The sequence below is a fragment of the Plebeiibacterium sediminum genome (assembly GCF_026013605.1).
Lineage (GTDB): Bacteria > Bacteroidota > Bacteroidia > Bacteroidales > Marinilabiliaceae > Saccharicrinis > Saccharicrinis sediminus.
Window position 1 is genome coordinate 1 of record NZ_JAPDPJ010000023.1, and the last position, 57,671, is coordinate 57,671.

Sequence of the window (57,671 nt, forward strand, 5' to 3'; positions counted from 1 at the left end):
TAAATACGGACTGATTAGAATCGCAAACGCGTTAATCAATCCAATAAATAACAGCGATTTAGATGAATGTTATAAACTTTTGTCATGTACTTAGTGTAAAGATTCGTAACAATGTTTGGATGGATCCTCTACCCGATTCCTCTTTTATCAGACCCAAAGGTCAATGGTATTTTAGTAATAGTTGGTCTAAAAAGATGGAACATGACACTATTGATGAAAAAGTTGAAATACGGACGAACTATTTTAAACCTATCTGGCGTTGGATACCCGATGTACAGAATGACTTTGCTGCAAGGGCAGATTGGTGTGTAAAAGACTATGCCTCAGCCAATCATCATCCTGTGATTCGTCTCAAAAAATCTGAATTAGACGTATATGCAAAAGCTGGTTCTAAATTAAAATTTGATGCATCCAACTCTATCGACCCGGATGACGACACCTTAAAATTCAAATGGTGGCAACATGAGGAGGCTGGTACAATTAATAAAGTTATTGACGAATCACATGCACCGAAAATTGAATTTCGTTTATCCAAAGATGCAAAACCCGGCTCTATAATTCATTTAATATGTGAAGTATCAGATAATGGAATCCCTTCATTAACCCGCTATAAAAGAATTATAATTACTGTAATCCAATAATCATTTAACCAGCCTAATCCTGCTAAAAATAAAGAAATTATAAAAATACTTCAGTTTATTACAACAATAATTCTAAAGTATAAAATGGTGAAATCACGTTCTTTTTTGACAAATATTTCACCCCTGACTCATCCCTATTTCTTTAGATTTACAATCAATATTTAAATGTATACTATAAATCAGTTTTAAAATGGTTAAACTAAAATCAAAATTTACGTTAGCTACCTTTATTGGATTATTAGCAGTTTTGTTTGGAGGATTTTTTAATACCAGTTGTAATAATACTACTCAAAAACAAATTAGCTATACTCCTATCGATTCTATTAAATTAAGTGACCCGTGCATTTTAGCCGATTCAGCTAGTCAAACCTATTATATGACAGGTACAGGTGGTAAATTATGGAAAAGTAAAGACTTAAAACTTTGGGAAGGTCCTTTTATTGTAACAGAAACAGATTCCAACTCATGGATGGGTCCAGATCCAATGATATGGGCTGCTGAATTACATGCTTATAAAGACAAATACTATTATTTTGCTACGTTTACTAACAGAGATGTAATTATTGATACTGTTGCAGGCAATAAAATTGAACGAAGAGCCAGCCATATCTTAGTTTCAGATTCGCCAGAAGGTCCTTATAAGCCAATGAAAGATCCAACTTATCTTCCTGCCGACAAACCTACTCTTGATGGAACATTTTGGATTGATACAGATAACAAACCCTATATGATATATTGTTATGAATGGTTACAAAATTTGAACGGCACCATTGAAAAGATTGAATTAAAACCCGACCTAAGTGGTTCAGTGGATGAAGGGAAACTTCTTTTTAAAGCCAGCGATTCACCCTGGAGCAGAGAAAAGGATCAGGATGGAAATGATGTTCCGAATAAGGTGACTGATGGACCATACCTGTTTAAAACAGAAACTGGAAAACTCGGGATGATATGGACCAGCTGGATTTATGATGTGTACACCCAAGGAGTGGCATACTCTGAAAGTGGGACTTTAGATGGCCCTTGGATTCAGGAAGAAGACCCTATTACACCTCCAAACTTTGGCCATGGCATGTTATTTAAAACTTTTGATGGAAAAACATTAATGTCGGTTCACAGTCACAAAGAAATTAATGGCCATTACCACAGAGTACCTCACCTTTTTGAAGTTGATTTATCCGGAGATCAATTAATAATCAAAAAGCCTTTTCATCCTTAAATACAGTATAATTACAAAACATAAACTGACAATATTGAAAGCATGAACATTAATATGAAAATAGTCCCTTTTATAATACTCCTCGCATTTACCTATTTGCCGGCAAAGGCCCAAAATGAACTAAACAACAACAGAAAACAATTATTTGATTTTAACTGGAAGTTCCATTTAGGAGATATTCCCGATGCTAGCAATGTGGATTTTAATGATAACGAATGGAGAGCACTAGATCTACCTCACGACTGGAGTATAGAAGGACAAGTTTGTCCGGATAATCCTGCAGGTAATGATGGTGGATATTTCCCAACGGGTATAGGTTGGTATCGTAAAACCTTCACAGCACCTAAAGCATGGAACAATAAGAAAATATCGATCTTTTTTGAGGGCGTTTATATGAACTCAGAAGTATTTATTAATGGTAAATCGATAGGTGTTTATCCTTATGGGTATTCTTCATTTTATTATGATTTAACCAACTATATTAAGCCTGGTGAAGAAAACCTAATTGCGGTTCGGGTTGATAACGCTAAACAAAAAAACTGTAGATGGTATAGTGGTTCCGGCATCTATCGCCATGTTTGGATACAAGTAAAAGAACCAGTTAATATCAATCATTGGGGAGTTTATATTACAACTCCTGAAGTATCCGATAAAAAGGCTAGCGTTAATATCCAAACATTAGTAAAAAACGAAACTTCATCATCTCAAAATATTTCAATTTCTACTATAATTTATAATGCCAAGGGCCAGAAAAAAGGCTCTAAACTTACCAGTATAGAAATACCTGCAAATAGTACAAAAGATTTAAACCAGCATATTGTAGTTAAATCTCCTGATTTATGGAGCACTGATCATCCTAACATGTATCAGGCTCATATATCTATTAAAAAAGAAGATAAAGTACTTGATCAAACCAACAAAAGCTTTGGTATTCGCACCATTAAGTTTACGACTGAAAATGGATTTGAGCTCAATGGTAAGAAGGTATTGATAAATGGAGGTTGTGCCCATAGCGACAATGGTTGTCTGGGAGCTGCTGCATACGACAGAGCTGAAGAGCGTAAAGTGGAACTATTAAAAGCTGCAGGCTTTAATGCGGTACGTACCTCTCATAATATTCCATCTGAAGCGTTTTTAGATGCCTGTGACAGATTAGGTTTAATGGTTATTGACGAAGCCTTTGACGGCTGGAAAACAGCAAAAACACCCCATGATTATTCTACTGTATTTGAGGACTGGAGTGAAAAGGATATTGCCTCAATGGTGTTAAGAGACAGAAATCATCCCTCAATCATAATGTGGAGTATTGGTAATGAAATTATTGAACGAAAAGAGCCGGAAGCCGTTGAAACAGCTAAAATGTTGTCTGCCTTTGTCAAAAAATACGATACAACAAGGCCTGTAACTTCGGCCATGACAACATGGGATAATGACTGGGATATTTTTGATCCATTAATGGCTGCTCATGATGTATGTGGATACAACTACCAATTACATAGAGCTCCTGATGATCACAAGAGAGTTCCTTCCAGAGTTATTGTGCAAACAGAATCCTATCCTCGCGATGCTTTTGCCAACTGGAAATTAGTTCAAGATCATTCTTATATCATTGGCGATTTTGTTTGGACAGCTATCGATTACCTTGGAGAATCTGGTATTGGTCGAAATTATTACTCTGGTGATGTTCCCGGCGAACACTGGGAAAGACAGTTATTTCCCTGGCATGGTGCCTATTGTGGTGATATAGATTTATTAGGCTGGCGCAAACCTATTTCTCATTACAGAAGCATGCTTTATAATGACAATGAAAAACTCTATATGGCAGTCCGAGAACCAGAGCCTAAGCCGTTCAAAATCATAGAAACCATGTGGTCAGTTTATCCAACATGGGAAAGCTGGACATGGCCTGGTTTTGAAGGTAAAGATATAGAAGTGGAAGTCTATTCTAAATACCCTAAAGTAAGACTTTTCTTAAACAATAAACTTGTTGGAGAACAAGCCACTAATATTGAAACCGCATTTAAGGCCACCTTTAAACTTCCCTATGAAAAGGACGAATTAAAAGCTGTTGGTATTATGGAAGACAAAGATGTTGAAACAACTATTTTACAGACTGCAGAAGAAGCTACTCAGATTTCATTATCGAGCGATAAAAATGAAATTAAAGCAGATGGTCAAAGCCTTGCCTATATTTCAGTTGAGTTACTCGATAAAAACGGCGTATTAGAGCCCAATGCTTCTAATTTATTAAATTTTGCAATTGATGGACCAGCTGTAATTGTTGGTGTAGATAACGCTAATATAAAAGATGTGGATCCATACATAAGCAATCAAAGAAAAGCCTGGAAAGGTAAAGCTATGGTTGTGATCAAAAGCATTAAGGGTAAAACAGGTGCTGTAAAACTTAAAGTTAGTTCAGAGGATTTTGAAGATACCTATGTAGAAATTAAAACCTATTAAGAATATTTCAACGCACTGATATATTTTAACAAACGGCCATATTACAATACGACAATATGGCCGTTTGAGTTAAATACAATAATCAGATTACTCTTTATATCCTAATATAGACAGCATCATTTCAGCATATCTTTTGCCTAAAATCCGATATCCTTCAGCCGTAAAATGCAACTGATCACTTTTGGCCGGACAACCTTCTGAAGAAATAACATAGGAGTTTGGAATAACTTCAGGAAGAGTATTAATAATTGCATTCATACTTGCACATCTGCCACCTTCAATTGCACTTACCATTTCTCCTGCTAATAAAGGTACTTCAGCAGGATTCAGACCTAAATCAGCTATTAAATTATCATATACCAGTTTTACTTTTTTAGTCCAGAGCGTATCTCCGGTATTTGATTCTCCCTGATGCAAAAGAATACCTTTAATAACACCATCCTTTTGTGCTAACTTTGCCATTTCAACTAATCTGCCATATGGGTCGCCATCGTACTCTTTTACCATATTTTTTAACCAATCAGGAGAAGAATCCACGTAAGACTGATAGTTCGCCTTATCAAAAAGTTCAATCTTACACCCTCCTACTGCCACATTGATTACGCTAACTTTTATATGCTCAGGCAAACTCTCTACCAAAGTTCTCCCAAAATAATCAGTAGGTGTTAATCCCGTATAACAACGACATAAAGGTGGATTTGCAGTGTACCATTTCCCTTTAGTTCTGCCAAGTTCCGGACAGTCAACTGTAGCCATCACCTGAAATCTTTGATTCACATTTATAGTATCCTGAGCCTCAATTTTAGCGTTTCCTTCCATATTAGATTGCCCAAGACTTAGAAAAACATATGTCTTAGGTTTTGGAGATACTTCTTTGGTAATATGGAAATAATCAAAATCGACATAGCCACCAGCTTCTTTTGTTGCATAACAAAACAAACCAAAACGATAGCCCATAAAGTGTGGTAAAGTGTATCTCATTTCTAATTTTGAACCTATCTTTTTCCATTCTTTACCATCCAGACTATAATAGAAATAAGCTTCTTCCGGCCACCCGTTTAAATGGCAATCTGCTTTAAAATAAATAGTTGATTGATTTAATGGCACACTTTCAACTTCAACAGGTTTATCGGTTTGTGCGCTAACCATTATAAGCTTTTTAGTATCTCCCTGAAACTTTACTCCTACCAATCCATATTTTTTTTGCAATAATGCCAGACCTGCAAAATCGCCCTCTTTCATATTAGAAACATCTAGCTTTATTGAACCGGAACATGTTGGACCATAAGTTCTTTGAGTTAGAGTATTTTTAGCTGAAAGAAAATTATCATCTACTCTTCCTGTCTTCAATCGCAGGAAACCATTCCTTTCATGAACCGACCAAAGTGCATTATCCGGATTATGATTCCATTGCCATACCAAAGGTAAATCTGCATCCTTTTTATTACGTAAAAAATCATCCGAAGCTACAATACCTGGAATTAATCCCTTTTGAGCAGGAAGTTTTAGTTCTTCAGGCACCTTTCCATCAATACCCAATACAGGCCAGCCATCTTTCCAGTTTACAGGTACCAAATAAGGAATACGACCAACTGCTCCATTATCCTTAAACAAATATGAAAACCACTTTCCTTCAGGTGTATCAATCAAACCACCCTGTGCAACTCCTTTATCCTGCAATGCAAGTCTGCCCTCATAAGGACCAGTAATTTTATCTGCACGATGAACAATAACTGTTCTCATACCTCCTCTGGGCCATGTTATATTAAATAAATAGTATTTACCATTAATCTTAAATAATTGAGAACCTTCGGCAGGAAGCATTAAGTTATCTCCTGCAGGTAGTCCTGCATTTTCAATTATTACTTGTTCTGATTCAGGAACAATGCCATCGAGCTTTTTATTTAACTCTACCAGTTTTATTTTACCACTACCATAAACCATGTAGGTTTTTCCATCATCATCAAAGAACAATGAATGGTCGTGTAACATAGGTTTAAAGGCTATCTTCTTCCAGGGTCCTTTCTCTATATTTTTAGTTGAATAGATATATGTTTTACCTGTTGTTCCCGCAAAAGTAGATACATAATACCTTCCGTTATGATGTCTTATGCTACTTGCCCAGGAACCTCTTCCATAGGTACTCTTTCCATTATTCAGATTTAATTCATCCACATCTTCAAGAATATCATAACAATAACTCACGATTTCCCAATTCACCAAATCCTTAGATTTCATTATAGGTACACCCGGACTCATGTGCATCGTAGTACTACTCATGTAATAGGTTTCCCCTACCCGTATGATTGAAATATCCGGAACATCTGCATGAATTACAGGATTAATTGCGGATTTATTTTGTGCATTTAATCCGTTAAATAGGATACTAAATAATAAAAGAAGGGGATAATAAACGTGTGATTTCATATGTCTAAAATTTTATTTTTATTGCCTCTTGCAACTCGCCAAAAAAAAGCATTCTCGTGTTTTAGAATTTTTTCTTATGACTCGTTTCATATAATTAACATTTTATATTGAAATAAAAAAATCCTCTGCCCAAAGCTTAATTATAAAAGCAAAGGATCAGAGGATAAAATTATTGTTAACTAAATGAATGCTATTTTAATTTTAGATATTTCATTTATAATATTAGATATTGTTTTAAAATTACATTTAGCTCCAGCACGTTAACATTAACTCAATAAACAACCCATTATCTGTATTCTACAACACTCTATTAGCCTTAATATTCTGCGAAATCAAAGTTATTCTAAGCTATCTATTTAAACAAAAAAGGACCACCTTCAGGCAGTCCTTTGTAATATTATAATCTATAATCTTGTACTTATTCCATGCATGTTTCCACGCTTTGTGCTTTTTCAACAACTGCTCTGTATTCCTGAGCTGTTAAATCTTTAAAAAAGTAATTAACCGGATCAACTTCCTTACCATGAACATGAACTTCATAATGAAGGTGCGGACCAGCACTTAAGCCTGTATTTCCAACATAACCAACTACCTCTCCCCTTTTTACTTTTTGTCCTTGCTTAACTTCAAACTTACTCATGTGAGCATATAATGTAGTGATACCAAAACCATGATCAATTTCTACAACTCTACCAAAACTATCCGATAATCTGGCACTTGATACAACGCCATCAGCTGCTGCAAATATTTTTGTTCCTACATTAGCAATAAAATCGATGCCTTCATGCTGTCTCCATCTTTTAAGAATAGGATGAAAACGACGTGGGGCAAAACCAGAACCTATATATTTTAAATCCCAGTTTGAAATAGGTATGATAGCAGGCAGATGCTGTAAACGATTTACATTAATTGTAGCCTCTTTAAACAGTTCTGAATAAGATGATTTCTGAACATTCATTTTAGCAACCAGGTTATCAAGCATTTTATACGAATCAATAATCTCAGAAGGAATATCTGAATTTATCATTTCTTCATAACTATTGCTACCCCCGGTACCTGCCATCCTTTGTGTTGAATCTAAAGGAATAACTCCTAACATAGTTCTATACAGACTATCATCAAGAACTGCCAATTCATCTAATTCTTTATCAGCCTCATTTAATCTCTCAATAAAAATCGCCTGTCGGGATTTCATATCCTTTATTTGTTGAGCCTGTAACTTTTCTTTGGGAGTAAAATAAAATACTGCAGTAACAATATAAATACCTAAACCAAATAATCCTCCACCAATTGCATATGGAACCAGCTTCTTTAATTTAGATTTCAGTGTATTTTCTACTGGAATATAGCTTAAAGTTTCCGGATCATATATATACTTATTATTAGCCATGATTTGATTATTTTTCTTGTGTTGTGCCAATATATTAACTGAAATAATTCAATGTTAAATAAACTAACCTTTGTTTTTCATTTAATTACGCCATAAACATCTAATAATTAATTTGATATTTATTACGCTAACTCAACAAAAATGTTACAATACAAATATTGCAAAATGCACAAAGGTTGCGTAAAAATAGGATATTAATATCTGATTGCAAACAAATCATAAGTTAATATATAGTTTAATTGCATTTTTCTTATCCAAAATAATCATTAATTAATCAATATTAGTCCCACTTTCGTCAACAATATGAAACACATACACAGCATCATAAAGCATTTTTCTCATTGACATAAAAAAATTTGCTTTTTATTCAGAAAAATATCCACTAAAATATATTCTCCCAAAAATACATTCGAGGATTACAATCTTTAAAGCCTGATTTTAGATATAACTTCATCGCTTTTTCATTATCCTTTCTTACTTCTAAAGTAACTTTCCCATAATTATTCTGTTTACAATAATCATTAATATTACTAAGTAAGGTATAACCGGCCCCATTTCTTCTATAATCAGGAGTTACTACAAAATCATGAATATTTAAAACCTGCTTTGCCTTAAATGTTGAAAATCCAATAAAACAATTGGCCAGAGCAACATACCTTATCCCCTCTTTTAAAAGAAACCCCATGTAATTATTTTGATGTTGTAAGCCTTTAACTATTTTAGCACCCAGTTCTTCAGGTAACTCTGCATTTAAGCCCATATCATCAAGCATATAATCATTCATCAACGATAATAAAGCATCTGTTTGTTTTTTATCGTTAACATCTATAATCTCCATTGAATAATCTAGTCTATCCATTGTAATCCATCTTTATTAAACGCAACATCGCACCAAACTCCATCTTTGTATTCTCTTAAAGTAGTAAAGCCTGCCTCAATTAACATAAGGGCTACTTCTGTATAAGATGATTGAAGTTTTTCAGGAATATGTGCATCACTATTTATTGTAACCGGTATATTGTATTTTTTTAATAATGGAAATATTTCTGGTCCCGGAAATAATAGTCCGTTTTTTTCATACGACTTTGTATTAATTTCAACAATAATTCCTTTTTCAGCAACCAATGATAAAACAGACTCGACCTCTTTTATATACCAATCTTCTGATTCATCAAATAATGGTTCAACTACATTGTGCATTTTAATTTTATCAAAATGCCCGAGTATTTCAAACTGCTGATTTTTTATTAGGCCCCTTGTTAACTCATAAAATCGCTTAACTGCCAACTGAATATCATTGTTAAATATTTCTCTCAACCCTTCTTTAAACTCATCAAAGCTTCCATCTATTCCCCAAGAATTTCCGTTCTTAAATCTATCAATAAAATGGATACTTCCGATACGATAATCTAAATCTATATGATCAAGGACGGCTTTATTAAAACCACCGTATCCAGGCAAATAATCTATTTCAAGTGATTTAAGAACTGTAATTTTATGTTTATACTTTTCCTGCAACTGCATTACTTCATTATCATAGTTTTGCAATTGATCTTCTTTCATTGTCCAAAAGCAATCAAAAGGAACTGGAGCATGGGAGGAAATTCCAATTACAGGCATGTTATACTCTATTGCTTTAACAATATAATCCTCAATTTTTCCATGACCATCACAATAATTACAGTGTCCATGATAATTCGTCCAACTCATAAATATTACTTTTATAATTTCGAAGCTTAAAAATCCAATAATTTTATGTAAAATCAAACCTTCAGCTTATAAATTAACAACAAATCTATTGTTTCGGATAAAAAATTCGTAGTCTTTAAATTCTTACTTTAAAAAGTAGGTCTCAAAACTTCAAAATACCAATACATTAATTAAATTTGCGCTCGTTTTTATAATTACAGAATATGAGCTTAATTGAGGAGATACAAAGAAGAAGAACATTTGCCATAATCAGTCACCCTGATGCAGGTAAAACAACACTTACTGAAAAACTACTATTATTTGGAGGTGCAATACATGTAGCGGGAGCAGTAAAATCTAATAAGATTAAAAAAACTGCTACTTCTGACTTTATGGAAATAGAAAAGCAACGTGGTATCTCTGTTGCTACATCTGTAATGGGTTTTGAGTATAAAGATCATAAAGTTAATATTCTGGATACTCCCGGTCACCAGGATTTTGCTGAAGATACATTCCGAACATTAACTGCTGTAGATAGTGTTATTATTGTTGTTGATGCAGCCAAGGGTGTTGAGGCACAAACGAGAAAGTTAATGGAAGTTTGTCGTATGCGTAAAACACCGGTTATGGTGTTTATTAACAAAATGGACAGACCTAGTAAAGATGCCTTCGATTTATTAGATGAGGTTGAAGAAGAACTAAAAATTAGCGTACGACCTTTAAGTTGGCCTATTGGTAACGGTCCTTCTTTTAAAGGTGTATATAATATCTGGGAATCGAACTTAAATCTATTTGAGGCCAGTAAACAGACTGTAGAGGAAAGCATTGCTATTTCTGATGTAAACAGTGCTGAAGTTGAAGGATACATTGGAAATGACGCAGCTGAACTTTTAAGAGAAGAAATTGAACTTTTAGAAGGTGTATATCCTGAATTTGAAGTTTCAGAGTATTTAAAAGGCGAATTGGCTCCTGTATTTTTTGGTAGTGCTTTAAATAACTTTGGAGTAAACGAGTTACTAAATTGTTTTCTTGAAATTGCTCCAGAACCGCAGCCTTCAGATACAATACAAAGAACAATTTTACCTGATGAAAATAAATTTTCCGGTTTTGTGTTTAAAATTCATGCCAACATGGATCCAAATCACCGAAACAGAATTGCTTTCGTAAAAATATGTTCGGGAAAATTTGAAAGAAACAAGAATTACCTGCATGTTCGTCAGGGAAAAAACTTTAAATTCTCCAGTCCTACAGCTTTTATGGCAGAAAAGAAATCAATTATTGATGAGGCCTATCCAGGAGATATCGTGGGTTTACCGGATTCTGGTAACTTTATTATTGGAGATACTATTACTGAAGGAGAAAAAGTAAACTTTAAAGGATTACCTAGTTTCTCACCTGAATTATTTAGATATATTGAGAATGCGGATCCAATGAAATCCAAACAACTTGCCAAAGGTATAGACCAACTTATGGACGAAGGTGTAGCACAGCTATTTACAAGTCAGTTTAACGGACGAAAAATCATTGGAACAGTAGGTGCACTTCAATTTGAAGTTATTGAACATCGTTTAGAACATGAATACAATGCTAAATGTAGATATGAACCGATTAACTTATACAAAGCCTGTTGGATTAAATCGGATAATAAAGCACAATTAGAAGATTTTAAGCGAAGAAAAAACCAATATATGGCTAAAGATAAACAAGGGCGCGATGTATTTTTAGCAGACTCATCATATATGCTTCAATTGGCTCAACAAAACTTTGAGGATATTGTATTTCACTTCACCAGTGAATTTTAAAGAATTTTATCATTTTAAATTGATATAAATCAAAACATTTTTTTGAAATTTAGGTATAATTAAAATATCTAAATTTCACTAAAATGGAAGAAGTTGGTCACTATTTAAAACAAGGAATTCATCACTCTAAAGAGTTTATTATCAAAAGGGAGGAGCTGGCATCATTTTTAAAAACCGGCGATATGGATTTTGTGGCTACTCCTTCACTTATTGTCTTTATGGAGCAGGTTGTTTGTGAATTAGTTCATGAAAGAATCCCACCCGAATATACTTCTATCAGCGCTGAGATCAATATTAAGCATCTTATCCCGGTAAATATTGATAGTACAATAACATGCTCAGCTCATCTTAAATTTGTAGATCAGGAGAAACTATTTTTCGATTTTGCTTTTTTTAATAATGAAAAAGATATTGTTGCAATCGGAGCACATGAGAGATTTATTGTTTTAAAAAGTAAATTTCCTAAATAAGTTACGCCTTCCGCAATCTTTATTGCTCTTCTGTTAACCCAATAATTTTTAAAGATTTATTTTCCTGAATCTGTCGTTTGATAATTAACCTTGCATCCATAGTGTCATCTTTTGCACTAACAAAATCCAGAATTTGATCCATAGAGTTAATGGTCTGATATTTATCAACCCAGCCATACCCCATATATTTGCCATTTCTAATAGCAATAACAGCATTTTCGTCCTCGTTTCTACCAACGTCTTTAATTACACAGTCACTTTGCGAAAACACCATGCTATCGATAAATTTCCGGGCCCTTATATTATACAATTCAGGTGACTCTTGATCAACACAAGCCCCTTTGCACATTTTAATCTGATATTGAAAACAGCTTCCAACTGAGTCGCTTAAACCACATAGTTTTTGACATAACACATATCTCTCTGCCTGATTTGCCAAAAACACCTTAGCCTCTTTTAGAGTTTCAAAAGAATTCAGAGGAGTTGTCCTGCCATCATTTTTAAGAATATTAAAACGAATATATCCCTTCCTGTCTTTAAAACTATATAAACCAACATTTACTTTACTCTTCTTTTGAGCTTGATTATACTTTGGTTTATGTTTTTTTATCTCTGCTGATTCTTTTAATAAAGCTACCAACTCACTACCTGTAATATAATAGTCAACAGAAGCTACCTCTGATTTCATTCTTACTGCTTTTTGAGCTTTAACTGTACCAAGATGAGTCAGAACTCTTTTCTTTATACACTTACTCTTTCCTATATAAATCAGATCTTTATTTTCATTATAAAAATAATATACTCCCACTGCTTCAGGTAAAGATTCTATACACTCCATGCTTAATTCAGGATGTAAACTTTCTGCAGTAAAATATTTATTACCATCCAAAGGCATAATCACACCATGGTTCTTTGATAATAATATCTCGAAGAGTGTAACTGTGGCCAAAGCATCCCCGGCAGCTCTATGCCTTGCGTTGTTATTTATATTAAGATGTACACATAAATTCCCAAGACTATAAGAACTATAGCCGGGTAATAATTTTCTACTTAATTTGACTGTACAGAGCGTATCTCTTTTAAATTCATATCCAAGGGCACGAAATTCCTCTTGAATAAAACCATAATCAAAACTGGCATTATGAGCTACAAAAACGCTTCCTTCAGTAATCTCAACAATTCTTTTTGCTATTTCATAAAACTTAGGAGCACTAACTACCATTTCATTACTGATACCAGTCAATTGTGTAATGTAGGGAGGAATAAATTGTTCAGGATTTATTAATGAAACAAATTCATCAATTACATTTTTTCCATCATGCACGTATATGGCAATCTCTGTAATTTTACCATTTTTAAAATTACCTCCCGTTGTTTCAATATCTATAATCGAATACTTCATTTCATAAGTTTCTGGTAATCTGTAAAGAAAACCATTTGCGAAATTTTAAACAAAAAAAACACTGAAATGTAGCAAAATTTTACAGCATAAAAAATAATCAAAACCCTTGATAATTCTTGGATAGAAGTAAAAATTAAACTACTTTTGTTATGTAAGATTGATACAAAGAAAACCGCATCAGTTTTATTTAGATTGTTAAACTCAACACTACAATAGAACCGAGTAAAGTTATGTAGTTTTAGGGCGGGCCTCACCTTCGGGTTATCTTTATGATACGGAGGATTACCGAGGATTACAAACACTCAAATCCTGTATACAGGAGTTTAAATAGTCCATAATTGATGCGGCCGGCATAAAAAGAGCTTCCATTAGGAAGCTCTTTTCTTTTATAAATCTTTTAATAATACATTTTCAGTGGACGAGGCACGCATTTCTTTAAAACGTTCAACTACTTTTTTAACTTTAATCATATCCTCAGTTTCTTCAAAGTGAAGGTTTTTACTTCCGGTAGTTTCCAACATATTCAAAACTACTGAAACAGATAACTTATTAATATCTAAAGCTGGCTGATAGGCCGTTTCACCCCTACCATCTTTTGCTACCTCAATTAAAACATTACTTTTTACAAGATCAAAAACTATTTCATTTATAAGGCGAATAGGCAGTTTTAAATGAACAGATAACATCAATGTATTCACAGGCTCTTTTCCTTGCTCAAATCGCTTAATAACTTCATAACAGAGCAATAAGGCAACTACTCTCTTATATTCAACACTGATATTTTTTGTATCAGCCGCAAACTCAAAACTATCTACATTTTGTATCGCAAATGATATTTCAGCACCAAACATTACAATCAGCCAACTAGCCTGCATCCAGAATAAAAATAAAGGTAGAGCTGCAAAACTACCGTATATAGCGTTATATCTGGAAACTCCCACCATAAAATGGATAAAATAATATTGTAGAACCTGAAATAATACTCCGGCTACAACACCTCCAACAATTGCAGAAAATACATTAACTTTTGTATTTGGCATGATTAATATAAGCATGGTAAAAGCCAAACAAATAATAACGTATGGCATAACCATAGTTAATGTACTCCCTAAATAACTTAAAACCTCGTAATTATTAAATTTTGCCGAAACAAAAACAATCATACTACTGCTCGAAATCAAAAACAAGAAAGCAACAATCATTAAAGCGATATAATCTGTGAACTTACGGGCAAAACTTCTCGATCTTTTTACTTCCCATATATCGTTAAAACTTTGTTCTATATTACCTAAAACCTGCATTACAGACCAAAACAAGATTACAAGCCCCACTCCTATAATGATGCCACTTTTAGTGCTTTTAACATACCTTTCTGCTAAATCGAGTATGTAACTTAACACTTCCTCTTGACCTGCCATTTTTTGCGTCAATTCTAATTTTAAGGTCTCATCAAAACCAAAACCTAATGCAATACCATAGAGTAATGCAACTAAAGGAACAACTGACATTAATGAATAGAATGTTAATGCAGAAGCTTTCTGCTGACATTTATCGTAAATAAAACCTTTAATGGCTAAATAGAGAATTCGTAGCGTATTTATGATAATAACATGAGGCCGGGAAAGTTGAAACTTTTGAATGCGCCATATGTCTTCAGTGAGATATTTAATAGCCTTAGAAATAACCTCCTTCATAATAGAATTTCTTTGGTTAAAATTAGGTAAGAAAAAGAAAAAAAATAGCAAGTCGATAAGCCGGGTTCTGTCATTCATTAGATGAATGGTCTATCATTTGTCTTGGCTTATAGTTACCCATAAGCTCCAGCAACCTACCCCTCACGACTGTAAAAACATCAAAACGAGTAGCTCTGTATCCGAAGAAATCGTGATATATTTGGTCTTGCAATCCATGAGATACACGGCTACCTATGTTACCATAAGTACCGGTGAGCTCTTACCTCACCTTTTCACCCTTACCTTATAAATAAGGCGGTTATTCTCTGTTGCATTACTATACCCTCACAGGTATCTTCCAGTTAAGAAGCATGGTACTCTGCATTGCCCGGACTTTCCTCCATAAATGGCGATAGACTGACTTGCTATATGTCTGCAAATATATATCTTTTATTCTATTTGATACGGTAGATAAGCATCTAATTCGGTAACATAAGCATTTTTAAAGCCTTTATCTTTAATTTTACCTAATTCAGCTACAGCTTCCTCATACTTATATTTACCTGTTGTATATCTGTAAATCTTATCTTTCAAATAAAACTCCATAATATCATCTTGCTCAATTCCTTTAAAATGACTAAGATAAACAGGGAATCTAAAAGCACTTAATTGTATGGTATAAGTTTTATTTGGATCTGGCTTAAATTTAGTATTACCAGAATAATTATTGTTGCTCTTAAGCGTATATTTACTTGTATTTACTATAAATGCCTGAGTATACCCTAAATCGCGATAATAAATCAATTCATTTTCTGCAGATTTATGCGTTTCGTAACTTCCCACACAATATTTCATATAACCATCTGCACAATCAAACTCTCTGGCTTCCTGCACATTATTAAAGAAGCCAGGTTCGCCTGCAGGATACTTTAATGCAATAATTTGTATTGCATAATCAGGTTTATCAGAAAGCTCAAAAACACTAACTATCTTTTTTGAAGTTCGCAAAGGTCCTAATTTATCTACTTTATTTTGAGCCGAAATGGAACTAAATATTAAAGTAAATACTGCAAGAAATATAATGTATGTTGATTTCATCTTTATTTAATTTATGGTCTTTAACAGTTCTTATTTTTTAACTCTCCAAACAACCACCTCTATTCTTCTATTTTTAAGTTGTTCTTCATCACTACAAAGAACACCTCTTTTACATTTATTTACTATATATCTTTCTCCATATCCTCTAGGGATTGTAGCCTCACTATCAACACCTTTCTTCATTAGCATTTCTTCTACTTTTTCACCCATTCGTTGTGATGTGAATAAGTTATCCAATTTGCTTCCTCTGGCATCTGTATGAGAATTTAATTTAACCACAATTTGAGGGTTATTTTGAAGATATGTAGCCAATCTGTCTAATGTCTTTTTACTTTCTTCTGTAAGCTCTGTACCTACATAATAAAGCACCATTCCACTAATATCATCTAAAACTTCATCATTAAATATTGGAGTTAACGACAATCCATTTTCATTTAAATCAGCCAGTTCCATAATATTTAGAATCATTCTTTTTGAATTAAATTCTCCTTCTTTTGAGAATACTAATTCCAACTCCTGACCATCTTTTCGATACTCATCCGGAATATCAATATTAAAGACTCCTTTATCATCTGAAATACCACTAGCAATGATTTTACCTGTAGCATCATCAATGATATCCACTTTAACACCTTTAGCAGCTAAATTATTAAATGTGGACTTCACCTTAGCTGAAAATACAGCTGGATATGCTGAAAGATCAATTTTAGCATCTTCTTGTACAGGACCTTGTTCCTCAGGTAAATCTTCTAATGCAATTACATCACCTTCTTTTGGTAATTCCGGTTCAACTTCTGGTTCATCTTTTTCACCTACAAACTCTACAGTAAAGATTACATCATCACCAGTTTCTGTACGGCTACTGGAAAGGAAACCTTGCTCAGGATCTTTAGGATTAACAACATAAGCAAAATCATCTGCCACATCATTAAATGGTTTTAACATATTTCTTACATTTTTCCATGCTCCATCCTCATAATCTGCTCTAAATATATCTAATCCACCAAATCCATAATGTCCATCTGAAGAAAAGTACAATACATTATCTTTACTAACAAAAGGAAAAACCTCGTCACCGTAGGTATTAATTTCAGGACCCAGATTTTTAACAGTTCCATACATACCTCCACGTAATCTTTCTACTCTGTAAATATCCTTTCCTCCTTGTCCTCCTTCCATATTTGAAACAAAATATAAAAATTTATCATCCGGAGACACTGCAGGATGCCCATAATCATACTTATCGTTAATGAATGGTAACTCTATTTCCTTTCCCCAGTCATTACCTTCATAATTTACTTTAAATAGCTTTAAACGGCTCTCTCCTCCTTTTACTCGCACTACTTTTGTAAAGTACATTGTATTAAAATCAGAAGTAAAAGAAATAGCTCCTATATGATAAGGCGACACCAAACTTTTAGAAAAAAGACTTCCTTTTTGTATTTCATTACCTTTTAAATCAGAGTAATATAAATTCAAAAATGATTTACCTTGTCTATCGACATTTTTAGAACCCTCCTCTGATGCAGAAGAATAAACAACTCCATTCTTATAATACTGTATACCAAACGATTGACCAGAAGTAAAAATTGGCGATGGATTTACACGATATGGTTCTATCTCTTCGTGAGCTGCAGCCCAATTACAAGACTCTATTAATTCGTTAACCTGTACTGGATTTGCACCGGCTTTTAAAGCTTTTTCATACCAAAAAATTGCACCTCTATCTTCTTTTGCATATAAACCTGATCTTTGATAAACCTGGGCATATACCATATAATCATCTTTAGTAGACAACTGATCTTCAACTTCTAGTAATGTTGTCAGTGCCCTTTCAATATTATTTAACTCGTAATAACATTTTCCCATTTTAACTTTCACTTCACCACTAAGTTTTTCGCCTTCATTTTGCGCTTCTAAATAGGATTGTAGTGCTTGGTAATACTCAGCTTTTTTATAGTAACTATCTCCTTTATTAACTAATTTACTTTGCCCTTGAACACTAATTGTTCCAAGAAAAATAAAAAGGGAAAGAACTATGTATTGTGTAATCTTCTTCATAATTAAAGATATTAAAGCTATGATTAAGTTGTCTTTTCTCAAATTGCCCGTAATTATTGACAAAGCTAATTTAAGTTAGGAAAAAATTTATATACTGTTAATAATATTAGATTCTATTTTACAATAAAAATAAGATCAAATAATTTATACATTAAAAATATCTGATAGATCGCATTCCTGCTCTCTTATTAAACGTAAAATCAAATTGGATACCTATTTCGTGAGAACCAATTTTTGCATATTGATTAAGAGAACTTAAAGAATAATCGAAAGAATATCTGAATGTATAAGGTGATTTAGGATTCGGTTTAAATTCTGCTAAAAACACAACATCTGAAATTGATCTATAGGATAAACCTAACCATAACGTTTCCATCAATAACACATTACCTGATACATCAAACTGTAAAGGCGCACCATATACCTCTCTAAATAATAAAGTAGGTTTTACTTTTACATCACCCCAATCAAAAACATAACCTCCATATAAATACATTGTCATATTTTTGAAATCCAGTGTATTTTTGAAAGTCTCGTTAGCTTCATCAAAGTTATTTGAGAACATTTTAGGTACGGAAAAACCAACAAAATAATCTTCCTCAAACAGATAGGCACCAAAACCTACATTCATTCCTATTTTAGATTGTTTACCTGCAAAAACAGGATCACCATACTGATCTGTTACAGCTTTAGTACCATCGTAAACAATTGAACTGGCTCCTACTTGTAATCCCAAAGATAAAAACCTCCTTCTATCAATTTCCAGCTTATAAGATGCTGCAATCATAGCATCTGTGGTTCTGGAAAAACCAATCATATCATTCATGATGGAAACACCAAAACCTAAGTTAGTATCCTCCAGGGGTCCATGTACATTGAGTGATTGATTCATTGGAGCTCCTTCAATACCAATCCACTGATTACGATTTATTAGTAAACCACTAATAACATCGCGTGTTCCATTATAAGCAGGATTTAATAAACCCTGATTCGCAATATAATGATTGTACTGAGCCACATCTTGTCCAAAGGTTATCGTCGAAAAATTCATTCCAACTAATAACACAATCAACAATTTAAATATCTGGTTATATCTCATGGTACTATTTTTTCTTAGTTAAGATTAAAGTTAGTTATCTACATTATCTTCTTAATTCAATATATCCACTATACTCTTTAACCTGTACAGTTTCTTCTGTAGCAAGATTTACTTCAACAGTATATACATAAAAGTATGTACCATTTGGTAAGTCTGTACCTATAGAAACCATATTTGCTGTAGTAGATGTACCATCCCACCACTCATCATCTTCACCATAGGTATCTCCAGTAGATCTATATACTAAAGCGCCCCATCTGTTGAATACCTCTAATTTGGATTTTTCAGCTGTATATATACCAGCTTCCTCAATTCCACTAATCCTGAAGTAATCATTTATACCATCACCATTTGGTGAGAATGCATTAGGTATAATAAAGGCATTTTCAGCATCTAAATCTTTATTGCCAACAAATATATGTACCCAAGCAGAGTCAATTCTTTCTCTTGGTGCTAAATAGTCCGTATTTTTAAAGAAATATTGAACAGAATCTTTTCCAAAGAATCCTGGTTTCTTAGTGTATACTAATACACTAGAAATCTCGTCAATAGTTACAGAACCACTAGAAATATCCGTAGATGTTCCACCTTGACGGTCAAACCAGAATCTTAAATTACCATTATTTCCTGTCTCAGGATCACCTAAGAAATCAATACTCACATTCCAGGTATCATTTACAGTCTCATCCTGACCTGCTACTATAATTGTTCCTGCATTTTCACCTTTAGTCAAGATTAAATAATCATCTTCAGCATTTAATGGAAACTCTTCTAAATATACAGTTCCATCCATAATTGAGGTACATCCTTTTATACTTGTAGCACGAACTGTATAGATACCTGCATCTGCTCTGGATCCATAGTTTATTGCACGTCCTCTTCCGACACTATCTACTGTCTCAGGCTGAATATCCAATCCATTAAGTAATAAACTATATACAGTAAGATCTTCTTCAGGTGCTGAATTATCAAGGATGATTTCATCTGAACTTGTTAATCCGTAACACATTTCGGTACAATCAAGATTACCTATTTGTAAAATCTCAACATTTGGTGTAGGATTCATTACTATAGTAAAGTTTTCAAAGCTATAAGTAGCACATCCACTCTCATAATTACGAGCGATAATATAATATTCACCTTCTTGAATATTTTCAAATAAAATATCTCCTCCATTTCCATCATCAAAACCGACTGTAGTTCCATCTATATTCTTTAATTGATATCCTCTATCAGGTTCTGTATTATGTATAACTATAGAAATACCATCTTCTCCTTCACAATATTCATTAGACGACAACTCATAATCTGGTAATGCGGGAGCATCTTTAAAATTAACTTCAACGGTTCCCATTAATAAATCACATCCTCCATCTGCTTCAGCATAAATTTCATAAATTTCTGATGTTCCTATATCTGCAACAGCCCATGAAATAGCTTCTCCAGAAACACTGGCAATAGCATCTTGAATAGGTCCTGTTGAATCTTCTAACCTATAAGTCCTTCCCGCCTCTGAATCTGTAATACCAACATTGGTGCCTACTGAACCACATACATTTGTTGCATCAGCATAGACTGCATGCGATGTAGGCTGAGGAACACTTGCAAGAGTAACAGAAGTTCCGTTATTAATTGAAATTTCACAAGCATCACCTCCTCTTGAGGCTACAAAACTATAGGTACCTTCAGTAAACATACCAAGTGAAAGAACTCCTGAAGCTGCTGGATCACTATCTGATACTTCGGCAACTACACTATTACTAGTTTCATCAATTACTTGATATACCACATTTGGTTCATGATCAGTTAACCTGAATTCTACTCCAGCATCACTTTCACAATATAAATCATTATCAAATTCAATGAGCTGGTTGACAGGAGCTGGACTTAACTGAGTAATTACAAAACCATTCATACTAGATGTACATCCTTTATCAGTTGTTGCTATAACAGTATATGTTCCTATATCAGTAAACTTACCAAAAGTAATAGTATCTGTTGCAGCCCCACCTATAGCTGGTGTACTCAATGCATCACCCAAAATAGTACCATTATCGTATTGAAGCATATAAGACACGCCTTCTTCTGAATTATCTAAAGAAATTTCAGCTCCATCAGCCATATCACAGAATTCTCCTGATCCAATCATGCGGTACGCTTCAGGTAATGGATTTACATTTAATACTACTCTATTCGCCATTTCAATTGTACAACTTGCTGAAGTTCCTATAACAAGATATTCTCCTTCATTATTAACAGTTGGAAAATCCATAGCACTTCCATTACCTACGATTACTTCTTCTGCACTTTCTCCTGAAACACCATATTTATGACTTAACCATAATTCGTAAGTAACTCCTGATTCTGTATCATTTAAACCAAATATCACACCTGGATCTCCATTACAAATTTCACCTTCTCCAGTAACCACCTGCTTAGTTAATACACCTGCAATGTCAATAAATACACTACCCGATAAATATATAGAACAACCATCTAGTGTGGCCATTGCGGTATACTCTGCATTATCCTTATCTACTATAGGAGCAAAATCAATGTCATTACCATCTCCCATAATTGATGGTAGACCAGCGTCATAGTAATTTGCTCCAACTTTTTTAACAAGGGTATATTGAACACCCGACTGTGACATTATAACTGTTACAATTGATCCATCGTCACAACCTGTTCCATTATAAGTTTCTGATATAAAGCGGTCTTCTGGCAAAGGTTTTTCTGTAATTACAAAAGTTCCATTCATAATAGATTGACAAGATGTAACACCGTCGTTACGTTGAGCAACAACTTCATAATTACCTGATGCTGTTACCTCTAACTGTAACACACCACCAGTTCCAGCCACAGACGCTCCATATGAATCATCATCCAGATTATGTAATGAATAATTAACATTAGATTCTGATCCTGACATATTAATATAAGTTGACGATCCAGAACAGTAATCTCCATCACTTGTCAAATCAAACACTGTTGGCAATGCATCTACCTGAACTTCAACAGTATTAACCATATCTGTAGTACAATCAACATCAGGAACTCTTGCTTGTACAGAATAAACACCTGCTGTATTTTGTAAACCGGTAAATACTAATGGAGTACCAACAGCATCTGTACCTGTAATCGTTTCTATTAATGTAGTACTATTTAAATATAAACTATAGTCAACACCTTGTTCCTGATTATCAATACTTATACTTACCCCTGCATCACCTGCACAATAATGTCCATTATTATCAGCAACAACATTGTAAGCAGTTGGGTTAGAAATAACAGATACATCTGCATAACCTGTCATAGGAAACTGACATCCGGAAGCAGATTCAACTCGAACAGTATATGTTCCTTCAGCAGCAATTGTACCGAATGTAATAGCTCCATTATTTCCTACAGCAGAAATACCTGTATCATTACCATCCAGGAATAATTTGTAAGTAACACTATTATCCAAAGATCCATCCAAACCAATTTCTACTCCAGCTTGTCCTTCACAATATCTACCATCTGTAATATCTGATGGATTTGCAGGATTAATAACATAAACCCCAAACGGAACATCGGATCCATCACCAACTATAGCAAAGGTTCCAGCCATATAACGCTGACATCCACTATTAATATTCTGAGCTATAATCGTGTATGTACCAATTCCCAACTGAGCACTAAAGTCTAGTTGTGATCCATCACTTCCTATCAATACTTCGACAGGGGCATCATCTAGTAATAATGTATATTCCACATCTGATTGTGAATTATCTAAGGAGATCACATGACCAGCCCCACCATTACAACCAGTTACTGAACCAGTTGGAGTCAAATTATAAATAGTCGGTAAAGAATATTCAGTAATAGTAACCCTATTATTCATTTCAAATCGTACCCCCGGTACTGATGTATAATAAGCCTCAACTCTATATTCTTCAGTTCCTGTAATATTATCCCAACGAACATCAATAGGATTTGAACTACTAAACATAATAGAAGAGCCTACAATTGAATTATCAGAACCTCTTATTAACTCATAGGTAACTCCGTCCTGAGGAACTCCCCCAACATATACACTAACACCTGTACCTCCTTCACAATAAGAAGGTTCTGTAGACAAAACATCTAGCAAAACTATATTATCAAAGACATGCATAATTGTATCTATTGATGACATACAATTATTTATATCGTAAACATCTACAGTAACAATATCATTATCTACAAAAGAATTTGAGCTATAAATATTATTTACATCCCTTGATTGTGAGACAGTTGAGTTTATAAAATACTCGTATTCAGTACCTCCACCTGCAGTCAATGTAACATTTGTTCCACTAATGAACGAATTACTTGGTGCAATAGTTAAAGTTGGCGTTGGTAGTGGATTAACAGTTGTTGTAATACCACTTGTTGTAGCTGAACAACCAGAAGTACTATAGGAAACTATTGCAGTAACTTCCTCTCCATCAGACAATGATGTAGTAATATATTCATCATTACCTCCAGGTCCCTGCACACTAACTCCATCTACAAAAAATTCATATACATCTCCACCTGTTGCTGTAAATGTAACTTCATCATTAGCACATATAGTATTATCAATATCTGAACTTGACAAGGAAACTACTGGAACCGGATTTACAGTAATTGATATTCCTGAATGAGTAGCAACACAACCATAAGCATCTGTAACCTGGACAGTTACATTATCATTATTTTCTAATGTATTAGAAATATATTCATTATTAATTCCTGGTCCTTGAACACTTACACCATCAATAAAAAATTCATAATTATCACCACCACCAGCTGTGAATGTAATATCCTCATTCTCACAAATTAATGTTTTATCAGAAATTAAGGTTGCAACTGGTTTGCTAATAGTTACATGAATTGTTTCACTTGTTAGTTCACAATTGAAACTGTCAAAAACAATTGCTTCTACATCAAAATCATTTGTGGCAGACCAAGTAAATGTATTTGTAGCACTTTGACTACCTTGAGGATTTCCATTTACAACAAATTGATAAGTCAAAGAACCAGACCCAGAACCTGATGCAGTAAAAGTTACTACTTCATTTTCACAAACAGTTGTCTTGTCACTCACTAATGTAATCGCAGGCAAATCATGAATATTCATTGTTATAGAAGTGGAAGCTCCAAAACAATCACCTTCATATGCAACTACATTAACCGTATTACCATTTTCTAAAACTGTAGTAATTAATGTATTTGAGGTTCCATCCTGAAGTACTTCTGTTCCATTTCTATAAAAAATGTATCTGTCAAATCCTGATGAAGCAACAAAATCTACTGGAGTACCAAAACAAACTTCATTTCCTCCGGCACTAGTAATACTAAGAACTGGAACAGGATTTGCATTGATTGTCATTGCAATAATGTCAGAATTATCTGTACATGACGTAGTATTATCAGTTGCAACAACATAAATTTGATCTCCATTTTGTAAATCTGGTGTAGTATATGTTGCTGAACCCGAATGAACAGACTGATCAACACCTCCTCTGATGAGATGAAAGTTATAACTATAGTTTCCAGTACCATCAGTAGCAGCTGCATTAAATGTTACATCAACACCAGCACATACTGTAGTTGCTCCAGGACTTGGAGCACTAACACTAAGGTTAGCAGTAACTTGGTTAACAGTAACAGATGCAGAACCAGTTAAATCAGAACTTTGTGATGTACATAATGCATCACTCAATCCAACCACAACATAAGTAGCTGAGGCTGATGTCGTAATAGTCTCTACATGAGTGCTATTAGTTATATTATTAATCGTATAATCGGTTGTTCCATCATTATAGGTAATATTCCAAGGTCCAGTACCTATAAGATTAAAAGTAAGATCAGTAGTTTCGCCAATACAAATAGAATTATCTCCGGAAATACTAGCTTGAGGTCTAGGGTTTACATTAATTGTTACTAAACCAGTAATTTCACTAGCCTGTGATGAACATAATGAAGCGTCCGCCAACGACGTAATTTGATATGCAGTAGTTGTGCTAGGCGATACACTTAACACATATGGGCTAGAATTAACTGTAACAGTATGATCTGTACCATCATTATATGTTAAATCCCAAGGACTTGATCCAGTTAAGGTAAATGTAATATCTGTACTCTCTCCATCACAAATAGTGGCATTACCAGATACAACTCCTGTAGGTCTTTCATTAACTGTAACTGTAGCGGGACCTGAAAAATCACTATTTATGGAAGTACATAATTGATCAGAAAGAGCTACAATACTATATACACTTGTAGTGCTAGGACTCACGTTAACAATATAAGGGTTCGTATTAATATTATTAACAATGATATCAGATGTACCGTCATTATATGTTAAATCCCATGGTCCAACACCTGTAAAAGTAAATGATATATTCGTATTATCACCATTACATATTGTTGCATCACCAGATACAATTCCTGTAGGTCGTGCATTCACAGTCACAGTTCCTGATCCTGTTAAATCAGATGGAACTGCAGTACAATTAGCATCCGATAAAGCTGAAATAACATAAGTTGCATTGGAGGTTGGAGATACGACTAAATTGTATGATGCCACATTAATACCGTTAATTACGTGATCTGAACCATCATTATATGTTAAATTCCAAGGTGCTGTACCTGTAAAATTTATTGTTAAGTTCGCATTATCTCCATTACATATGGTTTCATTTCCACTTATTATTGCAGTTGGTCGTTCATTAACTGATACAACAGCGCTACCTGTCATTTCACCATTTTGAGCATCACAACCATTATTATCAGAGAGACTTACTAAATTATAAGTTGTAGTAACAGTCGGTGAAACAGTAATTATATGAGGACTTGATAATATATTATTAATAACATGATCAGTACCATCATTATAGATTAAACTCCAAGGAGCCGTTCCCGTTAGAGTAAAACTAACCTGAGCTACATCTCCATCACATATTGTAGTTGTTCCACTTACTACTCCTGTAGGTCTTGGATTTACAGTAACAATAGCAGAACCTGACAGATCACCAGAATTAGACGTACACTGACTATCTGACAATCCTGTAATAGTATAGGTTGTTGTAGCTGAAGGAGAAACTGTTAAATAATAAGGTGAAGCATTAGCAGTAACAGTATGATCTGTACCATCATTATAAGTAATATCCCAGGGACCTACTCCTGTTAAAGTAAAAGTAAGATCTGTATTGTCGCCATTACAAATAGTAGCATCACCAGAAATACTTCCTGTTGGACGCTCTATTACTGTAACAGTTGCTGTACCTGTATATTCTCCAACATTAGATGTACAATTACCATCACTTAAGCCAGTAAAACTATAAGTCGTTGTTGAAGTAGGACTTACCACCAAATCATAAGATGCTGTATTTACCGTAATAGTATGATCTGTTCCATCATTATATGTAACATCCCATGGACCAGTTCCAGTTAAATCAAAATGTATTGTTGTTGAACCTCCATTACAAATAGTTGAATTCCCACTCAGAACTCCAGTTGGTCTTTCATTTACCGTAACTGTCGCTGATCCACTCAATTCAGAGGCATTAGCAAAACAGCTATTTGCATCTTCTACACTAACTAAACTATATGAAGTTGTAGAAGCAGGATTTACTGTTAGTATATAAGGATCATCACTTGTTGAAAAAGTTTGATCAGCTCCATCATTATATATTACTGTCCAGGGTGCAGTGCCAGTAAAATCAAAAGTTAAATCCGCAGATGTACCATTACAAATTGTAGCATCTCCGGATAAAGAAACGGTTGGACGAGTATTAACTGTTACTATTATTATTTCTTCAGAAAAACAACCAGTAGTATTATTTGTTCCTCTGACCGTATAAGTAGTCGTGGTTGTTGGTGATACATCAAAGGATGCCCCTGTGTGCTCAGGAGATCCACCTGATCCATCATCCCAAGTATATGTAACATCTGGATCCATATCACTTGTTGCACTTATAATCGTTGAATTACCACTACATATTGATACATCGCCACTTGTAGTTAGAACTGGATTATTATAGACAGTTAAAACAGGGGAACCATTCATCGTATTAGTACAAGAACTACCAGTTTTTCTGGATACTTCAACAGTATAGGTACCGGCAACATCTACTGTCCAATTAATAGGTGAACCATCAACTCCATCAGTTGAACTTGTAGCATTACTTCCATCAACTAATAACTGATAGGCATAACCTGATTCTGAATTATTCAGTGTTAGAACAACAGAATTACCAGAACAAATAGAAGTTGCATTAGCTGTTAAATTATATATAGTTGGAGATTTGTAGACTCTAGTATTATCACTATTACCCGTATCAAATCCCGAGCCACCAGCAGGTAAACCTGCAGCATTTAACACGGAATACCCAATCCATATATCATAATCGTTCCTAAATTGAGGAGCTACACGCTGAGGATAAAACTCTAAATATGCATCAACAGTACCCGGATTAATTACTTCTCCCCACTCATCATGATTTTCAGGATTTCCGGCTACACTAACAACAATTTCCCAAACTACGCGTGTTGCAGTAGGAGAAAACAAAGAAGGATCAGGCACGGTAATATTCACAAATTCATCAGTAGAACAATAAGAATCTTCCAATGAAGATATAGCACCGCTTAGTCCTTTTAAAGAAGAACCCTTTAGTGAACTTGTAGAATGACCAAAATACTCCTTGATCATTTTAACCTCCTTTTTACTTGGCCCTGTTTGCGCTTTCAAAATAACAAATGACATTGCTAGAAGGCACACAAACATCAATCGGTTTAAGTTTTTCATCATAATCGTAATATATAATGACTCCTGGTTTTCACGGTCATGGTTTTAACTAATTTGTACTATCAAGGTCCCAATTTGATAGCATTCACATTTTGTATCAACACATTACAACATTACAAACAACAAATATTGTAATATATAAGATCTATTCAACACACAATACTTTAAAAATTCAAGCCCCAACTTCCACGATCCTCGTCAAAAATAACAATAATATTATTTTAAGTAGCATTTTTACTTAATTCGTTTGTACGAAGACCGCATTTATTAGTTACAACATATAGAACCTGATTAATTTATTTTATACCAACACCGCTAATATTAACATTAACTATATATTTTATGTGACAAAATACAATTCTTTATCACTTATTTTTTTTTAACTTTTACCCATTATCCCTAACAAAGACAATACTTCTGGATTATCTTCCAAAGCTATTCTAGCTACTTTAAGATAACTACTAACCCACTGCTGAACTTCTATAGTTTCTTTTTTTACTTTATCATTCAACATTCGAACAACAGCAGTAACTCTTACACACTTATCCGACAACTCATTAAGCTCAACCAATTGCTTCTTCAATCCATTCAGATCCTTTTCTTTTATACCAAATTCTGCCATCGATTTTAAATACAAAGAATTTGATTTTAAGTTATTCACAAAAACAGACACCTGAACAAACCACTTATCATAAGTCCTTGCCCTTACACCTAATAACATTAACGATTCTTGAGCTTCAATATTATCAACAAAAGCAATCCTAGCCAACTTGAGATATTTCATATAATTTTTATGAATCTCTTTTTGCATACTTTTCTTTTCTGCGTGGCATGATCTTTTAAGTTTAGCCTTATCCTGAGCTTCTATATACAACAACCTTAAATTCTCCCACAACCGCCTACCTTCATTAAGTCTGGATTGATTATAACCATAACTACTTACAGCATTACGAATTTCAGCTTCGCGAATACTATAGGCAGTAATTTCATCCAACTTATATAAAAAGTCTTTCCTTGTAAATTTAGTATAATGCATATAATACTGTCTATATATTAAAAATATATGTATAATATATCAAAATAAATTCAAATCTTATAAATATTTATTAATAATCAAAGTTTTATCTATCTTATTTTTATTTGTATGTATCTTTTTTTTTATTGTATTATATCAAATTACTTTAGATTATTAAATTATATTTTTTTATATTAACATTTAAAAATACTATATAGGTATTTAAATATTATATAATTACATCAGAATAATTTTATAGTAATTTAAAAATTAGATCATAAAAATTATCTATTAGCAATATTATAGCCTGACCATTTGACATAAAAAAAGCTCTAACTTGAATCTTCATTCAAATTAGAGCTTTCAATAATTTTCTTTAATTTATAAACTATATTATCACCATTGTAGCACCAAAACCGTATTCCTTAAACGAGGCATCCTGATAGCTATGCCATTTATATTTACGATCCAATAATTTTCGCAACTCATTTTTTAAAACACCATTACCAACACCATGAATAAAAACAATTTTCTTGTTCTTATTCTTTTTATTTTGCTCCATAATCTCATGGAACTTTTCAATCTGGTAACCCAACATCTCCTTATTACTTAAACCTCTAACATCGTCCAATAATTCATGAATATGCAGATCTACCTCCAACACCTGATCATCATCCCTCCTTTTAGGCTTTACAACCTTCTTCACGCTCTCTTTTTCTCTTACTATACTATTGAATTTTTTACCTGTTAAATCTTCAAGCTTTTCTTCTAAAACACCTTTTAACACGTAGTTTAAATAAGCCTTTTCATTAAAATATTCATTAGCAACATAGCTACCATCTTTTAACAATTTCGATCCACTAAATTTCAAGTTGTATGTAATAGAGTCTTTAGGTTTATAGGGAACACATTTTCTATACATCAATACATTAACTACATACTTAGCTCCATCAAGCTGTGTTATATTATAATCTTTTAATTCAATCTTAGTATTTGGTTCTATACTACCAGAAAATTGATTTTCAACCTGATCCTCAACAACCAAACCTATAGTGTAGAACAGATAAAAATTAGAATCGTTAATTAGGTATAGCGTAACATTTGTTGGCATTGTTGCATTCCTTAGACATGCTAATAAAATCTTTGGATTCCCTTCTTCCTCCGACTCTTCAATTAACTCCTCATTAAAATCATCACTTTCCACAGTATCCGATTGCCTATCCTGTACCTTCTTCTCCACCAAAACCACTTCCGTAATTAAAGATGGAACTTCAAAACCATCGTCATCTAAAACAAACACCATTTTTCCACCTTCAACTCTACTAACGATACCTCCTCCTACTTCATTTAAAAAACGTACTCGATCTCCTATACCAATTGCCATTAGTTTCTAATATTAATTCATTAATTTTTCGAACCTGAAATTATAAAAATACTTCTGTACAATTGAATAAAGTTGACTATTTTTGCAATCGTTTTTTATTAGCAGTTAATTTTTAAGTACATAGAGATTTTACAATGAATAAACCCAACATTAGTATTCAGGAATATACCTACCAATTACCACCAGAAAAAATAGCAAAATACCCTTTAAAAAACAGAGAAGACTCAAAACTACTGATATATAAGAATAATAATATTGAAGAAAACCAGTTTCACAACCTACATAAATATATACCTTCAAACAGCCTAATAGTATTTAACAACACTAAAGTAATACAAGCCCGTATTCAGTTTCAAAAAACAACCGGTGCTAACATCGAAGTTTTTTGTTTAGAGCCAATTAATCCATCTGATTTAAATTTAGTTTTTCAAACAAAACAATCTTGTTCATGGAAATGCATTGTTGGAAACTCAAAAAAATGGAAGAATGGACCTTTAACAAAATCTATTACGATCAACAACCAGGAAATAACCATCACAATTGAACGTGAGGAAATTTTAGATGATGCTCAAATCATTAATTTTTCATGGGACAACAATAGTTTTACATTTGCTGAAATTCTTGAAAACATTGGTAACATCCCTATTCCTCCTTATTTAAACAGAGATACTGAAGAAATTGATTTATCAAGATACCAAACAGTATACTCAAATCACAAAGGTTCTGTTGCAGCTCCTACAGCAGGTCTGCATTTTACAGAAAACGTGATTGACAAATTAAATAGAAACAATATTGACATTACCAATGTAACACTCCATGTTGGAGCCGGAACATTTAAACCCGTTAAAAGTGAAAAAATTTCTGATCACGAAATGCATATAGAACATTTTTTCGTTGAAGAAAAAACTATTGATTTACTATTAAAATTTGAGGATAACATTACCAGCACTGGCACAACTACTGTAAGAACTCTTGAAAGCCTTTATTGGCTTGGAGTAAAGCAGTTGGAGAACATTAATGAGTTCTATATATCACAATGGGACCCATACAATCTACCTGGTCACCACAGTACAAAAAACGCACTTTTGGCTTTAAAAAAATATCTTCAAAACAAAGGAACTTCAGTTTTACAAAGTAGTACTGGAATTATGATTGCCCCGGGTTATAGCTTTAAGGTAGTAAACAGACTAATTACTAATTTTCACCAACCTAACAGTACGTTATTATTACTAATAGCAGCTTTTACTTCCGGAGATAACTGGAAAGAAATATACAACTACGCCCTAAATAATGATTTTAGATTTTTAAGTTACGGAGATAGCTCTTTATTATTCAGATAAAAAACAAGGACCTACTAACAATTATATATTGAGTAGGTCCTTTTCTCTTATTCTTTTTCTTTTTTCAGTTCTTCTTCCAAAATCTCTTCAAGATCTGCATAACAAGAACCACAAATTGTTGCTGCATTGGTTTCATCCTGCACTTCATCCATTGTTTTCAAACCCTTTTCATGAATTAACTTTACAAAATCACCTTTTCGTAACAGCATATGTTTACATACAAAATCTCTATCTTCAAACATAAGATCTAAACTAAATTTATTTATTAATAATCTGAAAAACTGGAATAATAATACAAATTTTAAAGTAAAACATTCTCATTTTTTCTTTCTCTCTCCATTTTCTTAAACCAATATTTTTTATAAAAGTTCACTGAGTTAAAAAGGATAAAATAAAAAGTTAAAGAAGAGTTAAAATTTAGCAATATCAGGGAAACTCGCTCTTTGATTAACATTATTTAACAATTGCTTTTACACCTCCGCATATTAAAAAACTAATTTTGGAATCCTCATAGAAAGAATAAAGTATTAACAAGAAATATTAAACTCATGGAGCAATCTGTAGATATAAGAGAGTTAAATGAAAGAATAAAAAATGAAAGTTCTTTTGTAGACTTACTAACTATTGAAATGAACAAAGTAATTGTTGGCCAGAAACATTTGGTTGAAGGATTACTAATTGGTTTATTAAGTGATGGTCACATTTTATTAGAAGGTGTTCCTGGTCTGGCTAAAACTTTAGCCATTAATACGCTTGCAACTATTGTTGATGCAAAGTTTAGCCGAATTCAGTTTACTCCGGATTTATTACCTGCTGACCTTTTAGGTACAATGATTTATAGTCAGAAAAATGAGGAATTCATTATTAAAAAAGGTCCTATTTTCACCAATTTTGTATTAGCAGATGAGATTAACCGAGCCCCGGCTAAAGTACAAAGTGCTCTACTTGAAGCCATGCAAGAGCGTCAGGTTACTATTGGCGAGACTACATATAAACTAGAGGAACCATTCTTGGTAATGGCAACTCAAAACCCTATTGAACAAGAAGGTACTTATCCTCTTCCAGAAGCGCAGGTTGACCGTTTTATGCTAAAGATTGTGATTGACTATCCTCAGAAAGAAGAAGAACAAATGATTATCCGTCATAATCTTGCTCAATCATTTCCAAAAGCATCTTCTATCTTAAAACCTGATGATATTATCAGAGCCAGAAAGGTTGTTAAAGATGTTTACATGGATGAGAAAATTGAAAAATACATTGTTGACATTGTATTTGCTACCAGATTCCCTGAAAAATACAATTTGGAAAAGTACAAGGAAATGATTTCATACGGCTGTTCTCCTCGTGCAAGTATCAGTTTATCAATGGCTGCGAAAGCATATGCTTTCATTAAGCGAAGAGGATATGTTATTCCTGAGGATGTAAGAGCTGTTTGCCATGATGTACTAAGACACAGAATTGGTTTATCTTACGAGGCAGAAGCTAACAATGTAACTTCAATAGAGGTAATTAACGACATTTTAAATACAGTTGAAGTGCCTTAGTCTTTTATTTTATTTTACGCAGGATTAACATCCTTATCATTAATCGCATAAATAAAAGATTAAATGGAAACAACGGATCTACTAAAAAAAGTCCGCCAGATTGAAATAAAAACTCGGGGACTTTCAAGTAATATATTTGCGGGAGAATACCATTCTGCCTTTAAAGGCAGAGGTATGACCTTTAGTGAGGTGAGAGAGTATCAATATGGAGATGATATCAGAAATATTGACTGGAATGTTACAGCCAGGTTTAACCACCCATATGTAAAGGTTTTTGAAGAAGAAAGAGAACTAACTGTTATGTTATTAATTGATGTATCCGGCTCCAGAGAATTCGGTACATCCTTTAAATACAAAAAAAATGTAATTACCGAAATCGCTGCTGTTCTTGCTTTTTCGGCTATTCAAAACAATGATAAAATTGGAGTTATCTTTTTCTCTGATAAGATTGAAAAGTTCATTTCGCCTCAAAAAGGCCGTAAACACATTCTTCATATCATTCGCCAACTTATTTCGTTTACTCCTGAAAACAGAACTACAAATATTGGTGAAGCATTAAGGTATTTAACCAATGCTATAAAAAAGCGATGTACCACTTTTATCATCTCTGATTTTATGGATGATGAATTTGAGAATCCATTAAAAATAGCCAATCAAAAACATGATGTGGTAGCTCTTAAAGTTTATGATGAAAGAGAAACAGAAATGCCCCCTATTGGATTAATAAAACTTAAAGATGCTGAAAGCGGGGCTTATTCCTGGATTGATACATCAAATAAAAAGGTAAGAGATGCCTTTAAAAAGCATTGGCTAGAGAATGATGAAAAAACGCAAACAATTTTCAGAAAGTGTGGTATTGATAGCGCATCAATAAGAACTGATGAAGATTATGTAAAGGCGCTCATGTATTTATTTAAAAAACGAATATAATGAACTCAATAGCAATTGAATTCTATAAATACCATAAAACAAGTATAAAAGCCTTAGTGGTTATATTTTGCTGTATTTTTTTATCTGGTATAAAAACAAATGCACAAAATGTAAGTGCTTCTGCAACGCTTGATTCTACTACAATTTTAATTGGTGGTCAGATTGACTTACGAATTGAAGTAAGCCAACCAGAAGGATTAAAAGTCAATTTCCCAGTATTTAATGATACAATTACAAAGAGTATTGAAATTGTAGAAAAAGGAGAAGTTGATAGTATAAAAATGGATAACGATAGAATTGTATTGTCTCAACTATACAGAATTACATCGTTTGATAGCGGATTACATTATATTCCCCCAATAAAAATCGAAGTTTTTGATGGAGAACTTAAAAACATGGTTGATACAGATCCTTTGAGTTTAAGGGTTGTAAATCCTTTTCAGGAAGTAAATCCGGAAAAAGGTATGTTTGATATTAAAGGAGTACAAGATTCTCCATTTAAATTATCTGAGATACTGGAATATATCTATTGGGTACTTGGAATTTTAGTGGTACTTGGATTAGCTATTTGGGGATATTTATATTATAAAAGAAAGCATCAGGGAGATGGTAAGGTTTTTATTAAAGCAAAACCCGATGAGCCGGCTCATATTATAGCTATCAGGGAACTTGATAAAGTGAAGGAAGCTAAACTTTGGGAGAATAATAAAATAAAAGAATTTTATACTTCTGTTTCAAATATATTACGTGAGTACATTGAAAACAGATATGATATTCCTGCTTTAGAGCAAACTTCCATTGAAATTCTATCAGAGATTAAAACATCTGCAAAAATTGACAAAGAAATATTTGATCAATTAAATCAGGTACTTGAACTATCTGACCTGGTTAAATTTGCAAAGTTTGAGCCATTGCCGGATGAACATGCTTTAAGTTTAATGAATGCTTATTTCTTTATTGAAAAAACTAAAGAAAACCTCATTAAATCACTAGAAGAAGAAAAAGATTTAATGTTGGAAAAAGAAAAAAATTCCAACGAGTAAAAACCTGCATTTTATGATGCATAATGAGTTTGAAAAATGAGTAGCATAACCTTTTTACATCCAAATTTCTTTTATCTATTATTGGGATTAATTCCAATGATTGGCTGGTACATTTGGAAACAAAAAAGCGCTCAAGCTTCTTTACAAATATCTTCACTAAAGGGATTTGAAAATGCGCCAGTTTCCTGGAAAGTATATTTCAGACATGTGCCTTTTGCTTTGCGTTCAATAGCAATCATATTTTTGATTATAGTATTGGCCCGACCTCAATCATCAAATAGCTCAAGAGATGTGGTAACAGAAGGTATTGATATTGTAATGACCTTAGACATTTCTTCGAGTATGGAAGCGTTGGACTTTAAGCCCAACAGACTTGAAGCTGCAAAGGATGTTGCCACGGAATTTATGTCGGCACGGCCAAACGATAAAATTGGACTAGTGATATTTGCCGGAGAAAGCTTTACGCAATGCCCATTAACAACAGATAAAGCTGTTTTAGTTAATTTGACACATGACATCAAAACCAGAATGGTTGAAGATGGAACTGCGATTGGACTTGGACTAGCTACAGCTGTTAACAGAATAAAAGATAGCGATGCGAAATCAAAAGTAATTATTCTTTTAACTGATGGTGTTAACAATCGTGGTGAAGTAGCACCATTAACAGCGGCCGAAATTGCTAAAACTTTTGGCATCAGAGTCTATACCATTGGGGTTGGATCCGAAGGAAAAGCTCAGATTCCTGTACAAACACCTTATGGAACAAGATATGTAGAGGAGGAAGTTAAGATTGATGAGCCAATGATGAAAGAAATCGCTGAAACAACAGGTGGCCAATATTTTAGAGCAACAAACAAAACAAGCTTAAAGAAAATTTATGAAGAGATTGACCAAATGGAAAAAACAAAAATTGAGGTTAAAGAATACACAAAACGTTCTGAAGAGTACTTAATTTTTGCTATTCTGGCTGCTCTTTTCATTTTAATGGAAGTATTTATTAAGTCAACCATACTTAGAAACCTTCCTTAAATAACCCATTAAGATTTGAAAATATGTTTAGATTTGAAAATCCTGAATATCTATACCTTTTAATAATAGTTCCTGTCTTAGCTTTCCTAAGTTTAATTATAGGAAAAAGGCGAAAAAAGGCACTTCAACAGTTTGGTAATCCTGAACTGTTAGAATCGTTAATGCCCAGTGCTTCAAGTATACGACCGATTATTAAATTTTATATTATGCTATTGGTTATTATTTGTTTAATACTAACCATGGCAGGACCACAATTTGGTTCTAAACTTGAAACAGTTAAAAGAAAAGGTATTGAAATCATGATAGCTCTTGATGTATCAAACAGTATGAATGCTCAGGATATTCAACCAAGTAGATTAGACAGAGCTAAAAGAGCCATTTACCAATTGGTGGATAAACTAGAAAATGATAAGGTTGGTTTAATTGTTTTTGCTGGTCAGGCATACACTCAATTACCAATTACAACAGATTATCCTTCGGCTAAAATGTTTATTTCCACCATAAACACAGGCATAATTCCTACGCAGGGTACTGCAATTGGAGCAGCCATTGAAAAAGGTATCCGATCATTTAGTTCACAGGAAGAAGTTAACAGGGCTATAATTGTGATTACCGATGGTGAAAACCACGAAGATGATGCTATAGCTGCAGCAAAAGCCGCAGTTGAAAAGGGAATAAAAGTATATACTGTTGGGATGGGATTACCCAAAGGTGCTCCTATTCCTGTTGGGGATAGCAATAAAAACAATTTCATGAAAGACCGTGAAGGTAATGTTGTTATCTCTAAGTTAAATGAAGATATGCTTATCAATATTGCTAAAAATGGTGATGGTGAGTTTATATCTGCCAATAATATCAGAAAAGGAATTAATGATTTGGTTGATCATCTGTCAAAACTTGAAAAAACTGAGATGGATGCAAAAATCTATACTGACTATGACCACCAGTTTCAATACATAGCTCTATTGGCTCTTCTTTTCCTAATTATCGACTTTATGATTTTGGAAAGAAAGAATAAGTATCTGAAAAACATTAATCTTTTTGAGGAAAATAAGGAGGACGCAAAATGAAATTATTAATATCTGCATTAGTGTTATTTATAGGCGTTTCTGTTGCTTCCGCACAAAAGGAACGTAAATTCATACGTGATGGGAACAAAGAGTTTTCTAATGAAAAATATATTGAATCTGAAATTGAATATAAAAAAGCATTAGATAATCTGGCTGAAGGAAAATCCTCGTTTGAAGCAGAGTTTAATCTGGGTGATGCATACTTTAAACAAGAAAAATACGAGGAAGCGCTGAATCAGTTTAAAAGTATCAAACAGGAAGATTTAACCAAGGATCAAAAGGCAATGATCAATCATAATCTTGGAAATACATACCTGGCAAAAAAAGATATTGACAACGCTATTAAATCATATAAAACAGCATTAAAAAATAATCCTCTGGACGATGAAACCAGGTATAATTTAATTGCTGCTTTAAAGATGAAACAACAGCAAGAGCAAAACAAACAAAATCAGGATCAGAATAAAGACCAGAATAAGGATCAGCAAAATCAGGACAAACAGAACCAGGATCAACAAAACAAAGATCAACAGAATCAGCAAAACCAGGATTCTGATGGCGATGGTATTCCTGATGAGAAAGAACAACAAGATCAACAAGGTAATCCAAGTCCTAATGAAGATACTGATAAGGATGGAATTCCTGATTACAAAGATAATGACTCGGATAACGATGGTAAATCTGATAAAGAGGAAGCTGGAGAAAATCCGAATGAACCAAAAGATACCGATGGCGATGGTATTCCGGATTATAGAGACACAGATTCTAATAATGATGGAACACCAGATAGCCAGGACAGTAAACCACAAAACGATAATATTTCAAAAGAAGATGCACAGCGCATTTTAAATGCTTTAAATCAGGATGAAAAAGAATTGCAGGAAAAAATGAGAAAAGTAAAAGGTAATCCTGCAGGAAACATTGAAAAGAACTGGTAAATAATAGTAATTATTTGTATTACTTTTGTGGCTTTAATATAATTAATCATCGAAATTATTGAAAAATGAGACACTCAATATTATTCACTTTATTAATTCTATTTTTCTCATCTTCGCTCTTTGCAGAAGATGTGGAATTTACAGCACAAGCTAAAAGTGCTGTACTTTCTGGAGAAAAATTTCAATTAATATATAGTGTTAATGAAGAAGGTGAAGACTTAAGATTACCCCAACTAAATGATTTTACCGTGTTAATGGGACCAAGTAGGATGACAAGCTCAAGCACTCAAATCATTAATGGAAAAATCACCAGAAGTAAAGAATTCACATATACCTATATTCTTAAATGTGATAAACCGGGAAAGTACACGCTGGCTCCGGCTCAAATTACTGTAGATGGAGAAAAATACGAGAGCAATAGTTTAAGTATTGAAGTTGTAAAAAATGAGGGTGGCAATACTACACAACAAAGCCAAAGTCAGCAAGAATCTGGAAGCAACTCTTTTTCAAAGGATGATTTATTTATAACTGTAACCAATAATAAATCCAGTATCTATCAAGGTGAACCACTTGTATTAACCACAAAAATTTATACTCGTATCAATCTTGATAATATTTCGGATATTAAGCACCCTGACTATAGAAATTTTATTGTTCAGGATATTGAGGATGGAAATAATATTCAGTGGACATACGAATTTGTAAATAACAAACAATATAGAGTTGGTACATTAGAAAGAAAAGTGTTGTACGCTCAAAAAAGCGGACCACAAACCATTGAACCTACTGAAATTGAATTCCTGATTAAACAACGCATCAGTCGTCGTTCAACCAGTATTTTTGATGATTTTTTTGACAACAATTACCGAATGGTAAAAAAGCGTGTTAAATCAAAATCAATCAATGTCAATGTTAAACCATTTCCTTCTCCAAGACCAAAAAGTTTTTCCGGAGCAGTGGGTGATCTTTCAATGAAAGTAACCTGTTCTCAGAATAAGGTAAAAGTAAATGATGGAATCACAATTAAAGCAGTAATTTCCGGAACAGGAAACCACAAGCTAATGTCGGCTCCTGAATTCAATTTCTCTACAGATTTTGACACTTTTGATCCTACTAACAAGAATAACTTCACCAACACGGTGTCTGGTATGAAAGGTTCAAATACCTTTGAATATTTGATTATTCCGAGATTTGGAGGTAATTACACTATAGATCCGTTAGTATTCACATACTTTAACCCTAAGAGTGGAAAGTTTGTAACAATAAAATCAGATCCGATTGTAATAGAAGTGGAAAAAGGCACTGAAGAACAAAATGGTTCAACCTATACTCCTTCAAGTATTAACAGAGAAGATGTTCAGTTTATTGGAAAGGATATCAGATTTATCAAAACAGATAAAACAAATCTTAAAGAAAGAGGAACCTTTTTGTTTGGTTCATTAATCTTCTATCTGGGATATATCATACCTGTTATTTTATTTATTATAGCATATATATTAAATAAAAAGAAGATTCATGAAAATGCCAATATTCATTTAGTTAAGAATAAAAAAGCCAACAAAATGGCTACAAAAAGATTGAAAAAATCTTCAACTTATCTGAAAGAAAATAATCATGAAGCATTTTACGAAGAGGTATTAAAAGCGTTATATACTTATTTAAGCGATAAATTATTTTTGCCAGTAAGTGAATTAAGCAAAGAAAAGGCAGCGGATTTAATTACTAAAAGAGGTGTTTCTGAAGAAGTGAAGAACGAATTACTTGAAGTGTTGGATACATGTGAATTTGCCCGCTTCTCTCCTGCTTCAGGTGAAACTGAGCAAATGGATAAACTATATAATAAAGCTCTAAATAATATTAGCAAACTAGATAATCAGATTAAAAAGTAACTTCATTAATTGTAGTTTATTGGTTTAATACAAAATTAATACTGCAAACTATAGGTTACACATTAAATTGAAAGACAATGAAACGTATTATATTTTTATTTATATCAATCTTATTTTTATCTGTTAGCTCTTTTGCGAGTAATGATGCAAGATTTGATAAAGCAAATGAGCTTTTCCAGAATCAAAACTACAGCGAAGCTATTACTGCTTATGAAGAAATTCTTAATTCAGGAATGGAAAGCGGAGATGTTTATTTCAACCTGGGAAATGCTTATTACAAGTCAGGGAATTTGCCTAAAGCAATATTAAATTATGAAAGAGCAAAGTTAATATTGCCACATGATAAAGATATATCATACAACTTACAAATGGCAAATTCTCAAATAACAGATAAACTTGAAACTGTAGGAGAATTTTTCTTAATAACCTGGTTTAAAAGCTTCCGTAACACAACTAAATCAGACACCTGGGCTATCATTTCAATCGTTACATTTGCTTTAGGTTTATTACTGTTAGCTATTTTCATGTTTACAAGATCCAAATCCTTGAAACAAATAGCTTTCTTTTCAGCCATTATTCTTATTCTGGTATGCATTACATCAATTAGCTTCTCTGCAAAGCAAAAGAACATGCTTACTAATAGAAATGGAGCTATTATATTTGAACCGTCCGTAACAATAAAAAGTTCGCCATCTGTAAGTGGAACAGAATTATTTATTTTACATGAAGGAACTAAGGTTAAAATTTTAGAATCGGTTAGTGATTGGTACAGGATACAAATAAGTGATGGTAATGATGGTTGGTTACCCTCTTCAACTGTAGAAATAATATAATAAAAAAGGTGATTCAAAATTGAATCACCTTTTTTTATCTTTTAATTTTCCTTAGAATAAATATCAAATACTTTATCAAGCTTCATGAGTTTTAAAAGACTCATAACATCATCTTGTACACAACACAGATAAAAATTATTATTGTTTTGTCTGGCTGTTTTTAAAGCTGAAATAATTACACCAATACCAGTACTGTCAATAAATTTTATATTCGAAAGATTTAAAACTACTTTTTCCTTACTTTCAGATACAACTTTAGTCAACGCAATTTTTACTTCTTCCGCAGTAGCAGCAGTTAATCTATCGGATTTATTGATACTAATAATATTAACTTCTTTATTATTCTTTACTTCTAACATGAGCTATATATGGTTTAATAGGTACTTATTACTTGTGAAAGCTCTTTAACAGCCTCACCACAAACATCATTAAATTTATTAATAAGTTTTGTTAATTCTGAAATATTGGCATTTTCTTTTACCCAATTTATTCTGTCTTCAGGATAACCTTCAAAATTTCTTTTTAATGTGCTGATTTCTTCTTTTTGGGCTTCTGTAATACTTGTCTTTTCTTCTAATTCTAAAATTCGCAATTGCTTTGCCAGCAATTCCAGATTTTTTAAATCTACATTTCCCAACTCTTGCATACCCATTGATACAACAGAAGATTTAGCTTTATGTGCAATAGCGGCAATCTTAAGCCAATTCTTTTCTCCTAAATTTTGCTCAAATCCTTCTGTAAACTCAGGCATCTGGTCTAAAAAGATTTCAACCAATTCTTTTATGATACTTGTATCTCCATCTGCAATACCCTCTAAATAAGTCAGATCTACATATTTATTATTTTCTTCCATAAGGTAAGGTCTTCGTATATACAAAAATTATAATACAAATCTACTTTTTTTTATCAAATAACCATATTATCCCTTTAAAATTTAAACGTTTAATAAATAAATTCAATTTCATATTTCAACATAATTATATCCTTCAAAATAGAATATAAATCATATTTGACGAGTCTCATAATTCATACATTTGTATACAATAAATTTATAATGATTAAGTAATATAAGAATAATAAAAACAAATGTAACGAGTCATTTGAGTGGTTTTCTAACGCAGACAGATAATTATTCAGGTAAGTTCCATTTGGCCTTAAACAAAAAATTATATACAAATGAAAAAGACAGCTTTATTTGAACTACATAAAAAATTTGAAGCTAAAATTGTACCTTTTGCAGGTTTTGAAATGCCTGTAGAATACGCAGGAATTAGTAAGGAACACATTCAGGTTAGAGAATCTGTAGGTGTATTTGATGTATCACATATGGGCGAATTCTGGGTTAAAGGACCTAAAGCCCTTGATTTTATCCAAAAAGTAACTACTAACGATGCTTCAACCCTAACTATTGGTAAAGCTCAATACAGTTGTTTCCCTAATGGTAAAGGTGGTATTGTTGATGACTTATTGGTATATAAGTATGAAGATGAAAAATATATGTTAGTAGTTAACGCTGCTAATATTGATAAAGATTGGGAATGGTGCAATGCGAACAATACAGTGGGTGCTGAGCTTGAAAACGCATCTGACAAAATTTCTCAATTAGCTATTCAGGGGCCTGATGCAATCAAAGTACTTCAAAAACTAACGGATGTAAATTTATCTGAGATTCCTTATTATTGTTTTACAACAGGAAGTTTTGCTGGCATTGATGACGTTATCATTTCAAATACCGGTTATACTGGTGCAGGAGGTTTTGAATTATATATGTATAACGAACATGCTGTTGAAATCTGGGAGAAAGTATTTGAAGCAGGTAAAGAATTTGACATTGCACCTATTGGTTTGGGAGCTCGTGATACATTAAGACTGGAAAAAGGATTTTGTTTGTATGGTAATGATATTGATGATACAACTTCGCCTATTGAAGCAGGATTAGGCTGGATTACCAAATTTACAGAAACAAAGGATTTTATTGATAAAGATGTTTTATTAAAACAAAAAAATGAAGGCGTTAATAAAAAACTAAAAGGTTTTAAAATGATCGACAAAGGAATCCCTCGACACGGATACGAAATTGTTGATCAGGATGACAATATTATTGGAACCGTTACATCTGGAACTCATTCTCCAATTTTGAAATATGGAATTGGAATGGGATATTTAAATAGTGAATACAGTAAAATTGGTACTGCTATTTATATAAAAGTAAGAAACAGAAAATTAAAAGCTGAAGTGGTTAAATTACCATTTGTTTAATTGTATTATTATACATTTTTAGTTATGAAAAGAATCTTTGTCGTATATAAATACATTATTTAGGCTTCCGATTGGTATTAAAACGCAAGTTTAAAATGATTTTTATCACTGATTAAAGATTTTTTTCATGATTTAAATTAGGTTCTATCAACTCAATTACTACCATTTACCACACTGTATATCTGCATTTTAAATACATAATACTCCATTAGCAACAGTATTTAATATAACAATTTATTATGGAATATAACTATGTTTTATTATAAATTCTGGGTATTAGTGACATATTTTTCTAATTTTGCGCTAGAAATCGAATCAGATAAGTCATAAAGCTTATAAAAATACAGTTTTAATAAGTTAAGGTTATTTGATACGATATTTATCAAATGTGATTTATTAAGTATTAACCATTATCGATACTATAGCTATGCAAATGGCTATCTAAGTGTAAAACAAAATTATTTAACGCATGAAAAAGCATAATTTTTACGCCGGACCATCAATTTTACCGGAATACACAATCAAAAACACAGCTGAAGCTGTTATGAATTTTGCAGGAACAGGTTTATCTGTTATGGAAATTTCTCATAGATCCAAAGAATTTGTAGCGGTAATGGATGAAGCCATTTCACTTGTTAATGAATTATTAGATCTTCCAGCTGGATATAAAGTGATTTTTGTAGGTGGTGGTGCAAGTACACAATTTTGCATGGCTCCATTTAACTTATTAAAAACAAAAGCTGCTTATTTAAACACTGGAGCATGGGCTTCAAAAGCTCAAAAAGAAGCAAAACTTTTTGGTGAAGTTGTTGAGGTTGCTTCTTCTAAAGATAAAAACTATACTTATATCCCTAAGAATTTTGAAGTTCCAGCTGATGCTGATTATTTACATATCACTTCTAATAACACTATTTATGGTACTGAAATCAAAACTGATTTAGATCTAGGTGTTAGATTAGTGGCAGATATGTCATCTGATATTTTCTCTCGTCCAATTGATGTTTCTAAATACGATATTATTTATGCTGGAGCTCAGAAAAACCTTGCTCCATCAGGTGTTACAATTGCAATTGTTAACGAAAATGCTTTAGGACAAGTAGAAAGAGCAATTCCTACAATGTTAGACTACAGAACTCACATTGAAAAAGAATCAATGTTTAATACGCCTCCAGTATTACCTGTATTCGCTGCGCTTCAAACTTTACAATGGTTAAAAGCTCAAGGTGGTGTTGCTGAAATGCAAAAGAAAAACATTGAGAAAGCTTCGCTTCTTTATGATGAAATTGACAGCAATAAATTCTTCAAAGCAACAGTTGAAGCTGAAGAAGATCGTTCTTTAATGAATATTTGTTTTGTTATGAATGATGAATACACTGAATTAGAAAAAGACTTTATGGAATTAGCAACATCTAAAGGTTGTGTTGGTATCAAAGGTCACCGTTCTGTTGGTGGATTCCGTGCTTCTACTTACAATGCATTACCAAAAGAAAGCGTTGAAGTATTGGTTGCTGCAATGAAAGAATTTGCTGCTAAGCACTAAAATATGATTTTTAAACCGAAGTTTATTTTAAACTTCGGTTTTGTTTTCTATCTAATCAAAAATATCAATTCAATATATCATGACTAAAGTACTTGTTGCTACAGAAAAACCTTTTGCAAAGGCAGCTGTAGATAAAATTGAAGCTATTGTAAAAGAAGCAGGCTTTGAGTTTGCTTTACTTGAAAAATATACTGACAAAGCAGATCTTTTAAACGCAGTTAAAGATGCATCTGCACTTATTGTTCGTTCTGATAATGTTACTGCTGAAGTTGTTGAAGCTGCTGCAGATTTAAAAATTGTTGTAAGAGCTGGTGCTGGATATGACAACCTTGATCTTGAAGCTTGTACAGCAAACAATGTTGTTGCAATGAACACTCCAGGACAAAATTCAAACGCAGTTGCTGAATTAGCATTTGGAATGATGATTTCAATGGCTCGTAATGCATACAATGGAACTGCAGGAACAGAATTAAGAGGTAAAAAAATCGGTATCCACGCTTATGGTAACGTAGGTGTTTATGTAGCAAAAATAGCTCAGGGAATTGGAATGGAAGTTTATGCTTTTGATCCATTTGTAAGCGCAGATAAAATGAAAGCTGACGGTGTTACTCCTGTTGATTCAGTAGAAGAATTATATGCTACTTGTCAATACGTTTCATTACACATCCCTGCTAACGACAAAACTAAACAGTCCATCAACTTTGACTTATTATCAAAAATGCCTGCAAATGCAGTTCTAGTAAACACTGCACGTAAAGAAGTAATTCACGAAGCAGACATGATTAAGTTAATGAATGAAAGAGCTGACTTCTCTTATATTTCGGATATTGCTCCGGATAACAAAGATGAGTATGCTGCATTTGAAGGAAGATATTTCTTTACTCCTAAAAAAATGGGTGCTCAAACAGCTGAAGCAAACATCAATGCTGGTGTTGCTGCTGCCAACCAAATTGTTGACTTTATTAAAAACGGAAATAAAACTTTCCAGGTTAACAAATAGAAAACAGATACTAATTACATTATAATATTTAGGCTACTCTTAACGGAGTAGCCTTTTTTATTATTCTACACAGTTGAACTTAAAAATGGAATCTTAGTTTTATATGATTATCATTATTAAACTCCTTACAAATTCATATAAAACTGAGTACAAATTTACTTTTAACTTACAATTTGTTTAATCTACTTATTGATAGAATATTTTGATCTTGTAATAATATATATTAACAACTTTAAAATATAATTTGAATAGTTATAAATTAAAATTGATAGATCAATAATTAATATCGGTACAACAAGAACTATTTTCGAACAATTAAAACAAGCCGTCTATCTCATACTAATATATTTCGAACTCATCAATATTTAATTCTATCTTATGATAAAGGGCTTCGAACAAGTATCATTCTAATGAAAAAAAAGCCCGGAAAATTTTTTCCAGGCTTTGATACCAATTCTATATATTAATGCTTTAATTGCTTGAATATATTGTATTTTTCATAGATTGATGTTCTGAACTAAGACCTTCAATTGAATATTCAGGATTTCGTTTTAGTGTTTTATTCTTAATAATTACATAGAAAGCTTCACCTTGAACGATCTTATTGTGCAACTCTTCGTAGCTTATAGTCTCCACCTTACCCCTACTGTAAAACTGACTGGAATAACTCTTTTTTCCCAGGTAATAAAGCGGCTTATTTAATTCTCCAACCGATTCAATTAAATACTTATCTGTATTACTGTACTTTTCCAGATTATTATTGAATAAACCTACCACTAAAGCGATGGCTGCTAAAGAAGGTAAAATCAAACTAATAATCACATTAGTCTTCTTTCTTTTAATAGCATCCCAGTAATGTACAACCAACAATGCTATAGGCGGCATTACCGGTAAAACATAAGTATGAATTAAACTTTTTGAAACAGTGAAAAATAAAGGAGTCCAAACCATCCAGGCTACTAAAAAGAAAACCCATTTATCCTTGATAGCAACACTCCTATTCTTCCATAAATTCCCAATCACTACCTGAAACCATGGTAATGCCATTCCTAAAAGAAAAAGCCATACAATACCTAATGGTTGCTGCTTTGGAAATCCATATTTATCACCCTTCCAGCTCGAATCAACAAAACGCTTAAAATGCTCACCTACGATAAAATAATCCAAAAATCCTTCCGTTTTTTGTTCGGCTAAAATATACCATGGTACTGCAATTAAAAGCATAATTGGAATCCCAATTAACCAGGGTATTCTTGTAAACAGATTTTTCCATTGTTTAAACCACACTACCCAAATGAAGACTGGGGGACCTGTAAGTATAATTGCTATTGGTCCCTTTGCCAGCAAACCAATCCCTACTCCCACAAACATCAAGTATCCCCAAATATTCTTTTTGGGTTCATTAATCTGCTTCCAGAAACCAATCATAATTAAAGTAATTGCCAATAACAAACTAGTATCTGTTGAAACAACTCCTGCATGCAATAAAAACTGCGGCAAAGTAAACATTACAAAAGCAGATATAAATAAACCCAATCCTTTTTCTTTAACAGCTTTTGATACAATAAAAACAATTAGCAAACAAAGCAAAAAAGCAGGGAATCGAACTGCAAATTCATTTACTCCAAACACCTTCATACTTAAGGCTGATAACCATGTATTCAATGGTGGTTTAGCCCAAAACGGAACGCCATAATCAATTTGAGGTGTAATCCAGTTATTTGTTTCATACATGATTCGTGCAATCTCTGCATATCTGGCCTCGGTTTTATCCATTAAAGGAAGAATTGCATTTAACAGTAATCGTATTAAAAGAATTCCAACAAGACTATAGCGAAAGAACTTTTTGTTATTTAACATTGATCGGACAATTATTTATTATACTTTTTATTTATTCTATATAAATCGAGCCATAGTTTCAAAGAATACGAGAATTTAACTTTCGATTCATCCTTATCAATCCATGCCTTTAAAGGAATCTCTCGTGCTAACTTTTTAATTTCTTTACCTTTATACAGATGTTTTATTCTAAAGAAAAGCTCCACGTCAAACAACCATTTAGAAATAAAGGCATCCTTAAATATTTTTTCAGCCAAATCTCTGGTAAACACCTTACATCCACACTGAGTATCATATACATTCATTCCTAAAATTACAGATATAACAGTAGCAATAACTCTACCTATTAAATGACGATATAACTTTCTGTCAATTCGATTATCTATTTTCTGAATACGTGAAGCAAAAGCAAACACAACATCTTTTTCAATTCTTTTACTGATTCTGATACATTCGTTTAAAGATGTTGCCAAATCAGAATCTAAAAAAGCGATTTTATGAAATTCTAAATTCTGATCATAACAATATTGCACTCCACTTCGCACGGCAGCAGCCTTTCCTCCATTTTTCTTTAAAACATTGATAAAAACTCTTTCCGGAGCTACAGCTTTAATCTCTTCAAGCACATCTATGGTATGATCTGTTGATCCGTCGTCAGAAAAAACAATTTTACAACGCTCTGTCTGATATAAAAATTCAATAAAATCATTTTTGGGTAGGCGGGTATATTCATTATAGCAGGGTACAACAATTGCTATATTTTCATCCTTCATCATATAAATACTGATCATTTACTGGCTATCACAAACCAATTGAATTATTGCGTTATTAAGCTGATGCAAAAGTACTAAATCATTTTAATTACAGATTATCGCAACGAATTAATACGACATATACTCAAATGCACTTCGATAGGAACCAATTTCATTTACGAAATCAAGGAACTTACTGTAAAAATCATGCTGACCAACTGTTGCACTATCACCTATTATAACAAGTTTTTTTCGAGCCCTGGTAATCGCAACATTCATTCTTCTGATATCTTTTAAAAAACCAATATCTCCCTTTTCATTGGATCGAACCAAACTAATATAAATTACATCACGCTCCTGTCCCTGAAAAGAATCAATAGTATTAACTGCAACTACAGGTTTTAACTGCTCGTAACTTTCTTCAATTCCTTTTAGGGTTTCCATTAAAAGGTTGACCTGAGCTTTATAAGGAGACACAACTCCAACAGAAACATTTGTTAGTTGATTAAATTCAAGGTTTGACAAATATTCATTCATGTGTTTTTGTAACAACTCACATTCCTCTCTATTAAAGGAACTTTTCGTTTCAGAATCCACCTGCTCAAAATAACCGCAGCCGGCAGTATCAATAAATTCAACACTTAAATCCTCATTGAACAATTTCCAGTTTTCAACCTCTTTGTTGGCAATAAGTTTGTCATTATAAAAATACCTGCTCGAAAAAGTCATAATATCTTTATGCATACGATATTGCTCTTGCAACATCACATCCATTTTATTTCTTTTAATAGCTTTTTCAAAAAGCGTTTCATCTAAACCAGCTTTGGCGGCTTCGAACGATTTTATGGTTGGAGGCAATTGACAATGATCACCGGCCAACACAACACGATTTGCTTTGGTAATAGGTATCCATGTTGCGGGCTCTAACCCTTGAGCTGCTTCATCAATAAAAACAGTACTAAATTTTCGATCACGAATTTGATAATTTGATGCACCGACCATCGTACTTGCAATAACTTGAGCGTTAGATAAAATATCATTTACAATATAATATTCAAGATGCTCTGCCTCCTTTTTTAACTTACTCGATTCCTGCAACAATAATCTTCGCTGTTGTCTTTCTTCATGGCCAAAGTTTCTTTTATATTTCATGGCCGTTTGATAATACTCTTCAGCCTGCTTTTTAACAGCTTTTAAATCCTTATAATTATTATGATGGGCTATTCTGGTATCTAGCGTCTTTTTTAATACATCTTCTGTAACTCTGGCCGGATGCCCGATACGAACAACATCCAATCCTTTTTCAGCTAATTTTTCAACCAACAAATCAACGGCTGCATTACTAGGTGCACAAACTAAAACCTGCTTTTCTGTTTTTAAAGTAAAAGAAATACTTTCAACCATTGTGGTTGTTTTTCCTGTCCCCGGAGGCCCATGAACAATAGCTATATCTTTAGCACTGTAAATTAAATTTAAGGCTTTATTTTGGCTCGCATTCAAAAAATTCAGTTCTACCAAACCTTTATCATCCAATTCCCCCTCTGCACTACCTAAAATAATATGCTTTAGATTTGCCAACCTTTCATCCTGAGGTTGTAAAACGATTTTTAGAGCACGCTCCATTTCAAGATATGAATTCTCATCAAATAACAATTGAACGCCCAAATTCCCATCTCTTAACCAATCTGGTTCCGAATCGGCATTCAGTGTAATAATCATATCATTATCCCGAACCTGATTAACCACACCATTTACTGCGTATTTTTGTTCATTATTGTTTCCGGCATTTGAAAACAATGAAACTAATTTCCCGGATTGAAATAAATGTGAATGATTATGCTCTTTTGGTCTGGAAACCTTAATTAATAATCTTTCACCAGCGTCAAATTTTGTTCTATCAACAACCAACGGGTACCAGCAAACACCCTCCTTACGTCTCTCGTTTACAGAGGTATTAGCCATTTTGCGTTTATATTGAATAAGATCTTCCTCCTTTTCCTGCATTAACAAGGCATAAACCTTTTCAAGTTCTTTATCAATTGTATTCATTAATAGCGATTTTGTTGCGAATATACATTTTTTGAAATAATCCAATTTCCATTTAAATCATGATTTGAGAAGTTTCAAAAATTCTCCATAATTACTTTTCATATCCTTTTCGTTAACTTTAACGACCTATCAAAAACATAAATCACTTTACATTACCCCTAAAAACTATTAATACACAATAAAAAAATACGGCTCCCACATATTTTACCTATACATTTGATATACTATAACTTACAAAACATAAATACACGATTAAATGCTAATTTAATTTAGTGCAACACCTAACTCATTAAAATGTTAAATATTTTGGTAGTTAAAAAATGTTTTATACTTTCGTGTTCGTTAACGGTAATAATTAACGTAAATTTAATACAAACAACATCATGTATTTTAATTAATCACCTGTAGTTCAGATATGTAATTAATTCTCAAATTTTATATTTGACAAATTACTTATAAGAATTCAATAGATGGTGATCATTTAAAAACAAAGAGTTTATAGATATTTAAATAAAAACCGTTAAGGTTACCGAAGTCAAAGTATAAAATATCAACTTTTAATCTTAATTAAATAAACAATGGCAAAAAAAGTAGTAACCTTTGGAGAAATTATGCTCCGTTTTGCAACTCCTGAGTACCAACGTTTTTCTCAGGCTACATCATACAAAGCTTCATTCGGAGGAGGAGAAGCAAACGTTGCAGTTTCATTGGCAAACTATGGTATAGATGTGTCGTTTATAACTCGTTTACCTAAAAATGATATTGGAAAAGCATGTAAAATGGACCTACTTAAGCATTCTGTAAAAGTAGATGACATTGTGTATGGTGGAGACAGATTAGGAACTTACTATCTTGAAACAGGAGCTGTAGCTCGTGCTAGTAAAGTTGTTTATGACAGAGCATACTCTGCTTTCTCTGAAATTAAACCTGGTATGGTAAACTGGGAAGAAGTTCTTAAAGATGCTGATTTCTTCCACTGGACAGGAATTACTCCTGCTGTTTCTCAAGGAGCTGCAGATGCTTGTCTTGAAGCAATTAAAGTTGCTAACAAATTAGGTGTTACTGTTTCTACAGACCTTAACTACCGTAAAAACCTTTGGAAATATGGTAAAACAGCTTCTGAAGTGATGCCAGAATTAGTTGCTGGTTGCGATATTGTTTTAGGTAATGAAGAAGATGCTGAAATGGTTTTAGGTATTAAACCGGAAGGCGTAGATATTACAGGAGGACATGTAGATGCTGAGGCTTACAGAAGTGTATCTCAACAAATCATGACTCAATTCCCTCGTGTTAAAAAAGTTATTACAACTTTACGTGGATCTGTTAATGCTAACCACAACACCTGGTCTGGAGTTTTATACGATGGTAAAGATTTATTTAAAGCTGCTGATTATGATATTACACACATTGTTGACCGTGTAGGTGGTGGTGATTCATTTATGGGTGGATTAATTTATGGTTTACTTACTTATGTAGGTGACGATCAGAAAGCCATTGAGTTTGCAACAGCTGCTTCATGCCTGAAACACACAATTCATGGTGATTACAACCTTGCTACTGTTGAAGAGGTTGAAAAACTAATGGGTGGTGATGCTTCAGGTAGAGTATCACGATAATTAGATTTAAAATATAAGGTGATTCAGAAACAATTTTGCCACGCATACTACATCCAAATATATAATGTGTCGTAAATAAAGTTTTTGAAGAATTATTTAGTTTTTGAATAGATAGTAAACGTACTATCATATTTAACATACAATTGTATGTAATGCATAATTGTTTTTGAGCACTTTATATCAAAATATTTTTTGGATTTATAAAGATGATAGATTGAGTGAAATATTTATGAGGGGAAGTTTTCCGGGCACAAAAAACTTTTTCATCAACACCTCTGGATCAGGTTCATCAATCTATCATCACTATTAAAGAACAAGTTAACATTAAAATATAATGGCAAAATATTCAAAACTAGAAGTATTTCAAGCTATGAAAGAAACAGGAGTTGTTCCTGTATTTTTCGATAAAGATATTGAAGTTTGTAAAGCGGTTCTAAAATCATGTTATGATGGCGGTATCCGCGTTTTTGAGTTTGTAAACAGAGGTGATTTTGCTCACGAAGTATTTGGTGAGTTAAATAAATATGCTCTTGAAAACTTACCAGGAATGATCCTTGGTGCAGGTTCTATTGTAGAAGAAGCTACTACTGCTTTATATATTCAATTAGGAGCTAACTTTATTGTATCTCCTTTATTAAACGAAAATATGGCTAAAATCTGTAACCGCAGAAAAGTAATGTGGTCTCCAGGTTGTGGTACAATTTCAGAAATCAACAAAGCTCAGGAGTTAGGTTCTGACTTAGTAAAATGTTTCCCAGCTTCAGAAGTCGGTGGTCCTTCTTTTGTAAAGGCTGTAAAAGCTCCAATGCCTTGGACGGATATTATGCCAACAGGAGGTGTTGATACTTCAAAAGAAAACTTAGAAAAATGGTTTGCTGCAGGTGTTACTTGTGTAGGAATGGGTTCTAAACTTTTCCCAAGTGATGTAATGGCAAACAAAGACTGGAACGCTTTAACAGAAGTTGTTAAGGAGTTAATGTCTAACATTGAAGCTGCAAGAAAATAATATCAATCATTATAAATACAAAGTATAAAAGTTAGCCATGCTATTTGATAATCATTCTTTTATACTTTGTATTCTTCAAAATCATTCTTTATGGTTCCCTTAAATTTATCAAACAAAGTTGCGGTTATTACCGGAGGTGGTGGTGTACTATGTTCTACCATGGCAAAGAGTCTTGCTTCGCAAGGAGTTAAAACTGCAATTTTAGATTTAAATTTAGAAGCTGCACAAAAAGTTGCTTCTGAAATAGAAAACGAATACAATGTTAAGTCAATAGGTATTTCTGCAAACGTTTTAGACAAAGAATCTTTAAATTCTGCTAAAAAAGTTATTAATGAAAAATTAGGTACCATTGACTATCTGGTAAATGGTGCCGGGGGAAACGCTGCAAGTGCTACAACGCAAGCTGAATTTTTAACTGACGAGTATTTAAATAATCTTGATGATACTTTCTTTGGTTTAGAAATGGAAGGCTTCGATAAAGTATTTGCCTTAAACTTTCAGGGAACATTACTTCCTTCAATGGTTTTTGCTATGGATATGTTAGATAAAAAAGCAGGATCTATTATCAACGTATCTTCTATGAATTCTTATACTCCATTAACTAAAATTCCGGCTTACTCTGCAGCTAAGGCAGCCATTAACAACTTCACTCAATGGTTAGCTGTTCACTTTGCAAAAACTGGCATCAGAGTAAATGCAATTGCTCCGGGCTTCCTTCTAACAAACCAAAACCGCTTTTTACTTATTGACGAAAAAACAGGAGAGGCAACTCCACGAGGAGAAAAGATTATTAGAAACACTCCAATGGAAAGATATGGTGAACCAGAAGAATTAACTGGTACAATGCTATACCTTCTATCTGATTGGGCAAACTTTATTACAGGAGTAGTTATTCCTGTTGATGGTGGTTTTAGCGCATACTCCGGAGTATAGACAATAAACCATTATCAAGTTAAAAATATAGATTATATTGGTCTGAATTTTTATTATTAATCTATAAAACTTCAGACCAATAGTGTGAGAATATTAAAGTGCTTTTAATTTAAAGTAAAAACGATGGCTATAGAACAAACATGGCGCTGGTATGGTCCTAACGACCGGATTACGCTCGATGATATAAAACAAACAGGTGCTACAGGAATTGTTACAGCACTACATCACATCCCTAACGGAGAGGTTTGGACCAAAGAAGAAATTCTTATTCGTAAAAACATGATTGAAGAACACGGACTTTCATGGTCTGTGGTTGAAAGTGTTCCTGTTCACGAAGACATAAAAAAACAAACCGGCAATTGGGACTTGTACGTTAAAAATTACCAGGAATCTATACAAAATCTGGGAGAATGCGGAATTCAAACTATCTGCTATAATTTCATGCCTGTTCTGGATTGGTCGCGTACAAACTTAAATTTTCAAGCAAAGGAAGGTTCTTATGCATTAATTTATCAACAAAAAGTTTTTGCAGCATTTGATATTTACATCTTAAAAAGAACTAATGCTGAAAATGACTATACTGATAAAATAAAGGCTGAAGCTAAAGAATATTTTGAAAGCCTTGACGAGAAAGGTGTCGAAGAATTAACAAATACTGTAATTAAAGGACTACCTGGTGCTGAAGAAAGTTATACACTGGAACAATTCCAATCAGTATTAGATGCTTATAAGGATATTGATGATAAGAAACTAAAAAAACACCTATTAGAGTTTCTTAATGCTATAATTCCAGTTGCTGAGCGTGCCGGAGTCAGAATGGCAATCCATCCTGATGATCCACCATGGGGATTACTTGGATTACCTCGTGTGGTAAGTACTCTTGAAGATGCAAAAGATATTATCAGTACTGTTGATTCTATTTCCAATGGTGTTACACTTTGTACCGGATCATGGGGTGCAGGATATTTCAATGATCTTTCAGTTATGGCTGAAGAACTGGCTCCAAGAATCAACTTTGCTCACTTAAGAAATGTAAGTAGAGACACTGATCACAACTTTAGTGAAGACATGCTTTTTGATGGAGATGTTGATATCTATTCAGTCTTAAAAACAATTGTTCTTGAAGAAGAACGTCGCAAAAAGGAAGGCCGAAACGACTTTTCTATACCAGTACGTCCTGACCATGGTCATCAAATGTTAGGAGATATTGGCCATCCAAATAATCCTGGATATTCATTATACGGAAGAATGAAAGGTTTAGCAGAAATCAGAGGTTTGGAATTAGGAATAAGAAGAAGTATAAGTAATTAATACATAAATCTAAAAAATACAAATTAATGTCTACTAAACAAATTAAAGAAAACATGACGAAATACAGATGGGCCATCTGTTCGTTACTATTTTTTGCCACGACGATCAACTACATGGATCGTCAGGTACTATCACTCACGTGGAAAGATTTTATTGCACCTGAGTTTCATTGGTCAAATGGTGATTACGGAAATATTACCGCGTGGTTTTCTGTATTTTATGCTATCGGTTTATTAGTTGCTGGTAGATTTGTTGACAAAATGGGAACTAAAAAAGGGTTTTTATGGGCCATTGGTGTGTGGTCTGTAGGTGCTGTTTTACATGCATTTTGCGGAATTGCTACTTCTGGAATTATTACAGGAGAATGGCTTGTTGGATTTCATGGTGCAAAAGAAGCTATTGGTACTGTTGAGAATGTAGCAAGAGTAATGAATGTTAGTGTTGTGCTATTTATCTTTGCTCGTTTTGTTTTAGCAATTGGTGAAGCAGGTAACTTCCCTGCAGCAATTAAAACCACAGCAGAATACTTCCCTAAAAAAGACAGAGCTTACGCAACCAGTATTTTTAACGCAGGGGCTACTGTTGGTGCATTAGGTGCTCCATTAACAATTCCTTTAATTGCATCTCACTTTGGTTGGGAAATGGCTTTTATCATCATTGGAGCCTTAGGTTTTGTTTGGATGGGCTTTTGGGAATTCATGTATAAAAAACCAAGTGAGCATCCAAAAGTAAACGAAGCTGAGCTTGCCTATATCAATCAGGATCACGATGAAAATGACACTACTGCAAAAGAAGCTGAAGCTATTCAAATTCCATTCTGGAAAATCTTTTCTTACAAGCAAGCATGGTCTTTTATCGTAGGTAAATTTATGACTGACGGTGTATGGTGGTTTTACTTATTCTGGACACCAGCTTACTTAAGTGATGTTTATGGATTAGCTTCTGACACAACTATGGCACAAGTTCTATTATTTGTTCTATATGCTATTACTTTATTGTCTATTATTGGAGGTTATTTACCAACGTATTTTGTAGAAAAGAAAGGAATGAATCCATATGCAGGTCGTATGAAGTCAATGCTTATTTTTGCATTCTTCCCATTACTTGCTTTATTTGCACAACCGTTAGGAGATCACTCATATTGGTTCCCAATTATTATTATTGGTATAGCAGGTGCAGCTCACCAGGCATGGTCAGCTAACATCTTCTCTACAATTGGTGATATGTTCCCAAAATCAGCTATTGCTACAATTACAGGAATTGGTGGTATGGCAGGTGGATTAGGTTCTTTCTGTATTAACAAAGGATCTGGTATGCTATTTGACTTTGCGGATAAAACAAGCATGAAATTTATGGGATTCCAGGGAATTGAAGCTGGATACTTCATTATCTTCTCAATTTGTGCTGTTGCATATTTAATTGGTTGGGCAATAATGAAAGTACTTGTTCCTCATTACAAACCTGTATCACATTAATAATTACAATATTTTTTATAGCCTGACTTATTTAAGTCAGGCTATATTTATTTAACGAATATGCCGGGAAAAACCGTACGAATAAAAGATATAGCTCTTAAGGCTGGAGTATCAATAGGAACTGTTGACAGAGTTTTACACAATCGTGGAGAGGTAAAAGCAGCTACAAAAGAAAAAGTATTGGCAATTGCTAAAAAGCTCAATTATCAACCCAATATTGCTGCACGAGCACTTAAATCACCAACATCATATAAAATAGCTGTTATTCTTCCTCGTAGTACAGGTAATAATCTATTCTGGGAAGAACATCCCAAAGGCATTGAATTAGGAAAAGAATCCACCACTCCCTTTATTGCCAATGTAAAGTATTTCAATTACGAGATGCACAATGCGGACGATTTTAAACAAGAAGCATTGAAATTAATAGAGTGGAAACCTGATGGAATAATCATAGCTCCCATCCTTAAAAATGAAACAATAGCACTATGTCATGAACTTGATGCTTTGTCTATTCCCTATACCTTTATCGACACGAATATAGAAGAATCAAACGCACTTACTTTTATTGGTGAAAATGCAAGAAAAGGGGGACGTGTGGCTGCCAGCATTATGGATGTAGGCGTTGAACAA

At 33.2% G+C, this 57,671-nt stretch carries 41 protein-coding genes and 1 other RNA gene (1 of these 42 running past the window's edge); 23 read left to right on the top strand and 19 right to left on the bottom strand.

What is annotated here, in order from left to right; translation table 11 throughout:
* The first annotated feature begins 62 nt into the window (after window positions 1-62).
* From OM075_RS11120 to OM075_RS11130, 3 genes are all read left to right on the top strand, one after another.
* A complete protein-coding gene (locus OM075_RS11120) occupies window positions 63-641 on the top strand; it encodes a hypothetical protein (protein WP_301190588.1) in 579 nt (192 codons plus the stop codon).
* A gap of 190 nt (window positions 642-831) precedes the next feature.
* Complete coding sequence (locus tag OM075_RS11125; protein ID WP_301190589.1) at window positions 832-1,857, top strand: glycoside hydrolase family 43 protein; 1,026 nt, start codon at window positions 832-834, stop codon at window positions 1,855-1,857.
* Window positions 1,858-1,899: 42 nt separating this feature from the next.
* Window positions 1,900-4,317, top strand: a complete 2,418-nt coding sequence (locus tag OM075_RS11130) for a glycoside hydrolase family 2 TIM barrel-domain containing protein (protein WP_301190590.1) — start codon at window positions 1,900-1,902, stop codon at window positions 4,315-4,317.
* 87 nt (window positions 4,318-4,404) lie between these two features.
* Here the strand turns inward: OM075_RS11130 and OM075_RS11135 are convergent, their stop codons facing one another.
* The 4 genes from OM075_RS11135 to OM075_RS11150 form a co-directional block, all read right to left on the bottom strand.
* Window positions 4,405-6,744: a beta-xylosidase family glycoside hydrolase gene (locus OM075_RS11135; protein ID WP_301190591.1), complete on the bottom strand. Its 2,340-nt coding sequence runs from the start codon at window positions 6,742-6,744 to the stop codon at window positions 4,405-4,407.
* Between the two features lie 418 nt (window positions 6,745-7,162).
* Window positions 7,163-8,134 (bottom strand): M23 family metallopeptidase, encoded by a 972-nt coding sequence (locus OM075_RS11140; RefSeq protein WP_301190592.1) that lies wholly within the window; start codon window positions 8,132-8,134, stop codon window positions 7,163-7,165.
* Window positions 8,135-8,516: 382 nt separating this feature from the next.
* Window positions 8,517-8,993, bottom strand: a complete 477-nt coding sequence (locus OM075_RS11145) for a GNAT family N-acetyltransferase (RefSeq protein WP_301190593.1) — start codon at window positions 8,991-8,993, stop codon at window positions 8,517-8,519.
* Entirely contained in the window at window positions 8,981-9,844 is an 864-nt protein-coding gene (locus OM075_RS11150; protein ID WP_301190594.1) for a histidinol-phosphatase, read from the bottom strand. Before OM075_RS11150 ends, OM075_RS11145 begins: the two co-directional genes overlap by 13 nt.
* Before the next feature lie 203 nt (window positions 9,845-10,047).
* On the opposite strand from OM075_RS11150, the gene OM075_RS11155 reads away from it, so the two are divergent.
* On the top strand, window positions 10,048-11,625 hold the full coding sequence (locus OM075_RS11155; protein WP_301190595.1) for a peptide chain release factor 3: 1,578 nt from the start codon (window positions 10,048-10,050) through the stop codon (window positions 11,623-11,625).
* Between the two features lie 83 nt (window positions 11,626-11,708).
* The gene (locus OM075_RS11160; RefSeq protein WP_301190596.1) at window positions 11,709-12,095 is read left to right on the top strand and encodes a thioesterase family protein; all 387 of its coding nucleotides are present in this window, start codon (window positions 11,709-11,711) and stop codon (window positions 12,093-12,095) included.
* A gap of 19 nt (window positions 12,096-12,114) precedes the next feature.
* Here OM075_RS11160 and OM075_RS11165 read toward each other — a convergent pair whose 3' ends face one another.
* From OM075_RS11165 to OM075_RS11205, 9 genes are all read right to left on the bottom strand, one after another.
* The gene (locus tag OM075_RS11165; RefSeq protein ID WP_301190597.1) at window positions 12,115-13,497 is read right to left on the bottom strand and encodes an exonuclease domain-containing protein; all 1,383 of its coding nucleotides are present in this window, start codon (window positions 13,495-13,497) and stop codon (window positions 12,115-12,117) included.
* A gap of 386 nt (window positions 13,498-13,883) precedes the next feature.
* On the bottom strand, window positions 13,884-15,191 hold the full coding sequence (locus OM075_RS11170; RefSeq protein ID WP_301190598.1) for a YihY/virulence factor BrkB family protein: 1,308 nt from the start codon (window positions 15,189-15,191) through the stop codon (window positions 13,884-13,886).
* Window positions 15,192-15,231: 40 nt separating this feature from the next.
* Window positions 15,232-15,599: RNase P RNA component class A (gene rnpB, locus OM075_RS11175), an RNA gene on the bottom strand.
* Between the two features lie 21 nt (window positions 15,600-15,620).
* Window positions 15,621-16,268, bottom strand: a complete 648-nt coding sequence (locus OM075_RS11180) for an SPOR domain-containing protein (protein ID WP_301190599.1) — start codon at window positions 16,266-16,268, stop codon at window positions 15,621-15,623.
* A 30-nt stretch (window positions 16,269-16,298) separates the two neighbouring features.
* Window positions 16,299-18,329, bottom strand: a complete 2,031-nt coding sequence (locus OM075_RS11185) for an OmpA family protein (RefSeq protein WP_301190600.1) — start codon at window positions 18,327-18,329, stop codon at window positions 16,299-16,301.
* 151 nt (window positions 18,330-18,480) lie between these two features.
* The gene (locus OM075_RS11190; protein WP_301190601.1) at window positions 18,481-19,428 is read right to left on the bottom strand and encodes a PorP/SprF family type IX secretion system membrane protein; all 948 of its coding nucleotides are present in this window, start codon (window positions 19,426-19,428) and stop codon (window positions 18,481-18,483) included.
* Between the two features lie 43 nt (window positions 19,429-19,471).
* A complete protein-coding gene (locus tag OM075_RS11195) occupies window positions 19,472-28,150 on the bottom strand; it encodes an Ig-like domain-containing protein (protein ID WP_301190602.1) in 8,679 nt (2,892 codons plus the stop codon).
* 475 nt (window positions 28,151-28,625) lie between these two features.
* The gene (locus tag OM075_RS11200) at window positions 28,626-29,282 is read right to left on the bottom strand and encodes a PQLLE family protein (protein WP_301190603.1); all 657 of its coding nucleotides are present in this window, start codon (window positions 29,280-29,282) and stop codon (window positions 28,626-28,628) included.
* A 367-nt stretch (window positions 29,283-29,649) separates the two neighbouring features.
* A complete protein-coding gene (locus tag OM075_RS11205) occupies window positions 29,650-30,645 on the bottom strand; it encodes a DUF2027 domain-containing protein (RefSeq protein ID WP_301190604.1) in 996 nt (331 codons plus the stop codon).
* Window positions 30,646-30,779: 134 nt separating this feature from the next.
* Between OM075_RS11205 and OM075_RS11210 the strand changes: the two genes are divergently transcribed.
* Window positions 30,780-31,985, top strand: a complete 1,206-nt coding sequence (locus tag OM075_RS11210; protein ID WP_301190605.1) for an S-adenosylmethionine:tRNA ribosyltransferase-isomerase — start codon at window positions 30,780-30,782, stop codon at window positions 31,983-31,985.
* A 47-nt stretch (window positions 31,986-32,032) separates the two neighbouring features.
* Here the strand turns inward: OM075_RS11210 and OM075_RS11215 are convergent, their stop codons facing one another.
* On the bottom strand, window positions 32,033-32,227 hold the full coding sequence (locus OM075_RS11215; protein ID WP_301190606.1) for a (2Fe-2S)-binding protein: 195 nt from the start codon (window positions 32,225-32,227) through the stop codon (window positions 32,033-32,035).
* 306 nt (window positions 32,228-32,533) lie between these two features.
* Here OM075_RS11215 and OM075_RS11220 point away from each other — a divergent pair, with 306 nt between their 5' ends.
* The 8 genes from OM075_RS11220 (at window position 32,534) to OM075_RS11255 (ending at window position 41,261) form a co-directional block, all read left to right on the top strand.
* Entirely contained in the window at window positions 32,534-33,529 is a 996-nt protein-coding gene (locus OM075_RS11220; RefSeq protein WP_301190607.1) for an AAA family ATPase, read from the top strand.
* Window positions 33,530-33,592: 63 nt separating this feature from the next.
* Window positions 33,593-34,459 (top strand): DUF58 domain-containing protein, encoded by an 867-nt coding sequence (locus tag OM075_RS11225; protein WP_301190608.1) that lies wholly within the window; start codon window positions 33,593-33,595, stop codon window positions 34,457-34,459.
* A complete protein-coding gene (locus OM075_RS11230; RefSeq protein ID WP_301190609.1) occupies window positions 34,459-35,502 on the top strand; it encodes a hypothetical protein in 1,044 nt (347 codons plus the stop codon). Before OM075_RS11225 ends, OM075_RS11230 begins: the two co-directional genes overlap by 1 nt.
* Before the next feature lie 36 nt (window positions 35,503-35,538).
* Window positions 35,539-36,531, top strand: coding sequence for a vWA domain-containing protein (locus OM075_RS11235; protein ID WP_301190610.1), 993 nt, complete (start codon window positions 35,539-35,541; stop codon window positions 36,529-36,531).
* A 23-nt stretch (window positions 36,532-36,554) separates the two neighbouring features.
* Window positions 36,555-37,601: a vWA domain-containing protein gene (locus OM075_RS11240; RefSeq protein WP_301190611.1), complete on the top strand. Its 1,047-nt coding sequence runs from the start codon at window positions 36,555-36,557 to the stop codon at window positions 37,599-37,601.
* Window positions 37,598-38,539 carry a tetratricopeptide repeat protein gene (locus OM075_RS11245; RefSeq protein ID WP_301190612.1) on the top strand — a complete coding sequence of 314 codons (942 nt, stop codon included), beginning with the start codon at window positions 37,598-37,600 and terminating at the stop codon, window positions 38,537-38,539. The genes OM075_RS11240 and OM075_RS11245 overlap by 4 nt, the downstream gene beginning before the upstream one ends.
* 65 nt (window positions 38,540-38,604) lie before the next feature.
* Window positions 38,605-40,428 carry a BatD family protein gene (locus OM075_RS11250; RefSeq protein ID WP_301190613.1) on the top strand — a complete coding sequence of 608 codons (1,824 nt, stop codon included), beginning with the start codon at window positions 38,605-38,607 and terminating at the stop codon, window positions 40,426-40,428.
* A 77-nt stretch (window positions 40,429-40,505) separates the two neighbouring features.
* Window positions 40,506-41,261 (top strand): tetratricopeptide repeat protein, encoded by a 756-nt coding sequence (locus tag OM075_RS11255; RefSeq protein WP_301190614.1) that lies wholly within the window; start codon window positions 40,506-40,508, stop codon window positions 41,259-41,261.
* 41 nt (window positions 41,262-41,302) lie between these two features.
* Here OM075_RS11255 and OM075_RS11260 read toward each other — a convergent pair whose 3' ends face one another.
* Together OM075_RS11260 and OM075_RS11265 are read right to left on the bottom strand one after the other, a co-directional pair.
* Window positions 41,303-41,620 (bottom strand): STAS domain-containing protein, encoded by a 318-nt coding sequence (locus OM075_RS11260; RefSeq protein WP_301190615.1) that lies wholly within the window; start codon window positions 41,618-41,620, stop codon window positions 41,303-41,305.
* Window positions 41,621-41,634: 14 nt separating this feature from the next.
* Complete coding sequence (locus OM075_RS11265; RefSeq protein ID WP_301190616.1) at window positions 41,635-42,114, bottom strand: Hpt domain-containing protein; 480 nt, start codon at window positions 42,112-42,114, stop codon at window positions 41,635-41,637.
* A 323-nt stretch (window positions 42,115-42,437) separates the two neighbouring features.
* Between OM075_RS11265 and gcvT the strand changes: the two genes are divergently transcribed.
* The 3 genes from gcvT to OM075_RS11280 all read left to right on the top strand — a co-directional run bounded on the left by gcvT (window position 42,438) and on the right by OM075_RS11280 (window position 46,060).
* Entirely contained in the window at window positions 42,438-43,520 is a 1,083-nt protein-coding gene (gcvT, locus tag OM075_RS11270; protein WP_301190617.1) for a glycine cleavage system aminomethyltransferase GcvT, read from the top strand.
* Window positions 43,521-43,989: 469 nt separating this feature from the next.
* Window positions 43,990-45,060 carry a 3-phosphoserine/phosphohydroxythreonine transaminase gene (serC, locus tag OM075_RS11275; RefSeq protein ID WP_301190618.1) on the top strand — a complete coding sequence of 357 codons (1,071 nt, stop codon included), beginning with the start codon at window positions 43,990-43,992 and terminating at the stop codon, window positions 45,058-45,060.
* 79 nt (window positions 45,061-45,139) lie between these two features.
* Window positions 45,140-46,060: a 3-phosphoglycerate dehydrogenase gene (locus OM075_RS11280; protein WP_301190619.1), complete on the top strand. Its 921-nt coding sequence runs from the start codon at window positions 45,140-45,142 to the stop codon at window positions 46,058-46,060.
* A gap of 471 nt (window positions 46,061-46,531) precedes the next feature.
* On the opposite strand, the gene OM075_RS11285 is transcribed toward OM075_RS11280, so the two are convergent.
* From OM075_RS11285 to OM075_RS11295, 3 genes are all read right to left on the bottom strand, one after another.
* A complete protein-coding gene (locus OM075_RS11285) occupies window positions 46,532-47,920 on the bottom strand; it encodes an ArnT family glycosyltransferase (protein ID WP_301190620.1) in 1,389 nt (462 codons plus the stop codon).
* Window positions 47,921-47,931: 11 nt separating this feature from the next.
* Entirely contained in the window at window positions 47,932-48,690 is a 759-nt protein-coding gene (locus tag OM075_RS11290; RefSeq protein WP_301190621.1) for a glycosyltransferase, read from the bottom strand.
* Between the two features lie 90 nt (window positions 48,691-48,780).
* Entirely contained in the window at window positions 48,781-50,700 is a 1,920-nt protein-coding gene (locus tag OM075_RS11295; RefSeq protein ID WP_301190622.1) for an AAA domain-containing protein, read from the bottom strand.
* A 578-nt stretch (window positions 50,701-51,278) separates the two neighbouring features.
* On the opposite strand from OM075_RS11295, the gene OM075_RS11300 reads away from it, so the two are divergent.
* From OM075_RS11300 to OM075_RS11325, 6 genes are all read left to right on the top strand, one after another.
* The gene (locus tag OM075_RS11300) at window positions 51,279-52,316 is read left to right on the top strand and encodes a sugar kinase (protein WP_301190623.1); all 1,038 of its coding nucleotides are present in this window, start codon (window positions 51,279-51,281) and stop codon (window positions 52,314-52,316) included.
* A 334-nt stretch (window positions 52,317-52,650) separates the two neighbouring features.
* A complete protein-coding gene (locus tag OM075_RS11305; RefSeq protein ID WP_301190624.1) occupies window positions 52,651-53,322 on the top strand; it encodes a bifunctional 4-hydroxy-2-oxoglutarate aldolase/2-dehydro-3-deoxy-phosphogluconate aldolase in 672 nt (223 codons plus the stop codon).
* Window positions 53,323-53,412: 90 nt separating this feature from the next.
* Complete coding sequence (locus OM075_RS11310; protein ID WP_301190625.1) at window positions 53,413-54,255, top strand: SDR family oxidoreductase; 843 nt, start codon at window positions 53,413-53,415, stop codon at window positions 54,253-54,255.
* Window positions 54,256-54,378: 123 nt separating this feature from the next.
* Window positions 54,379-55,566 carry a mannonate dehydratase gene (gene uxuA / locus OM075_RS11315; RefSeq protein WP_301190626.1) on the top strand — a complete coding sequence of 396 codons (1,188 nt, stop codon included), beginning with the start codon at window positions 54,379-54,381 and terminating at the stop codon, window positions 55,564-55,566.
* A 26-nt stretch (window positions 55,567-55,592) separates the two neighbouring features.
* A complete protein-coding gene (locus OM075_RS11320; RefSeq protein WP_301190627.1) occupies window positions 55,593-57,041 on the top strand; it encodes an MFS transporter in 1,449 nt (482 codons plus the stop codon).
* A 60-nt stretch (window positions 57,042-57,101) separates the two neighbouring features.
* Window positions 57,102-57,671, top strand: the 5' portion of a protein-coding gene (locus OM075_RS11325) for a LacI family DNA-binding transcriptional regulator (protein ID WP_301190628.1). It continues 483 nt past the right edge of the window; the window shows 570 of its 1,053 coding nt (coding positions 1-570); the start codon lies at window positions 57,102-57,104; the stop codon falls past the right edge of the window.

Bases quoted from the DNA above. Each gene is read 5' to 3' on its own strand.
- OM075_RS11285 (WP_301190620.1), bottom strand. From the start codon at position 47,920: ATGTTAAATAACAAAAAGTTCTTTCGCTATAGTCTTGTTGGAATTCTT.
- uxuA (WP_301190626.1), top strand. From the start codon at position 54,379: ATGGCTATAGAACAAACATGGCGCTGGTATGGTCCTAACGACCGGATT.
- OM075_RS11170 (WP_301190598.1), bottom strand. From the start codon at position 15,191: ATGAAGGAGGTTATTTCTAAGGCTATTAAATATCTCACTGAAGACATA.
- OM075_RS11280 (WP_301190619.1), top strand. From the start codon at position 45,140: ATGACTAAAGTACTTGTTGCTACAGAAAAACCTTTTGCAAAGGCAGCT.
- OM075_RS11165 (WP_301190597.1), bottom strand. From the start codon at position 13,497: ATGAAGTATTCGATTATAGATATTGAAACAACGGGAGGTAATTTTAAA.
- OM075_RS11255 (WP_301190614.1), top strand. From the start codon at position 40,506: ATGAAACGTATTATATTTTTATTTATATCAATCTTATTTTTATCTGTT.
- OM075_RS11290 (WP_301190621.1), bottom strand. From the start codon at position 48,690: ATGATCAGTATTTATATGATGAAGGATGAAAATATAGCAATTGTTGTA.
- OM075_RS11310 (WP_301190625.1), top strand. From the start codon at position 53,413: ATGGTTCCCTTAAATTTATCAAACAAAGTTGCGGTTATTACCGGAGGT.
- OM075_RS11260 (WP_301190615.1), bottom strand. From the start codon at position 41,620: ATGTTAGAAGTAAAGAATAATAAAGAAGTTAATATTATTAGTATCAAT.
- OM075_RS11230 (WP_301190609.1), top strand. From the start codon at position 34,459: ATGAACTCAATAGCAATTGAATTCTATAAATACCATAAAACAAGTATA.
- OM075_RS11190 (WP_301190601.1), bottom strand. From the start codon at position 19,428: ATGAGATATAACCAGATATTTAAATTGTTGATTGTGTTATTAGTTGGA.
- OM075_RS11185 (WP_301190600.1), bottom strand. From the start codon at position 18,329: ATGAAGAAGATTACACAATACATAGTTCTTTCCCTTTTTATTTTTCTT.
- OM075_RS11210 (WP_301190605.1), top strand. From the start codon at position 30,780: ATGAATAAACCCAACATTAGTATTCAGGAATATACCTACCAATTACCA.
- gcvT (WP_301190617.1), top strand. From the start codon at position 42,438: ATGAAAAAGACAGCTTTATTTGAACTACATAAAAAATTTGAAGCTAAA.
- OM075_RS11195 (WP_301190602.1), bottom strand. From the start codon at position 28,150: ATGATCAAGGAGTATTTTGGTCATTCTACAAGTTCACTAAAGGGTTCT.
- OM075_RS11130 (WP_301190590.1), top strand. From the start codon at position 1,900: ATGAACATTAATATGAAAATAGTCCCTTTTATAATACTCCTCGCATTT.
- OM075_RS11120 (WP_301190588.1), top strand. From the start codon at position 63: ATGAATGTTATAAACTTTTGTCATGTACTTAGTGTAAAGATTCGTAAC.
- OM075_RS11140 (WP_301190592.1), bottom strand. From the start codon at position 8,134: ATGGCTAATAATAAGTATATATATGATCCGGAAACTTTAAGCTATATT.
- OM075_RS11240 (WP_301190611.1), top strand. From the start codon at position 36,555: ATGTTTAGATTTGAAAATCCTGAATATCTATACCTTTTAATAATAGTT.
- OM075_RS11320 (WP_301190627.1), top strand. From the start codon at position 55,593: ATGTCTACTAAACAAATTAAAGAAAACATGACGAAATACAGATGGGCC.
- OM075_RS11220 (WP_301190607.1), top strand. From the start codon at position 32,534: ATGGAGCAATCTGTAGATATAAGAGAGTTAAATGAAAGAATAAAAAAT.
- OM075_RS11265 (WP_301190616.1), bottom strand. From the start codon at position 42,114: ATGGAAGAAAATAATAAATATGTAGATCTGACTTATTTAGAGGGTATT.
- serC (WP_301190618.1), top strand. From the start codon at position 43,990: ATGAAAAAGCATAATTTTTACGCCGGACCATCAATTTTACCGGAATAC.
- OM075_RS11295 (WP_301190622.1), bottom strand. From the start codon at position 50,700: ATGAATACAATTGATAAAGAACTTGAAAAGGTTTATGCCTTGTTAATG.
- OM075_RS11250 (WP_301190613.1), top strand. From the start codon at position 38,605: ATGAGACACTCAATATTATTCACTTTATTAATTCTATTTTTCTCATCT.
- OM075_RS11205 (WP_301190604.1), bottom strand. From the start codon at position 30,645: ATGGCAATTGGTATAGGAGATCGAGTACGTTTTTTAAATGAAGTAGGA.
- OM075_RS11225 (WP_301190608.1), top strand. From the start codon at position 33,593: ATGGAAACAACGGATCTACTAAAAAAAGTCCGCCAGATTGAAATAAAA.
- OM075_RS11235 (WP_301190610.1), top strand. From the start codon at position 35,539: ATGAGTAGCATAACCTTTTTACATCCAAATTTCTTTTATCTATTATTG.
- OM075_RS11180 (WP_301190599.1), bottom strand. From the start codon at position 16,268: ATGAAATCAACATACATTATATTTCTTGCAGTATTTACTTTAATATTT.
- OM075_RS11305 (WP_301190624.1), top strand. From the start codon at position 52,651: ATGGCAAAATATTCAAAACTAGAAGTATTTCAAGCTATGAAAGAAACA.
- OM075_RS11160 (WP_301190596.1), top strand. From the start codon at position 11,709: ATGGAAGAAGTTGGTCACTATTTAAAACAAGGAATTCATCACTCTAAA.
- OM075_RS11135 (WP_301190591.1), bottom strand. From the start codon at position 6,744: ATGAAATCACACGTTTATTATCCCCTTCTTTTATTATTTAGTATCCTA.
- OM075_RS11150 (WP_301190594.1), bottom strand. From the start codon at position 9,844: ATGAGTTGGACGAATTATCATGGACACTGTAATTATTGTGATGGTCAT.
- OM075_RS11125 (WP_301190589.1), top strand. From the start codon at position 832: ATGGTTAAACTAAAATCAAAATTTACGTTAGCTACCTTTATTGGATTA.
- OM075_RS11145 (WP_301190593.1), bottom strand. From the start codon at position 8,993: ATGGATAGACTAGATTATTCAATGGAGATTATAGATGTTAACGATAAA.
- OM075_RS11215 (WP_301190606.1), bottom strand. From the start codon at position 32,227: ATGTTTGAAGATAGAGATTTTGTATGTAAACATATGCTGTTACGAAAA.
- OM075_RS11300 (WP_301190623.1), top strand. From the start codon at position 51,279: ATGGCAAAAAAAGTAGTAACCTTTGGAGAAATTATGCTCCGTTTTGCA.
- OM075_RS11200 (WP_301190603.1), bottom strand. From the start codon at position 29,282: ATGCATTATACTAAATTTACAAGGAAAGACTTTTTATATAAGTTGGAT.
- OM075_RS11155 (WP_301190595.1), top strand. From the start codon at position 10,048: ATGAGCTTAATTGAGGAGATACAAAGAAGAAGAACATTTGCCATAATC.
- OM075_RS11245 (WP_301190612.1), top strand. From the start codon at position 37,598: ATGAAATTATTAATATCTGCATTAGTGTTATTTATAGGCGTTTCTGTT.